This window comes from Kineosporia sp. NBRC 101677 (assembly GCF_030269265.1).
Classification (GTDB): Bacteria; Actinomycetota; Actinomycetes; order Actinomycetales; family Kineosporiaceae; genus Kineosporia; species Kineosporia rhizophila.
In genome coordinates this window covers 57,672-115,342 of sequence record NZ_BSTA01000005.1, presented here as the reverse complement: position 1 = coordinate 115,342, position 57,671 = coordinate 57,672, and the positions used below count along the sequence as shown (strand labels likewise).

Here is a 57,671-nt window from a genome sequence, read left to right as displayed (position 1 = left end):
CGGTGCCGTCGGTGTTCTCCAGGTGATCGGCCAGCACGATCGAGGCACCGGCGTGCATCAGGGCCAGGAGCACAGTGACGTAGGCGGGTGAGTTCTCCGCCCGGTAGAGCACCCGGGTGCCCCGGGTGACGCCCAGGCCCTGCAGTTGGGCGGCCACCGCGGTGGCGTCGCGTTCCACCTCGCCCAGGGTCTGCGCCGAGTCCGGTCCGTAAAGGGTGGCGCTCATGAGGGTCTCATTCTCCTTCGGCGGGGTGCTCGATGTCGGTGAGCCAGCGGTGCACGGTCTGCGCGACGAACGGGACGTCCTCGTTCTCCAGGATCGAGAAGTGGTCACCGGGCACGTCGACGACGGCGGACATCTGCGGCAGGTCGGTCTGCCACTGCATCCCCTCCTCGCCCTCGGCCAGGGGAACGGTGGCCCGCAGCAGCAGCACCGGGGTGTCCAGGTCGCCCGGGCCCCAGTCGATCAGGAGCCGGCTGCAGATCCAGGCGAAGGCGGTGATCTCCTCGAAACCGATGGTGCCGGTGTCGATTCCGGTGAACGAGCGCGAGGACAGCTCGGTGTCCCAGCGTTTGATCGTCGAGTCGTTCATCCGGTAGGTGTCGAGCAGGGCCACCCCGGCGGCCGGGGTGCCGCGTCGTTCCAGTTCCTGCGCGATCTCGTAGGCCAGGACCCCGCCGGAGGAGGAACCGGCCAGGGCGAAGGGTTCCTGGCCCACGTGCGCCACGATCGCGTCGGCCATCACCGAGATCATGACCTCGTTGGTGCCCGGCAGATCCTCTCCCGGGCCGAAGCCCGGCGCGGCGATCGCCGAGACCCGGCGCGTGCCGGTGAACTCGGCGGCGAAGCGCAGGTACACGTCCGGGCCGGTGAGCGGCAGCGGCACTGGCGGCACCACGCAGATCAGGTGCGGCCCGCCGTCGCCGGCCGAGATCCGCACCACCGGGGGCAGCGCCGGCAGTTCTTCCGGCTTGTGGAACTTGGGACGCAGGTCGGCGCCGGTGAGTGCGAAGGCGTGCGCGGTCTCGGTCTGCCCGGCGGCGATCGCCTTCAGGTACAGCTGACCCACCGGGTCCTGTTGCGCCCGCTGGGCCGGTCCCTGGGCCGCGGCCATGGCGTGCACGCCGAGCTGCGGTGACAGGGCCAGGGCGGTGGCCACAGCGGTGGCCAGGTCGCTGACCGTCGGGTGCTCGAAGACCAGCGTGGCGGGCAGGGTCAGGCCGGTCCCGGCGGACAGGCGGTTGCGCAGTTCCAGGGCCGTCAGGGAGTCGAAGCCCAGCTCCCGGAACTCCCGGTCGGCGTCGATGCCCTCCCCCGAGGCGTGGCCCAGGGCGGCGGCGACCTCGGCGCGCACGGCCTGGCGCAGGTAGTCGGGCCGCTGCTGCGCCGGCAGGGCGAGCCAGCGTTGAGCGATGCTGCCGGGCTGTTCCTGGGCTGCACCTGCGGCCCGCCGTACGGCCCGGGGGGCCAGCGAGCTGAGCAGCGGCGGCAGGCGATCGGGCCTGCGCAGCAGTACCGGGTCCAGCCGGGTCAGGCCCAGCACCGGCTCGTCGACGGCCAGGGCCTGGTCGAACAGGCTCAGGCCCTCCTGGACCGACAGCGGTGGCATGCCGTTGCGGGCCATCCGCTGCAGATCGCCCGCGCTCAGCGTGCCGCCCAGGCCCGTCTCGGAGGTCCACAGACCCCAGGCCTGCGAACGGCCGGGACGGCCGGCCTGGTGGCGTTGCTGCATGAGCGCGTCCAGGTAGACGTTGGCCGCCGCGTAGTTGCCCTGCCCCGGGCCACCGAGCAGACCGGCCATCGAGGAGAACACCACGAACAGGCCGGGATCGGTGAGTTCGGCCAGTTCGCTCAGGTGGGCCACAGCGTCGACCTTGGGCCGCAGCACCCGTTGCAGCCGCTCGGGCGTCAGCGAGTTGATCACTCCGTCGTCGAGCACTCCGGCGGTGTGCACCACCCCGCCCAGCACGCGCCCCTTCAGCAGGGCGGCCAGGGCGGAGCGGTCGGAGACGTCGCAGGCCTCGATCCTCACCCGGGCGCCGTGGGCGCTCAGTTCGGCCACCAGCTGCCCGGTCCCCTCGGCTGCGGTTCCCCGCCGGCTGACCAGAAGCAGGTCGCGCGCCCCGTGGCGCAGCACCAGGTGCCGGGCCAGCGCACGGCCCAGCCCGCCGGTGCCGCCGGTGATCAGGATCTGTCCGTCCGGGATGTTCACGGCCTCGGCGCCGGCACGACGACGCGTCAAGCGCGGCGCCCGGGGTGTGGGGTCCATTACCAGTTGCGGCTCGCCGGTGGCCACCAGCGCGGCGATGGCGGCCGGCTCGGGGACCTCGATCCCGGTGGGGATGTCCAGCAGGGTGATCCGTCCGGGGTTCTCCGACTGGGCCGAGCGCACCAGACCCCAGACCGCTGCCGCAGGCAGGTCGGTGACCGGGTGGCCGGGGCCCGTGTGTACCGCCGAGCGGGTCAGGACGACCAGGTGCGTGGCCGCCAGTTCGTCACGGGACAGCCAGCTCTGGAGCTGTTCCAGGGCCCAGGTGGTGACCTCGAGGGCCCGATCCGCGGCCTGCTGCGAGTCGCCGACCGTGGCCGGGTCGGTGGTGGGGACGCTCAGCACCAGACCGGCGGGCCAGGGCTCGGCGAAACCGGAGGTGCTCAGGTCCCCGGCCACGGACCAGCCCGGCGCGGTGGCGGGAGCCGGGGCCTCGATGGGCGTCCACTCCAGGCCCAGGACGACGCTGTCGTTCGTTCCGGCGATCACCAAGGGCCCGTCCGGCAGCGGGCGGCCCAGAAGAGCACCAACGGTCAGCACCGGCCCGCCCGCCGGATCCGTGGCGGTGATGCTGATCCGGTCGCTCGCCTCCCGGCTGATCCGGGCCCGCAGCCGGGTCGCGCCGCCGGCGTGCACCTGGACTTCGGTGAACATGAACGGCAGGTGCGGGCTTTCGTCCGGAGCCTCGGCGTTCGTCCCGGCGGCGGCCAGGGCAGCGTGCAGGACGGCGTCGAACAGCGCCGGGTGCAGGCCGAAGCGCTCGTCGTCCAGGCCTTCCGGAAGGGCGATCTCGGCCCACGTGTCACCGTCGGGACCGGCCCAGACCGCCTGCAGGCCCTGGAAGGCCGGCCCGTAGTGGATGTCCTCGAACTCGCGTCCTTCCTCACGATAGAAACCGGCCAGGTCCACCGGGCTCACGTCGGCGGGCGGCCAGGCCAGTGCCTGGCCCGCGCTCTCGCGTTGGTCCAGGACGCCCCAGGCGTGTCGGGTCCACTCCTGGTCCTCACCCGCTCGGCTGTGGACCGCCACACGCCAGCTCTCGTCCGGCTCCTCCTGCGTGCTCACGGTGACCCGGATGCTCAGGCTCGCATGGTCGGGGACGAGCAGTGGGGCCTCGAGCGTGAGCTCGGCCAGATGAGCGGCGCCCACCTCCTCGCCCGCCCGCAGCGCCAGTTCGATCAGGCCGGTACCGGGAAGCACCGCCACGCCCCGGACCCGGTGGTCGCCCAGCCAGGGATGGGTGTGCAGGGAGAGCCGCCCGGTCAGGACGGTTCCGGCGTCCTCCGGCAGGGGCACCACGGCCCCCAGCATCGGGTGCCGGGTGGGAGCGAGACCGGCCTCGGAGACGTCGGTGGCGACCAGGGTGTCGGGCCAGAAGCGCTGCTGCTGGAAGGCGTAGGTGGGCAGCTCCAGGGGACGGGCCGCGCCGAGCACGTCCCGCAGGTCGCCTTCGACTCCGTTCACGGCCAGTTCGGCCAATGCGGCGACGACCCGGTCGGCGCCACCCTCCTGACGCCGCAGGGTGCCGGTGACGACAGCGTCCGCGATCGTCTCCTGAACAGCCCCGAGCAGCACCGGGTGCGGGCCGATCTCCAGGAAGCACCGGTGGCCGGCCCCGGCCAGGGACCGCAGCGCGTCCTCGAAACAAACCGTTGAGCGCAGGTTCTCGACCCAGTAGGCGGCGTCCGCCTGGAGCGGGTCGAGCGGGGCACCGGTGACCGTGGAGTAGACGACGACGGACGCAGGTTGCGGGCTCACCGGGGCCAGTTCCCGCAGCAGCCGCTCGCGGAGTGCGTCGACCTGGGCGGAGTGGGAGGCGTAGTCGACCGGCAGGATACGCGCCCGCACACCATCAGCCTCGCACCGGGCGGCGATCGCACTGACGTCGGCGACGGCACCGGACAGGACGGTCGAACCGGGACTGTTCACCACGGCTACACAGAGAGTGGTTCCCTTGGCCAGCTTTTCGGCCTCGGCCCGCGGCAGGGCGACAGCGACCATGCCGCCTCGCCCAGCCAGCTCCTCGGCGACGGCCCGACTGCGCAGGGCCACCACCCGGGCCCCGTCCTGCAGACTCAGACCACCCGCCACACACAACGCCGCGATCTCACCCTGCGAATGCCCCACCACCGCAGCCGGCTCCACCCCCAGCGACCGCCACACCCCGGCCAGCGACACCATCACGGCCCACAACGCCGGCTGAACCACCTCCACCCGCTCCAGCGCCGCCTCATCCCCCAGCACATCCACCAGACGCCAGTCCACGAACGGCGCCAGAGCTTCCTGACACGCCTGCATCCGCTCGGCGAAGACCGTTGATTCAGTGAGCAGGTCGACTGCCATACCGGCCCACTGGCCGCCCTGTCCCGGGAAGACGAACACCACCCCATCGCCTGCCCGTGCAGCACCCGTGACCGCGTTGGCCGCGGGCTCGCCCGAGGCGAGCGCCGCCAGTGCGTTCAGGAGTTCTTCCCGGGTGGCGCCGGTGATCGCGGCGCGCTGAGCGAAGCGTGAGCGGTGCTCCAGGAGGGACCAGGCAACGTCCTGCGGTGCGGCGTCGGGCCGAGCGGCCAGGTGGGCGTGCAGCCGAGCCGCTTGATCGCGCAGGGCCGGCTCGGTGCGGGCCGTGATCAGCCAGGGCACAGTGTTTCCGCTCAGGGTGGGCGCTGAGGCCGGGCCTGCCGGGAAGACGGCGTCGTCGGCCTCCGGTGCCTCGAGGATCACGTGGGCGTTGGTGCCGGAGACACCGAACGAGGAGACGGCGCTGCGGCGTGGGCGCCCGGCCGGCAGCTGTGGCCAGGCCTGCTCGTGGGCGAGCAGCTCGAGCGAACCGGTGCTCCAGTCGACCTTCGTCGAGGGCTGGTCCAGATGCAGTGTGCGGGGCAGGAGCCCGTGCCGCATAGCCATGATCATCTTGATGATGCCGCCGACCCCGGCGGCGGCCTGGGTGTGGCCGATGTTGGACTTCAGCGAGCCCAGGTACAGCGGGGTCTCGCGCTCCTGACCGTACGTGGCCAGCAGGGCCTGGGCCTCGATCGGGTCACCGAGAACCGTGCCGGTGCCGTGCCCTTCGACCGCGTCCACGTCGCCGGGCCGCAGCCCGGCCGCGGCCAGAGCCTGCCGGACGACGCGCTGCTGGGACGGGCCGTTGGGGGCGGTGAGGCCGTTGCTGGCGCCGTCGGAGTTCACGGCGCTGGAACGCACCACCGCCAGCACCCGCCGGCCCTGCCGGCGCGCGTCCGAGAGACGTTGCAGCACCAGCATCCCGGCACCTTCGGACCACCCGGTGCCGTCGGCCGCGTCTGCGTAGGCCTTGCACCGGCCGTCACCGGCCAGGCCCCCCTGCAGTGCGAACCCGGCGAAGGTTCCCGGAGTGGCCATGACGGTCACACCGCCGGCCAGGGCCATCGTGCACTCGCCCGCCCGCAGCGCCTGGGCCGCAAGGTGCAGGGCGACCAGCGACGAGGAGCAGGCGGTGTCGATCGTCATGGTCGGGCCCTGAAGGCCCAGCACGTACGAGACCCGCCCGGACAGGACGCTCTGGGAGCCACCGGTGACCAGGTGACCGGCGATGTCCTCGGCCGAGCGGGAGGCCACCTCGCTGTACCCGGACTGCAGGGCACCGGCGAACACCCCGACCTGCGCGCCGGCCAGCCCGGCCGGGTCGATTCCGGCGTTCTCGAGTGCTTCCCAGGAGGTCTCGAGCAGAAGGCGCTGCTGCGGATCGGCAGCCAGGGCTTCACGCGGCGAGATGCCGAAGAACGTCGCGTCGAAGTGGGCGGCCTCGTGCAGGAACCCGCCTTCGGGGGTGAAGTCCAGGTCGCTCAGGTCCCAGCCCCGGTCGGTGGGGAACGGGGTAATCCCCTCGCGGCCCTCGGCCACCAGGTTCCACAGGTCGTCCGGGGTGGCGACCTCACCGGGATACCGGCAGGCCATGCCGACGATCACGATCGGGTCGTCGCCGGCGTCGACGAGGGGTCTGGAAGAGACTCGCCCGCCCTCACTGGGCCCGCTGACACCGAGAAGCTCGGCCAGGTGATCGGCCAGGGCACTCACCGTGGGGTGGTCGAACACCAGGCTGGCCGGCAGGCTCAGCCCGGTCGCGGCGCCGAGCCGGTTACGCAGCTCCATCGACGAGAGCGAGTCGAAACCCAGCTCACGCAGTGGCGTTCCGGTCTCGATCGCCTCGGCCGACGTGTGTCCGAGGACCGCGGCCACCTCGGCCCGGACCAGGTCACGCAGGAGCCGCGGACGATCGGCGGCGCCGGCGCCGTCCCATCTGCGGGTCAGGCCGGAGGAGACAACCGGCCGCGTCCGGGGCGCCGGGCCGGCCAGAGTGCGCAGGATCGGCGGCACACCGTTGCGGCGCAGCGCGTCCCGGTCGATCCGGGTCAGGGCCAGCAGAGCCTGGTCGGTGGACAGGGCCCGGTCGAAGAGGTTCAGGCCCTGCCGGTGATCCAGAGGCGGCAGGCCCGCCCGGTCCATCCGCTCAAGGTCGGCCCGGGCCAGCCCCGAGGTCAGGCCCGCCTCGGCGTTCCAGGGGCCCCAGGCCATCGACGTGCCGGTCAGGCCCTGCTGGCGGCGCCACTGCACCAGGGTGTCGGCGAAGACGTTGGCGGCGGCGTAGTTGCCCTGGCCGGGCGAGCCGATCTGCCCGGCGATCGAGGAGAAGACGACGAAGAGCTCCTGGTCACCGGCCAGCTCGTGCAGGTGCCAGGCCGCGTCGGCCTTGGGCCGCAGCACCCGCTGCAGACGCTCGGCGCTCAGCGAGGTCAGCACCCCGTCGTCGAGCACCCCCGCGGTGTGGACCACTCCACGCACCGGATGACGAGCCATAAGAGCGGCCAGGGCCCGGCGGTCCGAGACGTCGCAGGCAGCGATCGTGACCTGCGCGCCGGCCTCGGTCAGGTCGGCCACCAGGGCCTGGGCACCGTCGGCCTCGGGGCCGCGCCGGCTGACCAGGAGGAGCTCGACGCCGGGCGTGGTCGCGGCCAGGTGACGGGCGATGCTGCTGCCCAGCCCTCCCGTGCCGCCGGTGATCAGGACCGGTCCGCTGATCGGCGCGGGCTCGGCGACGGGCGACGACGGGCCGGCCGGGACCAGGGCCGGGGTGTGGGCGACGCCGTTACGGACGGCCACCTGCAACTCGCCGGCGGCGAAGGCGGCCCCGATCAGGGAGGCCTCCGGTTCGGCGGCGGGTTCGTCCAGGTCCAGCAGCAGGATCCGGCCGGGGTTCTCGTTCTGGGCGGCCCGGACCAGGCCCCAGACAGCGGCCGCGGGCAGGTCGCTCACCGTGTTCCCGGGGCCGGTGGTGACCGCGCCATGAGTGAGAACGACGAGGTTCTCCTGCCCTGGAGCGGGATCCTCGAGCCAGCCCTGGAGCCGCTGCAGGGTGTGGGCGGTCAATGCGTGGACGTCGTCCAGCATCGGGCCGCCGCCCGAGGCGACCGGCAGCAGTAGGTGCCCGACCGCAGTTGCGGCGGGCGGGAGAGTCACTGGGCTCCATCGCGGGACCAGCGCCACGGTGTCGTCGGGGGCCCGCAGCCCGCCCTCAGGCAGCGGACGGGTCAGCAGCGAGCCGACACTGAGCAGCGGGTTACCCAGCGCGTCGGCGACGGCGACCCGAACGCGTCCGTCCTCACCGGCGTCCTCAATCCTGACCCTGACCTGGCGGGCGCCGGAAGCCCACATCTGCACGTCGGTGAAGACGAAAGGCAGCTGCGGAGCCTGCTCCTGGCCAAGGAACGCCGCCGCGTGCAGGACGGCGTCGAACAGGGCCGGGTGGATGCCGTAGCCCTGCACGCCCACGTTCGTGGGCAGTTCCACCTCGGCCCAGACCTGCCGGTCCTGCTGCCACGCCCGGGTCAGCCCCTGGAAGGCGGGGCCGTAGAGCAGACCCGTAGCTGCGGTGGCCGGGTAGAGACCGGACACGTCGACCGGCTCAGCGGCAGGCGGCCATTCCTCCAGCGCCTCCCCCGCAAGCGGCTGCGGCTCTTGCAGAACGCCGCTCGCGTGACGGGTCCACCGTTGTTCGTGCTCGGGGCGGGAATGGATGGTGACGCCCCAGCGGCCGGTCTCGTTCTCGGTGACGGTGACCTGGAGCTGGCTGGCGCCCCGGGCGGGGAGCACCAGTGGTTCCTCGAGGGCGAGCTCGGCCAGTCGCGGGCGGCCGACCTGGTCACCGGCCTGGATCGCGATCTCGGCCAGACCGGTGCCGGGCACGACGATCTCCTCACCGATGCGGTGGTCGGCCAGCCAGGGATGGGTGCGCAGCGACAGGTGCCCGGTGAGCACCGTTTCTGCGCCGTCGGGGCGGGTCAGCACCGCGCCGAGCAGCGGGTGCCCGGTGGCCCTCAGCCCGGCGCCGTGCACGTCCTGCCCGCTCAACGGGGCGCTGGGCCAGTAGTGCTCGTGCGCGAACGGGTAGGTGGGCAGCTCGACGTGCCGCCCACCGGGGTAGAAGCCGTCCCAGGTGATCGGCACGCCGCGACCGTGCAGCGCGGCCAGAGCCGTCATCACGTCGCTGCTCTCGGGGCGATCGCGGCCCCGCAGCAAGGCCACCGTGCTGACCTGTGGGCTGCAGGTGTACTGCGCCGCTGTGGTGAGCGCGGCATCGGGTCCGGCTTCGACCAAGGTGGTGGCGCCCAGTTCTTCCAGGCGGGCGACGGCGCCGGCGAAGTCGACCGGCTCGCGCAGCTGGCGTACCCAGTACTCCGGCGTGGCCATCTCGGGACCGGCCACGTCCGCGGTGAGGGTGGAGACGATCGGGATCCGCGGCTCGTGCCAGGTGAGGGTGTCCAGGACCGCGCGGAAGTCCTTGAGCATCGGGTCCATCAGCGGCGAGTGGAAGGCATGACTGACCCTGAGCCAGCTGGTCTTCACCTCCACAGCGGCGGCCAGCTCGCGCACCTGCTCGCGTTCGCCGGAGAAGACCACCGACTCGGGACCGTTGACGGCGGCGATGGCCACACCGGTTCCCCGGACGAGGCGTTCGGCCTCCTGCCGTCCCATCCGGGCCGAGATCATCCCGCCGCCCTCGGGCAGAGCCTGCATCAGACGGCCCCGGGCGCTCACCAGCCGGGCCGCGTCCGGCAGGGACAGCAGGCCGGACACGTGAGCGGCGGCGATCTCACCGACCGAGTGCCCCACCAGATAGGCCGGTTCCGGGCCCAGGGAGGTCAGGAGCCGGTAGAGCGCCACCTCGATTGCGAACAGTGCCGGCTGCGCCCAGCCGGTGTCGGCGAGCAGGCCGGGGTCCTCACCCCAGACCACGTCCTGGAGTGGGCGCTCCAGGTGCCGGTCCAGCTCGGTGGTCACGGCCTTGAAGGCCTCGGCGAAGACCGGGGAGGTGGCGTGCAGTTCGCGGCCCATCCCGATGCGCTGGGATCCTTGCCCGGCGAACATCACGGCCAGGGAGCCGGAACCGGTCCGCGTCGGGCTGCCGTCGGCGGCCAGGTTCTCCAGCTCGGTGAGCATCTCGTCGAGGCTGCGGCCCAGGACGACGGCCCGGTGATCGAAGTGGGTGCGGCTGAGCAGGCTCACCCCGACGTCCGCCAGGTCCGGTTCCTGCGCGTGCGTGCGCAGGGCGCGCAGCAACTGCGAGGCCTGCGTGCGTACCTGCTGCGGGGAACGGGCACTGAGCAGCCAGGGAGTGAGCGCGCTGACCGGCATCGGACGGTCCGGCGGGGTGAGGGGGGCCGGTTGCTCGTGCGGGGCTTCGATGATGACGTGGGCGTTCGTGCCGGAGACGCCGAACGAGGAGACCGCTGCCCGGCGGGGCCGGTCCGTGGCCGGCCAGGCCGTGTTCTCGGTGAGCAACTGCAGCTCGCCCTGGGTCCAGTCGACCTTCGCGCTGGGCTGCTGGGCGTGCAGGGTCTGCGGGGCGATGCCGTGGCGCATGGCCTGGATCATCTTGATCAGGCCGAGCACGCCGGCCGCGGCCTGGGTGTGCCCGACGTTCGACTTGAGCGAGCCCAGCAGCACCGGGTTGTGTGCCGGGCGCTCCTGGCCGTAGGTGGCCAGCAGGGCCTGGGCCTCGATCGGGTCGCCCAGAACCGTCCCGGTGCCGTGACCTTCGACCACGTCCACGTCGGCCGGACCGAGCCCGGCCGCGGCCAGCGCCTGGCGGATCACGCGCTGCTGCGCGGGCCCGTTCGGTGCGGTGAGCCCGTTGCTGGCACCGTCGGAGTTGACCGCGCTGGAGCGGACCACCGCCAGGACCCGCCGCCCCTGTCGCCGGGCGTCCGAAAGGCGCTGTACCACCAGCACACCCACACCCTCGGACCAGCCGGTGCCGTCGGCATCGTCGGAATAGGCCTTGCAGCGGCCGTTCCCGGCGAGTCCGCCCTGGGCGGAGAACCCGACGAAGGCGTCCGGGGTGGCCATCACGGTGACCCCGCCGACCAGGGCAGTGGTGCACTCCCCCGCTCGTAGCGCCTGGGAGGCCCAGTGCAGGGCCACCAGCGAGGAGGAACAGGCCGTGTCCACCGTGACCGACGGGCCCTGCAGCCCGAGCACGTAGGACAGGCGCCCTGCGGTGACGCTGAGCGTGCCGCCGGTGACCAGCTGACCGATCAGGTCGTCGGCGGAGCGGGCCGCGACCTCCATGTAGTTGGAGGTCATCGCCCCCATGAAGACCCCGACCGGGCTGCCGCGCAGGGCGCTGGGATCGATCCCGGCGCTCTCCAGGGCCTCCCAGGAGGTCTCCAGCAGCAGGCGCTGCTGGGGGTCGGCGCCGAGCGCCTCGCGCGGTGAGATGCCGAAGAATCCGGCATCGAAGTCGGCTGCGCCGTGCAGGAACCCGCCCTCGGCGGTGACCGAGATGCCCGATCCCGGGCCGTCGGCGCCCAGCAGCAGCTCCAGGTCCCAGCCGCGGTCCTCGGGGAAGGGGGTGATCCCGTCGCGGCCCTGCAGGACCATGTCCCACAGCTGGTCGGGGTTGTTCACCCCGCCGGGGGCGCGACAGGCCATACCGGTGATGACGATCGGGTCGCCGGCATCGGCCAGGACCGGCGGAAGGCCCGCCGCGCTCGCGCCGACGGCGGGACTCTGGTCCAGCAGGTCGGCCAGGTGATCGACCAGCGCGGTGATCGTGGGGTAGTCGAAGACCAGGCTGGCGGCCAGGCTCAGCCCGGTGACCCCGCTGAGGCGGTTGCGTAGGTCGATGGCGGTCAGTGAGTCGAATCCGAGGTCCCGGAACTGCACGGTGGTCTCGAGTCCGGCGCCGTCCGGGTGGCCGAGGGCTGCGGCGACGTGGCCGGTGACCAGGCGCAGGAGGAAGCCGGGCCGGTCGGCCTCGGTCAGGGCGGCCCACTTTCGGGCGAAGTCCCCCGTGGGCACCACCTTGCCGGCGCGGGCGGTGGGAACGGCGGCGGGCACGAGGTCGCGCAACAGCCAGGGCACTGCTCCGGCCGCCCGCAGGTCGGCGGGAGCCAGACGGGTCAGCCCCAGCACCGCCGGGCCGGTGCGGCGGGCCGGACCCCCGGCCCCGTCCTGGCTCGGGTCCTGGCTCGGGTCCTGGCTCGGGTCCTGGCTCGGGTCGCGGTCGTCGTCGTCGGAGGCCAGGCCGAGGGCGTGGTCCATCAGACGCAGACCTTGCTCGAGCGACAGCGGGGGCAGCCCGGAGCGCTCGATGCGCTTCTGGTCGGCCTCGGACAGGCGGGCTGTGAGGCCGGTCGTGGGCGCCCAGGCGCCCCAGGCCAGCGACGTACCCGGCAGGCCGGCGGCGCGGCGCGACTGCATGAGGGTGTCGAGGAAAAGGTTGGCGGCCGCGTAGTTCGCCTGGCCGGGGGTACCGAACTGCCCTGCCAGTGAAGAGAACACGACGAATGCGCGCAGATCGCGGTCTGCGGTCAGCTTGTGCAGGTGCCAGGCAGCCTCGGCCTTGGGCGCGAACACCGTGTGCATGCGTTCCGGGGTGAGCGAGGTGATCGCCCCGTCGTCCACCACGCCTGCGGTGTGCACGATCGCCGTGAGGTCCGGGTGGGCGGCCAGGAGGTGGCGCACTGATTCCCGGTCGGCCACGTCGGCGGCCTGCACGACGACCCGGGCGCCGGCCTCCTCGAGCTCGGCCACGAGGTCGGACACGCCTTCGGCGGAGGGGCCGCGACGGCTGACCAGGAGCAGGCTGCGGACCTGATGCTGCAGCACCAGATGCCGGGCCAACACCATGCCCAGACCGCCGGTACCACCGGTGATCAGGACGGTGCCGCTGCCTGCCTCGGCTGCGCAGGCACCCCCAGGAACGGTGTCGGGTCGGGCCACGGCCCAGGCCGTCCGCGGATCGTGAGCCGGTGCCTGGTCGAACGGCACCAGGCTGGGGATGAGCAGTTCGCCCGCGCGAAGCGCAAGCTGGGGGTGCCCGGTGGCCAGGGCGGGCCCGGCCCACACCAGGACCGCGGGCCCACCGGCCGGGGTCTGGCCGGCCAGTGGTTCGGGAGCCGGTAGGTCCAGCAGGACGATGCGGCCGGGGTTCTCGGACTGGGCAGAACGTACCAGGCCCCAGATCGCTGCCGCCCCCAGATCGGTCGCGACGTCGTCGTGCGAGGTGCTGACCGCGCCCCAGGTGATCACGATCAGGCGCGTCCTGGCCCAGGCGTCCTGGGCCAGGAAATGCTGCACCGTCTCCAGGACAGCTGCCGTGCGCTGCCGCGTGTCCGCCAGCACGTCTCCACCGGCCGTCGGAATCTCGAAAAAAGCTGCCTCCGGACCAGTCTGGCCGTCACTGAGATCCGCCAGCCGGGCGACCGTCACATCCCGCTCGGCACCGGGGGCCGTGATCCGGTTCCAGCGCGGCTGCAGCACCACCGTGTCGGTGCTCTCGGTGCTGCCGAGGCTTCCGCTGAGCGGGCCCTGCGGCAGCGGCCGGGTCAGCAGCGAGCCGACGGTCAGGACCGGCGAGCCGGCCTCGTCGCTGACCTGCACCCGCAGCTTTCCCGCGGCGGTACGCCGCACGTGTGCCCGCACCCGCGAGGCGCCGGAAGCGTACAGCTGCACGTCCTCGAAGACGAAGGGCAGCCCACTGCCTTGCCGATCGTCCAGCAGCAGCGCCGCGTGCAGCACCGCGTCCAGCAGCGCCGGGTGGATGCCGTAGTCGCCGGCATCGTCGGTCAGGGCGACTTCGGACCAGACCTGCTCGCCCGCCTTCCAGGCCCGGGTCAGGCCCTGGAAGGCCTCACCGTAGAGCAGGCCGCCCTCGGCGGCGGCGGCATACACACCCTCGAGGCTGATCTCCGGTGCGGCCGGCGGCCAGACGAAAACCGGTTCCGGCGCGTGGGCCGGGGTCAGGGTGCCACCGGCGTGACGGGTCCACTCCTGGCTGTCCTCGGGCCGGGCGTGGACCACGAACGTCCACTGTTCGGCGGTTGTCTCGCCGGGGGTCAGCAGCACCTGCAGCAGACAGCCCACCCCCGGCTCCAGCACCAGAGGGCTGTGCAGTGTGAGCTCCGCGATGCGCGGGCAGCCCAGGCCCGCGCCGGCCCACAGCGCGAGTTCGGCGAAGGCGGTGCCGGGCAGGACGATCGCACCGCGCACGACGTGCCCGGCCAGCCAGGGATGGGTGCGGGTGGAGATGCGGCCGGTGAACAGCGTGCCGCCGGACTCGGGCAGGACCACCGTGGCGCCGAGCATCGGATGCCCCGCAGGCATCAGACCGGCTCCGCTGACGTCACCGGTCTGCGGCGCCGGCGTGGGCCAGTAGCGTCGGCGCTGGAAAGCATACGTGGGCAGGGGAATCGGCCGAAGCGGCGCCGGGCCCCAGGTGATCGGCAGGCCGCGCACCGTCAAGGTGGCCAGGGCCGACTCAAGGCCGTTGCTCTCAGAGTTCTCCCGGCCTCGCTGCAGCGCGACGGTCATGGTCTCGGCACTGACGATCTCGGCCGCGGCGGCCGCCAGCGCGCCCGAAGGACCTACCTCCACCAGCGTGCGCACACCCAGTTCTTCCAGGCGGCGCACGGCGTCGGCGAAACGGACGGTGCCGCGGGCCTGGCGCTGCCAGTAGCCCACGGTGCCGAACTCGCCGACGGCGACCGGGCCAGCCGTGAGCGTTGAGACCATCGGCACGGTGGGCTCGTGCCAGGTCAGGGTCTCCAGCACCTGCTGGAAAGCTCCCATCATGGGATCCACCAGCGCCGAGTGGAACGCGTGGGAGACCTTCAGCCGGTGGGTGCGCCGCCCCGCCCGGGCCAGGTGGCCGGCGGCCTCGGTCACCGCCGCCTCCGGACCGGCCAGGACGACCGAGGCCGGGCCGTTCACCGCGGCCAGGGCGACCTCGGCCGACAGGTAGGGCCGCACGTCGGCCTGCGAGGCCTCGATCGCCATCATCGCCCCGCCCGCGGGCAGGGCCTGCATCAGGCGCCCTCGGGCCGCGACCAGACGGCAGGCGTCGGCCAGGTTCAGGGCCCCGCTTACGTGCACGGCGGCGATCTCGCCGACCGAGTGCCCGCTCAGGTAGGCGGGCCGAACCCCGGTGGCCTCCAGCACCCGGTACAGGGCGACCTCGATGGCGAACAAGGCCGGCTGCGCCCAGCCGGTCTGGTCGAGCAGGTCGCCGTCCTCACCCCACAGGACGTCGGTGAGCGGATGCTCGAGGTGCCGGCCGAGTTCGGCGGCCACCTCCTCGAAAGCACGATGGAAGACGGGGTTGCCGGCGTGCAGTTCGCGTCCCATGCCCAGGCGCTGGGCTCCCTGTCCGCTGAACAGCACACCCAGCGGGCCTGGTCGCACCCGGCCGTGGACGGTGGTCGCGGAGGGTTGCCCAGCAACGAAAGTGTCCAGTCCACTCAGCAGTGCATCGCGCGTGGGCCCGAGCACCACCAGGCGGTGGTCGAACCGGGTGCGGCCCAGCAGCGAGGCGGCGACGGCCTCGGCCGGCAGGTGCGGGTGCGTGCGCAGGTGCTGCGCCAGGCGGGCGGCCTGCTCGTTCAGGGCCTCGGGGCTCTTCGCCGTGACCACCCACGGTCCGGGGGCGCCCCCAGCCTGCTCCGAAAGGCCCTCGACGGGCGCCTCTTCGAGGATGATGTGGGCATTGGTCCCGGAGACCCCGAACGAGGAGACGCCTGCCCGGCGGGGCTGCCCGGTGCCGGACCACTCGGTGTTCTCGGTCAGCAGGCGCACCTCGCCCTGCGTCCAGTCCACCTTGGCGGTCGGGGCATCGACGTGCAGGGTGCGCGGGGCGATCCCGTGGCGCAGGGCCAGGACCATCTTGATGATCCCGGCCACCCCGGCCGCGGCCTGGGTGTGGCCGATGTTCGACTTCAGTGAGCCGATCAGCAGCGGACGCCCCGCCGGGCGGTCCTGACCGTAGGTGGCCAGCAGGGCCTGAGCCTCGATCGGGTCACCCAGGACGGTCCCGGTGCCGTGCGCCTCGACGACGTCCACGTCGGCCGGAGCGAGTCCGGCGGCGGCCAGTGCCGAGCGGATCACCCGTTGCTGGGCCGGGCCGTTGGGCGCGGTGAGGCCGTTGGAGGCGCCGTCCTGGTTGACCGCGCTGGAGCGGATCAGGGCCAGGACACGGTGGCCCTGACGCTGTGCCTCGGACAACCGCATGAGCACCAGGACGCCGCCGCCCTCCGCCCATCCGGCACCGTCGGCGGAGTCGGCGAAGGCCTTGCAGCGCCCGTCGTGGGCCATGCCCTCCTGTGCGGAGAACCCGAAGAACGCACCGGGCGTGGCCATCACGGTCACCCCGCCGACCAGGGCGGCCGAGCACTCACCCTTACGCAGGGCGCCCGCGGCCAGGTGCACCGCGACCGAGGAGGAGGAACAGGCCGTGTCCACCGACAGGGCCGGTCCCTGCAGCCCGAGCACGTAGGCGATCCGCCCGGAGGCCACGCTCTGTGAGCCGCCGGTGATCAGGTGCCCGCTCAGGTCGTCCGCCGAGGCGGCCGCCACCTCGGTGTAGTGCGAGGCGAAGGTGCCGACGAAGACGCCGGTGTCGCTGCCGTGCAGCGACTGCGGCCGGATGCCCGCGTCCTCCAAAGCCTCCCACGACATCTCCAGCAGCAGGCGCTGCTGGGGGTCCATGGCCAGGGCCTCGCGCGGTGAGATGCCGAAGAAGCCGGCGTCGAACTCGTCGGCGCCCACCAGGAAGCCGCCCTGCACCGACGTGAGGCCGGCCGCGGCCAGTTCAGCGAGGTCCCAGCCGCGTCCGGCGGGCACCGGGCCGACGCCGTCCCGGCCGGAGAGCACCAGGTCCCACAGGTCGTCCGGGCCGGTGACCCCACCGGGCAGACGGCAGGACATGCCCACGATCGCGATCGGCTCGTTCTGCCGGTCCTCGACCTCACGCAGGCGCCGCTGGACCTCGCGCGAGTCGGCGATCGCCCGCTTGAGGTAGGAACGAAGCTGCTCCTCGTTGGACATTACCTGTCAACTCCTGTCGTCCGGTTCACATGGCGGCGTCGGGCCGGCCGGGTCGTCCTGACCTGGCCGGGTCGCTGCCGTCTCACTCGAAGCCCTTGTCGACCAGGGCGAACAGTTCGTCGTCGGAGGCGGAGTCGAGGTCGTCGGCGGCCTCGTCGTTCCCGGTCTGCTCCTGGGGTCCCTGGGGTCCGGAGACCAGGGCCAGCAACTCGTTGAGCCGCCGGGCGATCTCGGCCCGATCGCCCGGGTCGGTGATCGCCGCGCCGAGCCCGCCCCGCAGGCTGCTCAGCGCCCGCAGCACCGGCTCGGCGGGCGAGGGTTCCTCGGCCGCGATCAGCCCGATCAGGTGCCCGGCCAGGGCCTGCGCCGACGGGTAGTCGAAGACGACGGTGGCCGGCAGTGTCTGCCCGGTCTGCGCGGTGAGCCGGTTACGCAGCTCGACCGCGGTGAGGGAGTCGAATCCTGCATCCCGGAAGGAACGTTCGGGATCGATGTCGTCCGGGCCCGGATGCCCCAGCACGGCGGCCGCGTGCGAGCGGACCAGGGTGGTGAGGTACTCCGGTCGTTCGGCCGCCGGGACGGCTGCCCAGCGCTGGGCGAAGCCTTCTGCCGAGGCATCGGTTCCGGCCGTACGACGGAGCGCGGCCACTGCCCGGGCGGGTGCGGCCGGGCGCATCAGGCCCAGCACGGCCGGGCCGGACAGCACGGCCCGGTCGAACAGGCCAAGGCCCTGCTCGAGGGACAGCGGCAGCATCCCGCTGCCCGCGATGCGGGCCTGGTCCACCTCGGACAGCGTTGCGGTCAGACCGGTCCGGGCGGTCCAGGCCCCCCAGGCCATCGAGACCGCGGGCAGGCCGAGGTCACGGCGGTGCTGGACCACGGCGTCGGCGAACACGTTCGCGGCGGCGTAGCTGCCCTGGCCCGGGTTGCCGGTCAGGCCGGCCATCGAGGAGAACACCACGAACCAGGACAGGTCCAGGTCGCGGGTCAGTTCGTGCAGGTGCCAGGTGGCCGCGGCCTTGGGCGCGAACACCGTCTCCAGCCGGCCGGCGCCCAGCGAGGTGATCACCCCGTCGTCGAGAACCGCTGCGGTGTGGATGATCCCGGTGATCGGGGTGGTGGCCGCGGCCAGGGCCTTCTCCAGGGCCGAGCGGTCGGCGACGTCGCAGGCCTGGATGTCCACGCGGGCGCCCAGGGCGTTCAGGTCCTGGCGCAGCCGGCCGGCGGATGCCGCCTGGTCGCCGCTGCGGCTGAGCAGCAGCAGGTCACGGACCCCGTGCCGGGTGACCAGGTGCCGGGCCAGGACGGCCCCGAGCCCGCCGGTACCGCCGGTGATCACGACCGTTCCGTGGGCCGGTGCCTGCGGGATCGTCAGGACGTTCTTGCCGGTGTGCCGGGCCTGGCTCATCGCCCGGAAGACCTGCGGGGCCTCGCGCACGTCGGTCCGGGTGACCGGCAGGGGCCGCAGCGCGCCGGCCCGGAAGAGCGACAGCAGTTCGCCCAGCATGCCCTGCACCCGGTCGGGGCCGGCGTCCATCATGTCGAACGCCTGGTACCGGACGCCGGGAACCTGTTCTGCCGTGCGGATGTCGGTCTTGCCCATCTCCACGAACCGCCCGCCCTCGGCCAGCAGCCGCAGCGAGGCGTCCACGTACTCACCGGACAGCGAGTTCAGGACGACGTCGACCCCCAGCCCTGCGGTGACGACGCCGAACTTCAGCTCGAAGTCCAGCGAACGGGAGGAGGCGATGTGGTCCTCGTCCAGGCCCAGCGAGCGCAGCACGTCCCACTTGCTCTCGCTGGCGGTGGCGAACACCTCGGCGCCCAGGTGCTGGGCCAGCTGGATCGCGGCCATGCCCACACCGCCGGTCCCGGCGTGGATCAGGACGCTCTCGCCGCGCCGCAGTCCAGCCAGGTCGCTCAGACCGTAGTAGGCGGTCAGGAACACCGTCGGCATGGCCGCGGCCTGGGCGTGACTCCACTCGTCCGGGTAGCGGGTGACGTGCCGGGCGTCGGCGACCGCAAGCGGGCCGAAGGCGCCGCCCATCATGCCGGTGACCCGGTCCCCGACCGCCAGACCGGTCACGTCAGCGGCCGTTTCGATGACCTCACCGGCGGCCTCGCCCCCGAGCGGGCCGGGATCACCGGGGTACATCCCCAGTGCATTGAGGACGTCGCGGAAGTTCAGTCCCGCGGCATGAATACGGATCCGTACCTCACCGGCCTCCAGTGCGCGGCCGGACTCGGGGTCGGGCACCAGGGCGAGGCCGTCGAGGGTGCCGCGCTGGACGGTGTCCAGACGCCAGGCCCCGGCCGGCGGGATCAGCGCCCCGGCCTGTGCAGCGGGCAGGAGGGAGGGCGCCAGGAACGCGCCGCCCCGCACCGCCAGCTCGATCTCGCCGGTGTCGATCGCCCGGGCGATGAGCACCTCGTCCAGCTCGGGGTCCAGCTCGGGGCCCAGCTCGGGATCCAGATCGGGGTTCAGTTCGAGGTCCAGATCGAGCAGGACGATCCGGCCCGGGTTCTCCGACTGGGCGGCCCGGACCAGACCCCGCACCCCGGCCGCCGGCAGGTCGCCGACCGGCTCGTGGGGGCCGGTGGAGACCGCGCCGCGGGTGAGAACCACCAGCTGGGTGCGCTCGTACCGGCTGTCGCCCAGCCAGGTCTGCAGGTCGGACAGGACCCGGGCGCCGAGGGTCTGCGCCTCAGCGATCGGGTCGGCTGCGCGGTCGCTTTCGGCCACCAGCACCCGGATCTGCCCCGGTGCCTCGCCGAGACCGGCCACGACGTCGGAGACCGCGGTGTGCACCGGGCCGTCCGCGACGGGGTTCCAGCGCGGCACCAGCACCACGGTCTCGTCGGCGACGGCCGGCGCGGTGAGGGCGCCGTCGGGCAGCGGCCGCACCCGCAGCGAGCCGATGCTCAGCACCGGCTCACCGGCCGGATCGGTCACGCTCAGCGTGCTGGCGTCCTCGCCGAGGCGCTCGGCCCGCACCCGGAGCCGGGTGGCCCCGGAGGCGTGCAGCCGGATGTCCTCGATGGTGAACGGAAGCTGCGCTCCCGCAGCCCGGTTCGGGTCCGTGAACAACGTCGTCTGCAGGACGGCATCGAGCAGGGCCGGGTGGATGCCGAACCCGGCCGTGTTCTGCCCGGGCGGCAGGGCGACGTCGCCGTACACCTGTTCCTGGTGCACCCAGATCTGTTCCACGCCCTGGAAGGCCGGCCCGTACAGCACTTCGGCGTCCGGGGCGTAGAGAGCACCGACCTCGAGCGGCCGGGCTCCGGTCGGCGCGAGAGCCGCCCTGGCCATGTCATCGAGATCGGAGCCCTCGGAGTGGGCCAGGCTTCCGCTGACGTGCCGGACCCATTCACCGTCCGGGCCGGTACGGGCGTGCACGGTGAGTTCCTCACCGCTGACCCGGACCTGGATCCGGCAGCCGCCGGCCTCCGGGATCACCAAGGGGGCCTCGAACAGCAGTTCGGCGATCCGGTCGAACCCGGCCTGGTCGGCGGCCTGGACCGCGAGCTCGACGAAACCGGCGGCCGGGAAGACGATCGCACCGCGTACCCGGTGGTCAGCCAGCCACGGGTGGGTGTGCACCGCGACCCGACCGGTGAGCAGGCAGCCGTCGCCCTCCGGCAGGTCCACGACCGCCCCCAGCAGCGGGTGCCCGGGTGAGACCAGGCCGGCTCCGCCGACGTCCGCGCTCGTGCCCGCAGCCACCGGCCAGAACCGCTGGTGCTGGAAGGCGTAGGTGGGCAACGACCTCTGTGCAGCGACCGAAGCCTTCGGGAGCACCAGGGGCCAGTTCACGGTGGCTCCGTGGACGTGGGCCTCGCTGAGCGCGGAGAGCATCCGCGCGGCTCCCCCCTCGCCCCGGCGCAGGGTGCCCAGCGCTGCGACCTCGATGCCCGAGGCGGCTGCGGTGTCACCGATGGCCGCGGTCAGCACCGGGTGCGGGCCGACCTCCAGGAAGATCCGCGCACCGTCGGAGAGCAGTTCCTGCACCGCGTCCTGGAGGCGGACCGGGCTGCGCAGGTTGTCCAGCCAGTACCCGGCGTCCAGGCTGCTGGTGTCCAGCAACCGGCCGCTGACGGTGGAGTACAGCGGCACGCTTGAGGCCTGGGTCGTCACCGTTCCCAGGGCCGCGAGCAGCTCCTCGGCCACCGGCTCCACCAGCGGGGTGTGGGAGGCGTAGCCGATGGGCACGCGCCGGGCCCGGATGTCGTGGCCTTCGCAGTGCGTCAGCAACTCCTGAACGGCCTGCGGTTCCCCGGAGACCGCCACCGACTGCGGGCCGTTGTACGCGGCAATCCACAGCCGGCCCGCCCAGGGGCGCAGCAGTCCCTCCGCTTCCGGGGCCGACAGCGGCAGGGACAGCATCGCCCCGCTTGCGCTGAGGCCGGCCGCGATCACCGCCGAGCGGGTGGCCGTGAGCCGGGCGGCCTCGGCCAGGGTGAGCGCGCCGGCCACGTGGGCTGCCGCGATCTCGCCCTGCGAGTGCCCGACCACGGCCGACGGCACGATCCCGCAGGCCTGCCACAGCCGGGCCAGGGCGACCGAGACGGCCCAGTGGGCGGGCTGGACCACGTCCGCGCGTTCCAGGGCCTTCTCGTCGCCCAGTACGTCGGTGAGCTTCCAGCCGACGTGAGGTGCCAGGGCGGCGGCGCATTCGCCGATCGCCTCAGCGAAGACCGGGCTGGAGTCGATCAGGTCGAGTGCCATGCCGGCCCAGTGGCCGCCCTGGCCGGGGAACACGAAGACCACCTCGGAGCTCAGGGCCCGGCCGGAGCGCACCTGGGCGGAGGGGCGCTCGTCGGCCAGGGCCGCCAGGCCGTCCCGCAGGCCGTCGAGGCCGTTGCCGGCCAGGACGGCGCGGTGGGCGAAGGTGGCCCGCTCGGTGACCAGGGTGCGGGCGACGGCGTCCGGGTCGGCGTCCGGGTTCTCCTGGGTCCAGGTCAGCATCCGCGTGGCCTGGGCCCGCAGCGCCGCCTCGGTCTTGCCCGACAGCACCCACGGCGTGGCCGGAGGGCTCAGGACCTGCTCCGGCCGTTCGGGCTCGGGGGCCGCTTCGTCGGCGGGGGCTTCGAGGATGACGTGGGCGTTGGTGCCGGACACCCCGAACGCGGAGACCCCGGCGCGGCGCGGGCGCCCGGTCTCGGGCCAGTCCACCGCTTCGGTGAGTAGCTGGACGTGGCCGGCTTCCCAGTCGATGCGGGTGCTGGGCCGGTCGACGTGCAGGGTCTGGGGAAGGACGCCGTGGCGCAGCGCCATCACCGTCTTGATCACCCCGGCGACCCCGGCCGCGGCCTGGGTGTGACCGATGTTGGACTTCAGCGAGCCCAGCCGCAGCGGGCGCTCGGCGGGCCGGTCCTGGCCGTAGGTGGCGATGATGGCCTGAGCCTCGATCGGGTCACCCAGGACGGTGGCGGTGCCGTGGCCCTCGACCGCGTCGACGTCGGCCGGGCTGAGCCCGGCCGCGGCCAGCGCGTTCCGGATGACTCGCTGTTGGGAGGGACCGTTGGGGGCGGTCAGCCCGTTCGAGGCGCCGTCGGAGTTGACCGCGCTGCCCCGGACCACGGCCAGCACGCGGCGGCCCTGGCGGCGAGCCTCGGAGAGCCGCTGTACGGCCAGTACCCCGACGCCCTCGGACCAGCCGGTGCCGTCCGCAGCCTCGGCGAAGGCCTTGCAGCGCCCGTCGGCGGCCAGGCCGCCGTGACGGGAGAAACCGATGAAGTTGTCGGCCGAGGGCAGCACCGACACCCCGCCGACCAGGGCGGTGGTGCACTCGCCGGTGCGCAGCGCGGCCGCGGCCCAGTGCAGGGCCACCAGTGACGAGGAGCAGGCGGTGTCCACCGTGACAGCCGGACCCTGCACACCCAGGACGTAGGCGATCCGGCCGGAGACGACACCGAGCGAGCCTCCGGTGGCCATGTGGTCGCCCAGCGCCGGGTCGGAGGCCAGGGCCAGGTCGTGGTAGCCGGAGGGCATGGCGCCGACGAACACCCCGACCGGGCTGCCGTGCAGGGTGCTGGGGTCGATGCCGGCGTTCTCCAGCGCCTCCCAGGAGGTCTCCAGCAGCAGCCGCTGCTGCGGGTCCGAGGCCAGGGCCTCACGCGGGGAGATCCCGAAGAAGTCGGCGTCGAAGTCGCCCACCCCGTCCAGGAACCCCCCCGAGGTGGTGGCCGAGGCACCCTCGCGCAGCTCGGCCAGGTCCCAGCCGCGGTCAGCCGGGAACGGCTGCACCGCATCGGTTCCCGACGACACCAGCGTCCACAGATCGTCGGGGTTCCGGACACCGCCGGGCAGGCGGCAGGCCATGCCCACGATCACGATCGGGTCGTCGGCGGCGGGAGCCGACTGGGCCGGCAGCTGCGACGGCGACTGCGACTGTGACGGCGTCTGTGGGGCGCCGAGCAGCCCGGCCAGGTGCCGGCTGACCTCGATGACGGTCGGGTGGTCGAACACGAGCGTGGCGGGCAGCCGCAGACCGGTGGCCGCGGTGAGGCGGTTGCGCAGGTCCACCGCGGTGAGGGAGTCCAGACCCAGGTCCCGGAACGACTGGTCGATCGCGACCAGGCCGGGGTCTGCATGTCCCAGGGCGGCGGCGACCTGGCGACGCACCAGATCGTTCAGGAAACGGCCGCGTTCGGCTTCGGCCAGGGCTGCCCAGCGTCCGGGGAAACCCTCGCCCCCGGCGCCCACGGCGGGGCGCCGCACCACGGCCGGGACCAGGTCTCGTAACGGCACGGGAACGTTCTCCTGGGCCTGCAGGGCGCCCGCGTCCAGCCGGGTCAGGCCCACCACCGGCTGATCCCCGGCCACCGCCTGGTCGAAAAGGCGCAGCCCCTGGCGGGTACTCAGGGCCGGCAGGCCGGTGCTGGCGATCCGGCGGCGGCCGGCCGCCGAGAGCTGACCCGTCAGGCCGGTGGTGGACTGCCAGGCCCCCCACGCCAGCGAGACTCCCGGCAGTCCGCGGTCACGGCGATGCTGCGCCAGGGCGTCGGCGAAGACGTTGGCGGCGGCATAGTTGCCCTGCCCCGCATTGCCCAGCAGACCGGCCAGCGACGAGAACAGCACGAACAGACTCAGATCCAGACCCTGGGTGAGCTCGTGCAGGTGCCAGGCGGCGTCGGCCTTGGGCGCGAGCACACGATCGAGCCGGCCGGCGTCCAGGGAGCCGATCACACCGTCGTCCAGGACGCCGGCAGTGTGCACCACCCCACCGATCCGGTGGGCATCGATCAGGGCGGCCAGGGCCGCCCGGTCGGTGACGTCGCACACCACGACCTCGGCCCGGGCGCCGAGCCCGGCCAGGTCGTGCACCAGTCCGGCGCTGCCCGGGGCGGCCGGGCCCTGCCTGCTGATCAGGAGCAGGTCGCGCACGCCGTGCTCGCGGGCCAGATGCCGGGCCACCTCGGCGCCCAGACCACCGGTGCCCCCGGTGACCAGCACCGTGTCCTTGATCCGGACCGAACCAGCCTGCTGAGACTGCTGGTTCAGGCGCAGCGCGCGCAGGGTCGTCCCGCGCACCGCCAGCCTCGGCTCACCGGTGACCAGGGCAGCGGAGATCGTGTCGGTGGTGGGCTCGGCATCCGCGTCCAGGTCGAGAAGGACGATCCGGCCGGGGTTCTCCGACTGGGCCGAGGCGACCAGACCGTGCACGGCAGCGGCCGGCAGATCGGTGATCGGCTCGTCCGGGACGGCACTGACCGCGCCGCGGGTGACCACGACCAGGCGCGCATCCGGCGGGCCGGGCTGGTCCAGCCAGGTCTGCAGCTCCGCCAGCACCCAGGCGCTGATCTCGTGCGTGGCCTCGACCACCGGCGTACCCGGACAGTGGGGCACGTCCAGGGCCAGGACTGCGCAACCCTCGTCGGGCCGCGAATCTCCCGGCCGGACCCAGGCCAGGTCGGCGACGTGAGCCGATCCGGCCGGGGTCGCCACCTCGACCCACTGCGGCACCAGGACGGCAAGGTCGTGGTCGTCGGTCGCCGCAGCCGTTTCCGGCAGCGGCCTCAGTGCGAGCCGCCCGATCGACAGGACCGCGTTCTGGGCCTCGTCGGTGACCAGGACACTCACTTCGTCCGGAGCGGTCCGGGTGGTGAGCACCCGCACGCGAGCGGCCCCCGAGGCGAACAGGCCGGCCTCCCCGAGCAGGAACGGCAGACGGGCCGGGCCCGTACCGTCCCAGTCCAGGAACATCGCTGTCTGCAGGACGGCGTCCAACAGCACCGGGTGGATGCCGTACCCGTCGGGGCGTTGCCCGTCCGGCAGCATCACCTCACCCCAGACCTGCTCGCCCTGCTTCCACACCTTCTGCAGCCCCTGGAAGGCCGGTCCGTAGCGGACATCGGCGTCGGGGCGATAGATCTCGCCCGGGTCCGACGGCTCCAGCCCGGCCGGGGGCCGGGTGTCCTGGTCGGGGGCCTGAATCGGCTGGACCACCAGGCGTCCGCTGGCGTGCTCGGTCCAAATCGTGGTCCCGTCGGGACGGGAGCTGATGCTCAGCGTCCACGCCTGGCCGTCCTCACGCAGGAGCACCTGGATGCGGTGTGCCTGATCCGGCGAGAGCACCAGCGGGGCAGCCAGAACCAGTTCGGCGATGCTCGCGCACCCCACCGCGTCTCCGGCCCGAACCGCCAGCTCGGTGAATCCTGCTGCGGGGAAGTAGATCTGGCCTCGGACCTGGTGATCGCGCAGCCACGGCTGGGTCCGCACGGACAGGCGTCCGGTGAGCAGGACCTCGCCGCTGGCCGAGATGGTGGTGATGGCGGTGAGCAGCGGGTGCCCGGCCTCGTCGAGTCCGGCGCCGCTCACGTCGGCCGTCAGCGACAGGTCGTCGGGCCAGTAGCGCTGCCGGGTGAAGGCGTAGGTGGGCAGGACGGTGCGGGTGGCCGGAACCCCCGTCACCGGTTCCCAGTTCACCGTCACTCCGGCCGCGTGCAGCCCGGCCATGGCCGTGACCAGCTGCCGGATTCCCCCCTGCTGGCGCCGCAGTGTCCCCACGGCCGCACCGTCGACCTCCGCGCTCTCCAGCTGCTCCTCGACCGCGAGGGTCAGCACCGGGTGCGGGCTGATCTCCAGGAACACCCGGCGTCCGGCGGAGATCAGGTTGCTGGTGGTCTCGGCGAAGCGGACGGGCTCGCGCAGGTTGCGCACCCAGTAGGTGGCGTCGGCGGTTGCGGTGTCCATCAGGTCACCGGTGACCGACGAATGGACGTCGGTGGCGGACGTTTCCGGTTCGATGTCGGCAAGGTCGCGCATCAGTCGCTCGCGGATGGCCTCGACCTGCTCCGAGTGGGAGGCGTAGTCGACCGGCAGGACGCGCACCCGCACGCCCTCGCTCTCGCACCGGGCGGCCAGGGCCTCGATCGCGACGGCGTCGCCGGAGACCACGACGGCCTGCGGGCCGTTGACCGCGGCCACGGACAGGCCCGTTCCCTCGATCAGGGCCGAAGCCTGTTCCCCGGAGACAGCTATCGCTGCCATGCCCCCGCGCCCGGCCAGCTCCTCAGCGATGGCCCGGCTGCGCAGGGCCACCACCCGAGCCCCGTCCTCCAGGCTCAGACCGCCCGCCACACACAACGCCGCGATCTCACCCTGCGAATGCCCCACCACCGCGGAGGGTTCGACGCCCAGTGACCGCCACACCCCGGCCAGGGAAACCATCACCGCCCACAACGCGGGCTGAACGACCTCCACCCGCTCCAGCGCGCGCTCATCCCCCAGAACATCCGCCAGACGCCAGTCCACGAACGGCGCCAGCGCCTCCTGGCACGCCTCCATCCGCTCGGCGAAGACCGTGGACTCAGCGAGTAGATCGACCGCCATTCCGGCCCACTGGCCACCCTGGCCCGGGAAGACGAACACCACTTCGCCGGCGGACTTCGCTGCACCCACCACCACGTTCACGGCCGGTTCGCCAGAAGCCAGGGCGGTGAGCCCGGTGGCCAGCTCCCCCACGTCGTCGCCGATGACCACGGCACGCCGGTCGAACCTCGTGCGCGAGGTGACCAGCGCATGACCCACCGCCCGCAGATCGAGGCGCGTCCGCCCGTCCATCATTTCGAGCAGCCGGGCCGCCTGGCCCCGCAATGCCGCATCGGACTTGGCGGAGAGGGACCACACGGCCGGCGCCGCGAGAGCGGGCTCCTGGGCGGAGACCGCAGGGCCGGCTCCGGGTGCCTCCAGGATCAGGTGGGCGTTCGTGCCGGAGAAGCCGAAGCTGGAGATGCCCGCCCGGCGGGGGCCTTCGGTCCAGGCCTGGTCCTCGGTCAGCAACTGCACCGACCCGGCCGACCAGTCCACCTTCGAGGAGGGCTGGTCCACGTGCAGGGTCCGGGGCAGCCGGCCGTGGCGCATCGCCAGCACCATCTTGATCACTCCGGCCACCCCGGCCGCGGCCTGGGTGTGCCCGAGGTTGGACTTCAGCGAGCCCAGGTACAGCGGGGCGGTCCGGTCCTGGCCGTAGGTCGCGAGAACGGCCTGGGCCTCGATCGGGTCACCGAGAACCGTTCCGGTGCCGTGCGCCTCGACCACGTCCACGTCGGCCGGGGTGAGCCCGCCCTGGGCCAGGGCGGCGCGGATCACCCGCTGCTGCGAGGGCCCGTTCGGCGCGGTCAGCCCGTTCGAGGCGCCGTCGGAGTTCATCGCACTGGAGCGGATCACGGCCAGCACCGGGCGGTTCTCCCGGCGGGCCTGCGAAAGGCGCTGCACGACGAGCATGCCGCCGCCCTCGGCCCAGCCGGCCCCGTCCGCGGAGTCGGAGAAGGCCTTGCAGCGGCCGTCGGTGGCCATCCCGCCCTGGGCGGTGAACCCGGCGAAGGTGCCCGGGGTGGCCATCACGGTGACCCCACCGACCAGCGCCGCCGAGCACTCACCCCGGCGGATCGCGGCGGCCGCCAGGTGCAGGGCGACCAGCGAGGAGGAACAGGCGGTGTCCACCGTCACCGCCGGGCCCTGCAGACCCATCACGTAGGCGACCCGGCCGCTGGCGACGCTCTGCGAGGCCCCGGTCATCAGGTGCCCGACGACCTCGTCGCCCAGTGCCCCGGCCACGTCCCCGTAGGCGGAGTTGAACGCGCCCACGAACACGCCGGTGTCGGTGCCGGCCAGCGTGGCCGGGTCGATCCCGGCGTTCTCGGCCGCCTCCCACGACATCTCCAGCAGCAGACGCTGCTGCGGGTCCATCGCCAGCGCCTCGCGCGGGGAGATCCCGAAGAAGGCGGCGTCGAAGCCGGCGACGTCCTCGAGGAAGCCGCCCTCATCGGCGACCGAGGTGAAACGCTCCCGGTCCCAGCCGCGGTCGGTGGGGAACGGCGAGACCGCATCGCGGCCCTCGGCCAGCAGCTGCCACAGGCCCTCGGGGGTGTCGATGCCGCCGGGGAAACGGCAGGCCATCCCGACGATCACGATCGGGTCGTCGTCGGATTCGGTGGCCGGCGCCGGTACGGGCACGACCGGACTTGTCCCGGCACCGCCCAGCAGCCCGGTGAGGTGTTCGGCGAGCACGTCGATGGCCGGGTAGTCGAACACCAGCGTGGCCGGCAGCCGGAGCCCGGTCAGGGCGGCGATGCGGTTACGCAGCTCGACCGCGGTCAGGGAGTCGAAACCCAGCTCGCGGAAGGCCTGGCGCACGTCGATGCGCTCCGGTGAGGAGTGCCCGAGCACGGCCGCAGCGTGGGCGCGCAGCAGGTTGTGCAGGAAGGCCGGGCGTTCGGGGGCCGCGACGGCCGCCCACTTATCGGCAAAGCTGTTCGTTTCCGGTCGCTTCTGCACGGAGGCGATCGGGCGGGAGGCGCTCTCGAGGCGGACCAGGGGCCGCATCATCGGCGGCAGGTCGGCGGCGCGCAGCACGGCCGGATCGATCCGGGTGAGCCCGAGCGTGGCCTGGCCCGAGCGCAGCGCCAGGTCGAACAGTTCCATGCCCTGGCGGGCGCCCAGGGGCGGCAGGCCGGACTCGGTCACCCGCTGCAGGTCGGCCTGCGAGAGCGTGGCGGTCAACCCGGCCTCGCTGGTCCAGCCGCCCCAGGCCATGGAGGTGCCGGTCAGACCCTGCGAGCGGCGCCACTGCATCAGGGTGTCGGCGAACAGGTTGCCTGCGGCGTAGTTGCCCTGCCCGGGGTTGCCGGTGGTCCCGGCCAGGGAGGAGTACACGACGAAGAAGGCCAGGTCGGCCCCGCGGGTCAGGTCGTGCAGGTTCAGCAGGGCGTCGACCTTGGGCGCCAGGACCCGGTCGAGCTTCTGCGGGGTCAGGTTCTCGATCAGGCCGTCGTCGAGAACCCCTGCGGTGTGGATGATCCCGCGCAGGGGACGCTCGGCCGGCACAGAGGCCAGCAGGGCGGCGGCCGCGTCCCGGTCGGAGACGTCTGCGGCCTCGATGCGCACCCGTGCGCCCAGTGCCCGTAGTTCGGCGGCCAGTTCGGCCGCCCCCTCGGCCTGTGCTCCGCGCCGGCTGACCAGCAGCAGGTCAGTGGCTGCGTGGGCGCTGACCAGATGCCGGGCGGTGATGCCGCCCAGGCCCCCGGTACCCCCGGTGATCAGCACAGTGCCGGCGGCCAGGTCCTGCCCGTCCAGGGCGGGTGGGATGGTGAAGACGAGCTTGCCCACGTGCCGGGCCTGGCTCATCGAGCGGAACACCGCGCCGGCTGAGCGCAGGTCGTGCGCGCTGACCGGGACCGGGGTGATCCGGCCGGCCTCGAACAGGGCCAGGAGTTCGCCCAGCATCTGGCTGATCCGCTCCGGGCCGGCGTCGATCAGGTCGAACGCCTGGTAGCCCACGCCCGGGTGGGCGCCCAGCACGTCGTAGGGCGAGCGGATGTCGGTCTTGCCCATCTCGATGAACCGGCCGCGCTCGGCCAGCACCCGCAGCGAGGCGTCGACGAAGTCACCGGCCAGGGAGTTGAGCACCACGTCGACGCCCTGACCGGCGGTGGCGGTGAGGAAGCGGGCCTCGAAGTCCAGGGTGCGCGAGTCGCCGATGTGCGCCTCGTCCAGGCCCAGCTCGCGCAGGGTCTGCTGCTTGGCGGTGCTGGCGGTGGCGAACACCTCCAGGCCGAAGTGCCGGGCCAGCTGGATCGCCGCGGTCCCGACCCCGCCGGTGCCGGCGTGCACCAGCAGCCGTTCGCCGCTCAGGACCCCGGCCAGGTCGACCAGGGCGTGGTAGGCGGTGAGGTAGACGATCGGCACACCGGCCGCCTCGGTGAACGACCAGCCTTCGGGCATCCGGGTGATCCAGCGGTGGTCGGTGTCGGCGAAGGGCCCGAAGGCGGCCGGGACGATGCCCATCACCTCGTCGCCCACCTGGAACCCGCTGACCCCGGCCCCGACGGCGGTGACGATCCCGGCGGCCTCGCTGCCCAGCGGCCCGGCCTCGCCCGGGTACATGCCCAGGGCGTTGAGTACGTCGCGGAAGTTCAGCCCGGCGGCCTGGACGCTGATGCGCACCTGTCCGGGGGCGGGCGGGGCGGCCAGTTCGGGCCGGGTGGTGAAGGTGAGTGCGTCCAGGGTGCCGGGCTGGGTGGTGTCCAGGTGCCAGAACCGGCCGGCCGGCGGGATCAGCCGGGCGACGTCGCCGCTGCGGGCCAGTCGCGGGGCCAGCAGCCGCCCACCGCGCCAGGCGATCTGCGGCTCTCCGGCGGCTGCCGCCTCGGCCACCAGCAGGTCGGTGACCGGAGTGCCGGCCTCGAGGTCGATCAGGGTGATCCGGTCCGGGTTCTCCGACTGCGCCGAGCGGGCCAGGCCCCAGGCCGCGGCTGCGGCCAGGTCGCGCGGGGGCTCCTGCGAGCTGGTGGCGACGGCTCCCCGGGTGATCACGGCGAGCCGGTCCAGGCCCGAGCGCAGGGCGGTCTGCAGGTTCTCCAGCAGCCACCCGATGACCTCGTGAACGCGCTCGGCCGGAGCGTCGGCCGGGCTGGCCGGGACGACGAGGGCGATCGCGCCGAGGGTCTGCGGAGTGAGGGCGTCCGTCACGGTCCAGGTGACCGGGGGGATGCTCACCGGCCGGCTCACCTCGACCCAGTGCGGCCGCAGCACCGCCGAGTCGTCGGCCGGTTGTGTGGCCGTCAGCGCCGCGACGTCGACGGGGCGGACCTTCAGCTTCCCCGCCCGCAGAACGGCGCCGCCGTCCGTGTCGGCCACGGAGATCTCGACCTGGTCCGGCCCGGTGCGCCGCAGGTGGGCGCGTACCTGGGTGGCGCCGGTGGCCCAGAGCGTCACGTCGGTGAGCAGGAACGGCAGCTGGGTGCCGGCCTCGTCCAGCCCGGCCAGGCCCGCGGCCTGCAGCACGGCGTCGAACAGGGCCGGGTGCACACCGAAGCCCTCCGGCTCGGTGGGTAGTTCGGCCTCGGCCCAGACCTGACCGTTCGCCGTCCAGGCCCGCTTCAGGCCCTGGAAGGCCGGGCCGTAGACGATGTCCGAGCCGCCCGCGTACTGCCCGCTGAGGTCGGTCTCCACTGCGTCGGCCGTTGCCCAGGTGAAGGTCGGCGGTTCTTCGGCCACGCCGAGTCCGCCACTGGCATGGCGGGTCCAGGCGCCGTCCGCGGTAGCCGCGTGGACGGCGATCTGCCAGGCGCCGGCCTCGTCGGGGGTCAGGGCCACCTGGATCCGGACGCTGTCGCGTTCGGGCAGCAGCAGGGGCGTGTGCAGCACCAGTTCGGTGATCCGGTGACAGCCCACCGCTTCCCCGGCCCGCAGGGCCAGCTCGGCGAACCCGGTGCCGGGGAAGACGATCTGCTCGCCCAGCCGGTGATCGGCCAGCCAGGGCTGCGCCGGCACCGAGAGGCTGCCGGACAGCAGCATGCCCCTGGTCTCCGGAAGGTCGGTGACGGCAACCAGAATGGGGTGGTCGGCCCCCTTCAGGCCGGCTGCGCGCAGGTCCGGGCGCGCACCGGTGGTGTCGATCCAGAACCGTTCGTGGGCGAACGCGTAGGTGGGCAGCTGCGTGACCTGGGCGCCCGGGAACAGCCCGGACCAGTCCACCCGGACCCCGGCCACGAAGGCCTCGGCCAGGGAGGCGGTCAGTCGTCGCGCGCCGCCCTCCCCCCGACGCAGGGTCCCGCTCACCGTCCCGGTGGCCCCGAGCGTCTCCAAGGTCTCCTGGATCCCGGTGACGAGGACCGGGTGCGGGCTGATCTCCAGGAACGTGCGCCGCCCGGCCGCGACCGCCGTGCTCACCGCGTCCTGGAACTGGACGCTGCGCCGCAGGTTCGCGAACCAGTAGGCGGCATCGGCGCTCTCGCTGTCGAACAGCTCGCCGGTCACCGAGGAGTAGACGGCCACCGTAGAGGCTTGCGGCCGGATCGGCGCGAGGTCGGCCAGCAGCCGCTCCTGCAGGCGCTCGACGTGCGCGGAGTGCGAGGCGTAGTCCACCGGGACGGTGCGCGCCCGGACCTGTGCCTTCTCGCAGGCCGCGACCAGTTCCGGGATCACCGCGGCGTCACCGGAGACCACCACGGAGGAGGGTCCGTTGACGGCCGCTATTTCCAGACGCCCTTCCCAGCGGGCCACGAGCTCGCCGGCTGCGATCTCGGACAGTGGAAGGGCGACCATGCCGCCGGCCCCGGCGAGCGTCTCGGCGATGGCACGGCTGCGCAGGGCCACGATCCGCGCCCCGTCGGGCAGGCTCAGCCCGCCGGCCACGCACAGGGCCGCGATCTCGCCCTGTGAATGCCCGATCACCGCAGCCGGTTCCACGCCGTGCGAACGCCAGATCGCCGCCAAGGAGACCATCACCGCCCAGAGGGCGGGCTGCACCACGTCCACCCGTTCCAGGGCCTGTTCGTCGTTCAGGACATCGGCCAGCTGCCAGTCCACGTACGGGGCCAGCGCGGCGCCGCACTCCTGCATCGCCTCCGCGAAGACCGGCGAGGTGGCCAGGATTTCGTGGGCCATCCCGGCCCACTGTGCGCCCTGGCCGGGGAACACCCAGACCGGGCCGGAGGTGTCGGCCACCGTGCCGGTGACGACCTGGGGCGAGGGCTCACCGGCGGCCAGGGCGGCCAGGGCCGTGATCAGCTCGGTGCGGTCGGCGCCGGTGACCACCGCCCGGTGGTCGAACCGGGCGCGGGTGGTGACCAGTGAGAAGGCGATGTCGGCCGGGCCGACCGTACCGGAACGCACGTGGCTGAGCAGGCGCCCGGCCTGGGCGCGCACCACGTCCGGCGTGCGGCCCGAGAGCACCCACGGCGTGATCGCGGGAGACTGCGCACTTCCCGAAGCGGCTGAGGATGGGGCCGGTTCCTCCAGGATGACGTGCGCGTTGGTGCCCGAGACTCCGAAGGCCGAGACCCCGGCCCGGCGCGGGCGGCCGGTCTGCGGCCACGGCGTGTTCTCGCTCAGCAGGCGCACCTGCCCGGCCTGCCAGTCGATCCGGGTCGAGGGCTGAGCGGCGTGCAGGGTCCGGGGCAGCATCCCGTGCTGGAGGGCCATGATCATCTTGATCAGCCCGCCGGCGCCGGCCGCGGCCTGGGTGTGGCCCACGTTCGACTTCAGCGAGCCCAGCAGCAGCGGCTGCCGGCGGTCCTGACCGTAGGTCGCGATCAGGGCCTGAGCCTCGATCGGGTCGCCCAGGGCGGTGCCCGTGCCGTGCGCCTCGACCGCGTCCACCTCGTCGGGGCGCAGCCCGGCCGCGGCCAGGGCCTGCCGGATGACGCGCTGCTGGGAGGGACCGTTGGGTGCGGTCAGACCGTTGCTGGCACCGTCGGAGTTCACTGCGCTGGAACGGATCACGGCCAGAACGCGGTGGTTCTGCCGGAGCGCCTCGGACTGTCGCTGCAGTACGAGCATGCCCGCTCCCTCGGACCAGCCGGTGCCGTCGGCGCCGTCGGCGAAGGCCCGGCAGCGCCCGTCCGGGGCCAGGCCGCCCTGCTGGGTGAAACCGATGAAGGTGTCCGGGGCCGCCATCACCGTGGCCCCGCCGACCAGGGCCGCCGAGCACTCCCCGGCCCGCAGCGCCTGCGCGGCCAGGTGCACGGCGACCAGAGAGGAGGAGCAGGCGGTGTCGATCGTCATGGTGGGCCCCTGCAGCCCGAGCACGTACGCGATCCGGCCGGAGGCGACGCTCTGCGAACCACCGGTCATCAGGTGCCCGGACAGCTCCGGCGCGGCCCGCCCGGCCATCTCCGCGTAGCCGGAGGAGAACACTCCGACGAAAACGCCCACCGGTGCGCCGGACAGCCCGCTCGGGTCGATCCCGGCGTGCTCCAGAGCCTCCCAGGACGTCTCCAGCAGCAGGCGCTGCTGGGGATCCATGGTGATCGCCTCACGGGGCGAGATCCCGAAGAAGGACGCGTCGAAGTCGGCCACCCCGTCGAGGAATCCGCCCTCGGCGGTGACCGAGGCGCCGGTCCCGTCCCCGAAGAGCTCCTCGAGGTCCCAGCCGCGGTCGGTGGGGAAGGCGGAGATCGCGTCGCGGCCATCGGCGACCAGCCGCCACAGCTCGTCCGGGCCGTTCACCCCACCGGGGAAACGGCAGGCCATCCCGACCACCACGATCGGGTCGTCGACGTCGGTGGTCGCGGCCGCCGGTTCCGGCGCTGAGGGTCGGGAGCCACCGAGCTCACCACTCAGGAAGCCGGCGAGGGCGGCGACCGAAGGATGGTCGAAGACCAGGGTGGCGGGCAGGCGCAGCCCGGTCGCAGCAGCCACCCGGTTGCGCAGTTCCACGGCGGTGAGCGAGTCGAAGCCCAGGTCGCGGAACGCCTGCCGGACATCGATGCGGGCCGGGTCCGGATGGGCCAGGACCGCGCCCACGTGGGCGCGCACCTGGGTGTGCAGGAACTCCTCGCGCTCGTTCTCGGCCAGGCTCTGCCAGGTCGCGGCCAGTCCCTCGGGCCGGGCCGGACCGGCGTTCGGGCGGACGGGCAGATGAGGGACGAGGGTGCTGAACAGGGCGGGCACGTCGCCTTGGGCACGGAGCGCCGGGGGCGCCAGGCGGGTCACGGCGAGCACATCAGCCTGGCTGCTCAGGGCCCGGTCGAACAGGGCCAGGCCCTGTTCGACGCTCAGCGGCGGCAGCCCGGACTCCTCCAGGCGCCGGCGGTCGTGCGCGGACAGCGCCCGGGTCAGACCGGCCTGGTGGGTCCACGGGCCCCAGGCCAGGGCGATACCGCTGCGGCCGGCCTGCCGGCGCAGCTGGATCAGGGCGTCGGTGAAGGCGTTGGCGGCCGCGTAGTTGGCCTGGCCAGCGCCGCCCAGCACCCCGGCGAGGGAGGAGAAGAGCACGAACAGCTCGGCGTCGGGCAGCAGCTGGTGCAGGTGCCAGGCGGCGTCGACCTTGGGCCGCAGCACGGCGCTCAGCTGCTGCGGCGTGAGCGAGGTCAGGGTGGCGTCGTCGACCACCCCGGCCGTGTGCACCACACCGGTGACCGGGTGCTTGCGAAGAACCGCGGCCAGGGCGGCCGGGTCGGTGACGTCGCAGGCTTCCAGCACCACCGAGGCACCCAGCTCGGCCAGGTCGGCGAGCAGGCCGGCCGCCGTCTCGGCCTGGTGCCCGCTGCGGCTGAGCAGGAGCAGTTCCAGGCCGGGGTGGGTGGCGGCCAGGTGCCGGGCGACCTCGGCCCCCAGGCCCCCGGTGGCGCCGGTGATCAGGATGCGGCCGGTGATGACGGGAGCGGTTCCACTTTCGCTGAGGCTCCGGATCAGCTGGGGCGCCAGGATGCGACCGTCCCGAACAGCGAGCTGATCGTGGGCCAGACCCACCGCCAGCCCGAGAGAAGCCCCGTCCGAGTCCGAATCGATCAGGCCGATCCGGCCCGGGTTCTCGGTCTGCGCGGAGCGGATGAGCCCCTGCACGGCGGCGGCCGCCGGGTCGATCGGCGTCGTCCCGCCTGCGGCGACGGCGCCACTGGTGACGACGGTGAGCCGGGCGGCGGCGAGACGTTCGTCGCTCAGCCAGGTCTGCAGCTGCTCGAGCATCCAGGTGGTGATCCGGTGGGTCCGCTCGACCGGGTCCTGCCCGGCCTCCGGAGCCGGGACGCGCAGCAGGACGTCGGTGGCACCCGCGAGGTGCGGTTGGCCGGCGAGCCCGCCATCAGCCTCGAGGAAGGATGCGGCCGTCCCTCCCGTAGTGTCGGCATCCTGCCATTCCAGCTGCAGCACCACGGAATCGTCGGCCGCCTGGGCCATTTCCCCGTCGGGCAGGGGCAGCAGGGTCAGGGCGCCGATGCTCAGCACCGGCGCACCGGCCGGGTCGGTCACGGTGATCGAGACCTGGTCGCCGTGGGTATGCAGCCGGGCCCGCACGTGGCCGGCCGCGGAGGCCCGCAGCACCACGTCGGTGAAGGTGAAGGGCAACCGGACCGCGTCGGAGCCGAGGTCGGCGAAGGCGCAGGCCTGGAGCACGGCGTCCAGCAGCGCCGGGTGCAGACCGTATCCGCCCGCCTGGTCCAGATCGGGCAGGCCGGCCTCGGCCCAGACGTCGCTCCCCTGGCGCCAGACCCGGGTCAGGCCCTGGAAAGCGGGGCCGTAGGCGATGTCCAGGCCCTCGGCGTACATCTCCCCCGCATCGACCGCGTCCGCTCCGGCCGGCGGCCAGGAGTCGTCGAAGCCGTCGAAGCTGTCGTCGATGGGGCGGTCGAGCGTGGCGGTGGCATGCCGCACCCACGTCTCGGAACCGTCCGCCCGGGCGTGGATCTGCACCTCCCAAGCGGAATCCACGGGAGCGAGCGCAACCTGCAATTGCACGCCGCCGACCGTGGGGAGCACCAGCGGCGCCTCGAGCACCAGTTCGGCCACCCGCGTTGCGCCGACCGCATCGGCGGCCCGCACCGCGAGCTCGACGAAACCCGCGCCGGGGAACAGGACGCTCTCGCGCACGACGTGGTCGGCCAGCCAGGGATGGGTGTCCAGGCCGATCCGGCCGGTGAACAGCATCCCGCCCGAGCCGGGCAGTTGCACCGATGCGGCCAACAGCGGATGCTCGGCCTTCGACAGGCCGGCGGCCACGACGTCACCGGCGAGGGCGGCAGGAGCGACCCAGTAGTGCTCGTGCTGGAACGCGTAGGTGGGCAGGTCGACGACCCGGCCCGCCGGGAGCAGAACGCTCCAGTCGATCGGGACGCCCCGGACGAAGGCGGTGGCCGCAGCGGTCAGGGCGTCAACGTTTTCACCGGCCCGGCCCCCGCGCAGCACCGGCACGGCGACCACGTCGTCCGAGGCGCTCTGCTGGGCCATCGCGCTGAGGGTGCCGTCGGCGCCGGCCTCGATCAGGGTGCGGGTGCCCAGGGCCTCCAGCGTGGTCACGGCGTCGGCGAACCGGACGGCCGAGCGGGCCTGACGCAGCCAGTATCCGGGAGTGGCGAACTCGGCCGGATCGATCAGTGTGCCGGTCAGGGTGGACACGACCGGGATCCGGCCGGGCTGCCACTGCAGGGTCTGCAGCACCTGCTCGAATTCGGCCAGCGCCGGTTCCATCAGGACCGAGTGGAAGGCGTGCGAGACCGCGAGCCTGCGAGTCCGGCGGCCCTGGCGGGCAAAGTGCTCCTGCACGGCCAGCACCGGATCCTCGACACCGGAGACCACCACGGAACCGGGGGCGTTGACGGCTGCCAGCGACACCTCGTCCGTAAGCAGGTGTGCCACCTCGTCCTCGGTGGCCTCGACGGCGAGCATCGCACCCCCGGCCGGCAACTGCTGCATGAGCTGCCCACGGGCGACCACCAGACGGCAGGCGTCGGCCAGCGAGAGCACCCCGGCCGCGTGGGCGGCGGCGATCTCGCCCACGGAGTGCCCGGCGACGTGGTCCGGGGTGATGCCCCAGGTCTGGAGCATCCGGAAGAGCGCGACCTCGATGGCGAACAGGGCGGGCTGGGCCCAGCCGGTCTGCTCGATCAGGTCGGCGTCCTTCCCCCAGATCACCTCCAGCACAGGACGTCCGAGCAGCCGGTCGAGTTCGGCGGTCACCTCTTCGAGAGCCCGGGCAAAGACCTCGGACGAGGAGTGGAGCTCGCGGCCCATGCCGAGGCGCTGGGAGCCCTGACCGCCGAAGAGCACGGCCACGCCGCCGTTGACGGTCTGGCCCTCGACCAGCCCGGCCCGCGGGGTGCCGTCGGCCAGGGCCCGCACACCGGCCAGAAGTTCCTGGGCGCCCGGGCCGAGCACGACGGCGCGGTGGCCGAAGCGAGCACGGGCGGTGGCGAGGGTGTGGGCCACATCGGCCGGGTCCTGGTCCACGTCCGCCAGGCGAACCGCCTGCCCCCGCAACGCCTCCGGCGTCCGCGCCGAGATCACCCACGCCAGCGGGCCCTCAGCAGCAACCGGCCCGACCGGTTCCTCGAGCTGCGGCGCCTCGATGATCACGTGGGCATTGGTGCCGGAAACACCGAACGAGGAGACCCCGGCCCGGCGCGGGTGCCCGCTGGAGGGCCAGGCCGTGTTCTCCTCCAGCAACCGGATCGAGCCCTCGGCCCAGTCCACCTTCGACGTGGGGGTGCCCAGGTGCAGGGTGCGCGGGACCACCCCGTGCCGCATCGCCTGGACCATCTTGATGATTCCGGCGACCCCGGCGGCGGCCTGGGTGTGCCCCAGGTTCGACTTCAGCGAGCCGAGGTACAGCGGCTCGGAACGGTCCTGCCCGTAGGTCTCCAGCAGGGCCTGGGCCTCGATCGGGTCGCCCAGCACGGTGCCGGTGCCGTGGGCCTCGACCACGTCCACGTCGGCCGGGTCGAGCCCGGCCGCGGCCAGGGCCGCGCGGATCACCCGTTGCTGGGCCGGCCCGTTCGGCGCGGTCAGCCCGTTGGAGGCGCCGTCCTGGTTGACCGCGCTGGAACGCAGCACCGCCAGCACCCGGCGACCTTCGCGGCGGGCGTCCGAAAGCCTCTGCACCACCAGCATTCCGGCACCCTCGGACCAGCCGGTGCCGTCTGCGTCGTCGGAGAAGGCCTTGCACCGACCGTCGGCGGCCAGCCCGCCCTGCACCGAGAACCCGATGAAGGCGTCCGGCGTGGCCATCACGGTCACCCCGCCGACCAGGGCCATCGAGCACTCGCCCGAACGCAGCGCCTGCGCGGCCCAGTGCAGGGCCACCAGCGAGGAGGAGCAGGCCGTGTCCACGGTCACCGCGGGCCCGTGCAGGCCGAGCACGTAGGCCACCCGGCCGGACAGGACGCTCTGCGAGCCGCCGGTGACCAGGTGCCCGGCGACGTCGTCGATCGAGTCCATCGCGACCTGCGTGTAGCCGGACTCGAAGGCCCCGACGAACACCCCGACCGGGGCGCCGGCCAGTGTGGCCGGGTCGATCCCGGCGTGCTCCAGTGCCTCCCATGAGGTTTCGAGGACCAGCCGCTGCTGCGGGTCCATCGCGATCGCCTCGCGAGCCGAGACACCGAAGAAGGAGGCGTCGAAACCACCGACGCGCTCGAGGAAGCCGCCGTTGGCGGTGGCGGACGTCCGGGCCAGGGCGGCCAGGTCCCAGCCACGGTCGGCGGGGAACCCGGAGACCACGTCGCGGCCCTGCTCCACGACCTGCCACAGCGCGTCGGGACCGCCGATGTCACCGGGGAAACGGCAGGCCATGCCGGTGATGACGATCGGGTCGTCGTCAGTGGCCACGGTGGCCTTCGTGGGGGCCCCGGTGGTCGTCACGGCCGGTGCATCGCCCAGGCGGCTCATCAGATGGGCGGCCAGCGCGGTGACCGTGGGGTGGTCGAAGACCAGGGTCACCGGCAGGCGCAGCCCGGTCACCCCGGTCAGACGGTTGCGCAGCTCCACGGCCGTCAGGGAGTCGAACCCCAGGTCGCGGAAGGCCTGGGCGGTGTCCACGGTGGTGCCGGCCGGGTGTCCGAGCACTGCGGCCACGTGCTCGCTGACCAGGCCGGTCAGGGTGCGGCGGCGCTCGGCCAGGGGCAACTGGGCCCAGCGCGCCGCGAAGCCCTCGGCGGCTTCCTCCGCCACCCGGCGGGTGGCCCGGGACGGCACGAGGGTGCGCAGCACCGGCGGCAGGTCGCCCAGGGTCCGCAGGGTGGGCTGGTCCAGGCGGGTCAGGCCGAGCACGTGCTCGTCGGCGGCCAGGGCCCGGTCCAGCAGGGCCAGACCCTGCCGGGCCGACAGCGGAGGCATGCCGGTGCTCTCCAGGCGCCGCCGGTCGATCTCGGAAAGAGTTCCGGTCAGCCCGATCTCGGGGGTCCAGGCGCCCCACGCCATCGACACGGCGGGCAGCCCGAACTGGCGGCGCCACTGCACCACGGCGTCGGCGAAGACGTTGCCGGCCGCGTAGTTGGCCTGGCCGGGGCTGCCGAGCAGACCGGACAGGGAGGAGTAGACCGCGAAGAGGGAAAGGTCCGCCTCGCGGGTGAGGTCGTGCAGCAGCCAGGTGGCGTCGACCTTGGGGGTGAGCACCCCGTCCAGACGTTCGGCGGTGAGGGAGCTGATCACCCCGTCGTCGAGCACCCCGGCGGTGTGCACGACCCCGGTCAGGGGGTGCTCGGCCGGGATCGAGGACAGCAGGGCCGTCAGGGCCGCACGGTCGCTCACATCGGCGGCGGCGATCGTGACCTCGGCGCCGAGCTCGCTCAGTTCGCGGGTCAGGGCCTCGGCGCCCTCGGCCTGGCCGCCGCGGCGGCTGACCAGCAGCAGGTGCCGCACGCCGTGCTCGGCGACCAGGTGACGGGCGGTGAGGGCGCCCAGCCCGCCGGTGCCGCCGGTGATCAGGACGGTGCCGCTGCCCAGCGGGCCGGCCGAGGACGCCTGCTCCACGACCGGTTCGGCGCTCAGCAGGCGGGGGCGGCGCAGCACCCGGCCACGCACGGCGACCTGGGGCTCGCCGGTGGCCACGGCCAGGGTCAGACCGACCAGGTCGGGCTCGGCGCCGATCTCGAGGTCGACCAGCGTCACCCGGCCCGGGTTCTCGGCCTGCGCCGAGCGCACCAGGCCCCAGACCGTGGCCGCGGGCAGGTCGATGACTGGGTCGTCCTCGGCGGTGCCGACCGCGGCGGTGGTGACCACCGTGAGCGGGGTGCGCTCGAGGCGCTCGTCGCCCAGCCAGGTCTGCACCTGCTCCAGCGTCCAGGCCGCGACCGCGTGGGCGGCGGCCGCGACGTTCTCGGGTTCGGGCTGGTGGGCGACGGCCAGGAGGATGCGGCCCGGCACTGGTGCCCCGGCCTCGACCGCGGCGCTCAGGGCCGTGATGTCGGGGTGCTGCAGCGCGGCGCCGGTCACCGGGACCGGCCCGACCGCAACCCAGTCCGAGCCGGCCGTGGCATCAGTGGCGACGGGTGCATCGGGCAGGTCGAGCCAGCGCAGGGTGAGGGCGGCCGAGTCGTCGGGCGCGGTCAGGTTCCCGGCCGGGATCGGCCGGGTGAGCAGCGAGGCGATCGTCAGGACGGCCGCCCCGGAGGCATCGGTCACGGTCACCGCGACCTCGTCCGGCGCGATCTGGTCCATCCGGACCCGGACGCGGGCCGCACCCGTCGCGAACAGTTCCACACCGCTGAAGGTGAACGGCAGCCGCACGTCCTCGAAGGCCGTCGTGCCGCCGAGGAAGGCGGCAGCGTGCAGGACCGAGTCCAGCAGCGCCGGGTGGATGCCGAACCCTTCGGAGGGGACGTCGATCTCGGCTTCGGCCCAGACGCTGCCGGCGTCCTGCCACACCTTGCGCAGGCCCTGGAACGCGGGGCCGTACGCGAGGTCTCCGGGCGCGGAATACAGGCCGGAGATGTCGGCTTCGGTGCCTGCGGGGGGCCAGGAGGTCAGCGTCGGGCCCGGGGCGGGCGAGGCGGCGACCAGGACACCCACGGCGTGCTCGGTCCAGACCTCGAGCCCGTCCGGGCGGGCCTGGACAGAGATGTCGCGGCGCTCGGCGCCGGTTCCGCTCACGTGCACCCGGATCTGGCAGCCACCGTGCTCGGGCAGCACCAGCGGCGCCTGCAGAACCAGTTCCGACAGGTGCCCGCACCCGACCGCGTCCCCGGCCTGCACCGCCAGTTCCACGAACCCGGTTCCGGGGAAGACCACCGATCCGCGCACCACGTGGTCGGCCAGCCAGGGCTGGGTCCGCACCGAGAGCCGTCCGGTGAACAGCAGCCCGGCGTCACCGGGCAGTTCCATCCGTGCCCCCAGCAGGGGGTGCCCCGCAGCGTCCAGCCCAGCTCCCGCGACATCCCCGGCCACGGCCGGAGCCGAAGGCCAGTAGCGCTCGTGCTGGAAGGCGTAGGTGGGCACCGAGGCCTGGGGCCCCTCGCCCAGCAGGCCGGCCCAGTCGACGTTGCCCCCTGCGGCCCAGAACTCACCTAGCGCCGAAAACATCCGCCGCAGAGCACCGTCGCCGCGGTGCAGGGTGGGGACGGTGGCGGCCGAATCGTCCGGCTCCAGACCGTCCGCGCTCTGCTGGATCGCCTGCACCAGCACCGGGTGCGGGCTGACCTCGACGAACAGCCGGTGCCCGGCGTCCATCAGGGCCTGGGTGGCCAGGTCGAAGCGCGCCGTCTCGCGCAGGTTGCGCACCCAGTACCCGGCATCGGCCGTGGTGGTGTCCAGTTCCTCACCGGTGAGCGAGGAGTACACCGGCACGGCCGCGCGGACGGGGGCGACATCGGCCAGGTCCTCCAGCAGCCGCTCGGTGATCGTGTCGACCTGCGCCGAGTGGGAGGCGTAGTCCACCGGCAGGATCCGCACCCGCACGCCGTCGCTCTCGCACTGCGCCGCCAGTTCCTGCACCGCCGAGGGCTCACCGGCGACGACCACCGAGCCGGGAGCGTTGACCACGGCGACCGAGAGCCGCCCGCCCCAGGCCGTCAGCAGCTCCTGGGCCCGCTCCAGCGGCAGGCCGACGGCGACCATCGCCCCGGCTCCCGCCAACTGCTCGGCGATGGCCCGGCTGCGCAGCGCCACGATCCGGGCGCCGTCGGCCAGGGTGAGGGCGCCGGCCACACACAGCGCGGCAATCTCGCCCTGTGAGTGCCCCACCACCGCGGCGGGTTCGACCCCGTACGAGCGCCAGGTGGCCGCGAGCGAGACCATCACCGCCCACAGGGCCGGCTGCACCACGTCAACTCGTTCCAGGGCACTCTCGTCATTGAGGACGTCGGTGAGCTGCCAGTCCACGAACGGCGCCAGGGCGCGGGCACAGTCGTCGAACGAAGAGGCAAAGACCGGTGAGGAACCGAGCAGTTCCCGGGCCATCCCGGCCCACTGCGCCCCTTGTCCCGGGAAGACGAAGACCGGGCCGTCCTCGGCCTCCAGGGCCCGGGTGACGTCCGGGGCGCCGGAGGCCACGGCCTGCAGGGCGTCCCGCAGCTCGCTCAGGTCGGCGCCGGTCACCACGGCCCGGTAGGACAGCGCGGCCCGGCCAATGGCCAGCGTGCGTGCTGCGGCCTGGGCATCCTCGACGGGCCACTGCCGCAGCCGGGCGGCCTGCTCGCGCAGGGCGGCCGGCGACTTGGCCGAGACCATCCAGGGAACCAGCGAGAGCCCGGACGCCGCCGGTGCGGGGGCCTCGTCCGGGGCCGCTTCCAGGATCACGTGCGCGTTGGTGCCGGAGACCCCGAAGGCCGAGACCGCGGCCCGGCGGGGGCGATCCACCTGCGGCCAGGACCGGGCCTCGGTGAGCAGGCGCACCGCCCCCCGCGACCAGTCCACCTTGGCGGAGGGCGCGTCCACGTGCAGGGTGCGCGGCAGGACCCCGTTGCGCAGGGCCATGACCATCTTGATCACACCCGAGACCCCGGCCGCGGCCTGGGCGTGCCCGAGGTTGGACTTCAGCGAACCCAGCCACAGCGGGTCCGTCTCGGAACGGTCACGACCGTAGGTGGCCAGCAGGGCCTGCGCCTCGATCGGGTCGCCGAGAATCGTTCCGGTGCCGTGACCTTCGACCACGTCCACGTCGGCGCCGCGGAGCCCGGCCGCCTGCAGGGCGGCCCGGATCACCCGCTGCTGGGCCGGGCCGTTGGGCGCGGTCAGGCCGTTCGACGCGCCGTCCTGGTTGACCGCGCTGGCCCGCACCACGGCCAGGACGCGGCGGCCCTGACGGTGCGCCTCGGACAGGCGCTGCACCACCAGCACGCCCGCACCCTCGGCCCAGCCGGTGCCGTCGGCCGCCTCGGCGAACGCCTTGCAGCGGCCGTCCGGGGCCAGGCCGCCCTGCTGGGAGAAGCCCACGAACACGTCGTCGGAGGCCATCACCGACACGCCACCGACCAGCGCCGTGCTGCACTCACCGGCCCGCAGCGCCTGGGCGGCCAGGTGGAGGGCGACCAGCGAGGAGGAACAGGCCGTGTCCACGGTCATCGACGGGCCGCGCAGGCCCAGCACGTACGAGATGCGGCCGGAGACCACGCTCTGCGAACCGCCGGTGATCAGGTGCCCGGCCAGCTCGCTGTCGGCGCGGTCGGCGATCTCGACGTAGCCCGAAGGGCTGGCCCCGGCGAAGACCCCGACCGGCTCTCCCGCCAGGGCGGTGGGCGAGATCCCGGCGTGCTCAAGAGCCTCCCAGGCGGTCTCCAGCAGCAGCCGCTGCTGCGGGTCCATCGCCAGCGCCTCGCGCGGGGAGATCCCGAAGAACGCGGCGTCGAAGTCGGCGACCCCGTCCAGGAAGCCACCCCGGCCCGTGCTGGAACCATCGGCCAGGGCGTCCAGGTCCCAGCCCCGGTCGGTGGGGAAGGCGGTGACGGCGTCGCGGCCCTGCTCGACCAGGTCCCACAGACTGTCGGGGCCGGTGACCCCACCGGGCAGCCGGCAGGCCATCCCGACGATCGCGATCGGCTCGCTGCCGGCCGCCTCCAGCTCCTGGTTGCGGCGCTGCAGTCGCTTGTTCTCCAGCATGGCCGACCGCAGGGCCTCGACCATCCGGCTCTGCTGGTCCTGCGCTCGGGCGGGCTGGTTCACAGTGGTGTCCTTCTGCGGCGGGGTCATTCGTCCTCCCCCAGGGCCAGGCGGATGAGGTCGTCGACATCCGCGGTGAGGAGGGCTTCGTCGTCTTCGTCGGTCACCGGCACAGCTGCGGCCGGGCGCTCAGGTTCCGCGCCGGCTGGCTCCCAGGTCAGCTCGGCGGCCAGGAACTCGGCCAGCTCGGCGATCGAGGGGTGGTCGAACACCATCGTGGCGGGCAGGTTCAGGCCGGTCGCCGCGCCGAGCTGGTTACGCAGCTCCACCGCGGTCAGCGAGTCGAAACCCAGCTCCTTGAAGGCCTGCCCAGCCTCGATCCGGCTTCCCGAGCGGTGTCCCAGGGCCGCCGCGACGTGCTCACGCACCAGCGCGCGCAGGAACTTCTGCCGTTCCTCGGGCCGGGTCTCACGCCATTGCTTGGCAAAAGCGTCGTCCTGCCCGCCGATCGGCCCGGCGAGCACCTCCTGCACCTGCGGCAGCTCAGAAAGCAGGGCGCTGGGCCGGGACACGGTGAACGCCGGGGCGAACTTGGCCCAGTCCATGTTCGTGACGGTGAGCCCGCTCTCGCCGGCCTGCAGGGCCTGGCCCAGCGCGATCAGAGCCAGCCGCGGGGGCATCGGCAGAACCCCCAGCCTGCGCAGGTACTCACCCTGCTCGGGGTTGTCCACGGCCATGCCGGCCTCGGCCCAGTTGCCCCAGGCGATGGCCAGGCCCGGGAGCCCCTCGGCCCGGCGCCGGGCGGCCAGTGCGTCCAGGTAGGCGTTGGCCGAGGCATAGGCGGCCTGTCCCCCGCTGCCCCAGGCCGAGGCTCCCGAGGAGAACAGCACGAAGGCGTCCAGGTCCAGGCCGCGGGTCAGTTCGTCCAGCAGCGCGGCCCCACCCGCCTTGGCCCGCACCTCAGCCTCCACCTGCTCGGGCGTGGTGTCGTCGATCTCGACCACACCGTGGCTGACCCCCGCCGCGTGAACAACTGCCCGGAGCGGAATGTGGGACGGGATCTGCTCCAGTACGTCACTCAGCGCACCTTCGTCGGCGGCATCGGCGGCGGCGAAAGTGACACTGGCTCCGAGGTTGCGCAGATCCTCGGCCAGCCGATCGGCGCCGGGAGCCTGCTCGCCCCGGCGGCTGAGCAGAACCAGGTGCTCCGCACCGGCCGTAGCAGCCCAGCGGGCCACCAACGCGCCCAGCCCGCCGGTTCCGCCGGTGACCAGGACCGTGCCGCGGGCCTTCCACTGCGTGAGACCACCGGGTGCGGGGGCCGGCATCAGCCGCCGGCCGAACACCCCGTGCGGGCGCAGGGCGAGCTGGTCCTCACGGTTGTCGGTGCCGGCCCTGCGCAGGAGCCCGGCCAGTCGGCGGGCGGCGGCCGAGTCGATCTGCGACGGCAGGTCGACGACCCCACCCCACTGATCCGGTCGTTCCAGCGCCGCGACCCGGCCCAGGCCGCTGATACCGGCCTGGCGCGGGTTCAGGACCGGATCGCCGGCACCGGTCGAGACCGCACCGCGGGTGGCCGCCCAGACCACGCTCTCGCGCTCCAGCCTCTGCAGCAGAGCCAGCGTGGGCACCACCCCGGCAGGTACGAAGCCGGGGGTCGACTCGTCCCACGACAGCAGCGACAGCACACGCTCCGACGCACCCAGCTGACCGGTGAAGGCCGATCCGTCGAAGCCGACCGTCCGGGCGCTCAGCGCGGCGGCGATCAGCGAGACCTCCGGATCGTCCAGGAGCGAGACCGGTGCGACCACCACCCAGTCCGCCGGCCCGTCCGCGACCTGGGCCTGACCGCTCTCCGGCAGCAGCGTCCAGGACTCCCGGTAACGCCACGCTTCGAGAACAGCCGACTCGTCCGTCTTCTCCACAGGTACCTCGACCCAGTAACGCTCGCGTTGGAAGGCATAGGTGGGCAACGTCGTCCCCCGGCCACCAGCGAGGAAGGCATTCCAGTCGACCGCTGCGCCGTTCACGAAGGCCGCAGCCAGTCCGTTCATCACGCTCGGCAGTCCGGCGTTGTCCGCGCCGCGCAGTACGGGGACTGCCCTCACCGCCGGCGACAGGCTCTCCTGGGCCGCCGCGGCCAGGGAGCCGTTCGGCCCGGCCTCGATGAGCGTGCGCACACCAAGGCTTTCCAGCGCACGCACCGCATCGGCCCAGCGAACTCCCTCGCGGGCCTGGCGCACCCAGTACTCCGGCGTCGAGAAGTCTTCCGGCGTGACCGGGCCGCCGGTGAGCGTGGAGACGATCGGCGTGTCCGGGGTACCCCACCGCAGCGTCTTCAGCACCTGCTCGAACTCGGCCAGCATGGGCTCCATCAGCGGCGAGTGGAACGCGTGCGAGACCTTCAGCCGTTTCGTGCGCCGCCCCATCGCCGCAAACGTCTCGGCCAGGGCCAGAACGTCGTCCTCCGCGCCGGCTACGACCAGGAAGGTCGGCGAGTTCACCGCGGCCACCGTGACCGCCTCGCCCAGCAGGCCGCTCACCTCGTCCTCGGCGGCCTCGATGGCCACCATCGCTCCACCGGCCGGGAGGGCCTGCATGAGCCGGCCACGCGCTGCCACCAGCCGAGCCGCGTCCGGGAGCGTGAGGGCACCACTGACGTGGGCAGCCGCGATCTCGCCGACGGAGTGCCCGGCCAGGTGGGCCGGGCACACGCCGTACGCCTGCAGGAGCCGGAACAGGGCGACCTCGAGGGCGAAGAGCGCGGGCTGGGCCCAGCCGGTCTGCTGCAACTGCCCCGCCTCCGGTTCGGCGGGACCGGCGTCAGGCCACATCACCTCGCGCAGAGGTCGCTCCAGGTGCTCGTCCAGCGCCCGCGTCACCTCGTCGAAGGCCTGCGCGAAGGCCGGTGCCGCCTCGTACAGTTCCCGGCCCATGCCGGGCCACTGCGAACCCTGACCGCTGAACACCACGGCAACGTCCGAAGCACCCCGGCTCTGACCCAGAGTCACTGCGGCGGAGGGTGAACCGGCGGCCAGAGCACGCAGGCCCTCGAGCAGTTCGTCCCGATCGGCACCCACGACCACGGCCCGGTGCCCGAACCGGGCGCGCTGGTTGGCCAGCGACCACCCGATGTCCAGCGGCCCGGCCGGGTTCTCGGCCACGTACCCGGCCAGCCGCCCGGCCTGGGCGCGGACCCCGTCCTCGGTCTTTCCCGAAACCACCCACGGAAGCGGGCCCTCAGGCGTCACCGGCGCGGGGACGTCCTCTGGTTCGGGCTGTTCGAGAATGACGTGGGCGTTCGTGCCCGAGACCCCGAAGGAGGAGACACCGGCCCGGCGCGGGCGCCCGCTGGAGGGCCACGGCGTGTTCCGGGTGAGCACCTGCACGGCGCCGGACGACCAGTCCACCTTGGCCGAAGGCGCCTGCACGTGCAGGCTGGCCGGGACCGTCCCGTGCCGCATGGCCAGCACCATCTTGACCACGCCGGCCACCCCGGCCGCGGCCTGGGTGTGGCCCAGGTTCGACTTCAGCGAACCCAGGTACAGCGGCTCGTCCCGGTCCTGCCCGTAGGTGGCCAGCAGCGCCTGAGCCTCGATCGGATCACCGAGAACGGTTCCGGTGCCGTGCCCTTCGACGACGTCGACGTCCGAGCCCGACAGGCCCGCCGCGGCCAGCGCCTGACGGATCACCCGCTGCTGGGCCGGGCCGTTCGGTGCGGTCAGGCCGTTCGAGGCGCCGTCCTGATTCACGGCACTGGAGCGCAGCACCGCCAAGACCGGGCGCTTGTCCCGGCGAGCGTCGGAAAGACGCTGCAGGACGAGCATTCCGGCACCCTCGGACCAGCCGGTGCCGTCGGCAGAGTCGGCGAACGCCTTGCAGCGGCCGTCCGGGGCGAGCCCGCCCTGCTGGCTGAAGCCGATGAAGGTGTCCGGGGTGGCGATCACGGTCACCCCGCCGGCCAGGGCCATCGAGCACTCGCCCGTGCGCAGTGCCTGAGCCGCCCAGTGCAGGGCCACTAACGAGGACGAGCAGGCCGTGTCCACGGTGACGGCCGGTCCCTGCAGGCCCATCACGTAGGAGACCCGGCCGGACAGCACACTCTGCGAGCCGCCGGTGATCAGGTGCCCGGCCAGGTCGCGGTCGGCGCGGGTGGCCAGTTCGGTCCAGCCGGAGGGGAAGGCACCCACGAAGACGCCGACCGGTTCACCGGCCAGGCCGGTCGGATCGATCCCGGCGTCCTCGACGGCCTCCCAGGCGGTCTCGAGCAGGATGCGCTGCTGCGGGTCCATCGCCAGCGCCTCGCGCGGCGATATGCCGAAGAAAGCGGCGTCGAAGCCACCGACATCCTCCAGGAAGCCACCGCGGGCGGTGACCGAGGCCCCGGAACCGATCAGGTCCTCCAGATCCCAGCCGCGGTCGGTGGGGAAGGCACCGATCGCGTCGCGGCCCTCGGCGAGCAGGTTCCACAGCTCGTCCGGGCCACTCACCCCGCCCGGGAAGCGGCAGGACATGCCCACGATGACGATCGGGTCGTCGACCGGGGTGGGCACCGGGACCTCGGGCCGGGCCGGGGTGTTCTCGGGGCCGCCGAGCAGGACAGCGAGGTGTGCGCTCAGGGCGGAGACGGTGGGGAAGTCGAAGACCAGGGTGGCCGGCAGGGCCAGGCCGGTGGCCGCGCCGAGCTGGTTGCGCAGTTCGACGGCAGTCAGCGAGTCCAGGCCCATCTCGCGGAAGGCCTGCGCGTCGTCGATGTCTTCGGACGACGAATGCCCCAGCACGGCGGCCAGGTGCCGGCGCAGCAGGTCACGGAGCGTCTGGCCACGCCGGCGGGGCTCCATCGCGGCCCACCGCTGGGCGAAATCGTCCGGGGCGGAGCGGGATGCACTACGGCGCGCACTGCCACCGGTGAGCGTGCGCAGCACCGGCGGAACGTCCCCCGAGGCGCGTAGTCCGGGAATGTCGAGCCGGGTCAGGCCGAGCACCGGGGCCTCGTCGGCCAGCGCACGGTCGAACAACTCCAGCCCTTGGTCCAGGGTGAGCAGCGGCATGCCGGCCTTGGCCATCCGCTTGAGGTCGACCTCGTTCAGCGTGCCGGTCAGCCCGGTCTCCGGGGTCCAGGCGCCCCAGGCCAACGAGGTCGCGGCCAGCCCCTGGGCCTCGCGCCACTGGGCCAGGGTGTCCAGGTACACGTTGCCGGCCGCGTAGTTGCCCTGCCCCGGCCCACCCAGCTGCCCGGCCAGCGACGAGAACAGGGCGAACAGGCGCAGATCCAGGTGCTGGGTCAGCTCGTGCAGGTGCCAGGCAGCATCCACCTTGGCCCGCAGCACGTTCCGGACCCGTTCGGGGGTCAGGGAGGTGATGACCCCGTCGTCGAGAACCCCAGCGGTGTGCACGATCCCGATCAGAGGACGGGTGTCCGGCACCTTGCGCAACAGATTGACTACAGCGTCCCGGTCGGAGACGTCGCAGGCCTCGACGGTGACGTGGGCACCGGCGTCGGTGAGCTCGCCGGTCAGGGCGCTCATGCCCTCGGCGGCCGGGCCGCGGCGGCTGACCAGAAGAAGGTTGCGCACGCCGTGGTGGTGCACGAGATGGCGGGCGAACAGCCGGCCGAGGCCGCCCGAGGCTCCGGTGAGCAGGACAGTGCCATCACTCAGATCCGGGCTTGCCGATCCGGGCGAGGCCGGGGCCGGGTGCCGCACCAGCCGGGCAGCGAGCACCGTCCCTGCGTTGGCGCCGCGCAGCGCCACCTGGCTCTCCGCCGACGCCGCGACGCCGGCCAGCAGCCCCAGGTCGAGCCCGGCGTTCAGCGGCAGGTCGGCGAGCACGATGCGGTCGGGGTTCTCGGTCTGTGCGGTGCGGATCAGGCCCCACACGGTGGACGCCGCGAGGTCGACCACCTCGTCCGGGCTGGTGGTCACGGCCGAGCGAGTCACAACGATCAGCCGGGTGTGGGCGAACCGCGCGTCGCCGAGCCAACGCTGAGCCTGCGCCAGCGTCCAGATGGCGCTGCTGTGCGCGGCCTCGATCGGTCCCGTCGGATCGAGCGGACTGACCACAGCGCTGACAGCGACCCCGGCCGGCGAGTCCGGCACGTCCGGAGTGCGCGGCACGGCCAGCACAACGGCACCGGGGACGGCCGCGCCGGTGTCCACGAGATCGATGAGGGCTCCGAGGTCTGGCTGTGTGCCGCCCTCACCCACCACGACCCAGCCGGTGGAAGAGGCTGGATCCACCTTCACCCGTTCCCAGTCCGGCACCAGCACAGTGACGTCCGTTGTGCGGGCGGCCGGTTCGGCCGCAGGTACGAGGGTGAGGGATCCGATGCTCAGGACCGGCAGACCCACCGGGTCGGTGATGCGCAGGCGGTACGAGCCTGGGGCCAGCGCCTGCAGCGCCGCCGACCCCTCGCAGGCGCCCGAAGCATGCAGGGTCACGTCGTGGAACTCACCCACGACCAGGTCTGCCCCCTCGAACGTCTGAGCCGCGGACTGCAGGGCGGCGTCCAGAAGGGCCGGGTGGAGGCCGAATCCGGGAACGTCCGAGACCGCGATCGCGATGCCGGGCTCGTCGGCGTCGAACGTCGCTTCGACGCTTGATCCGAGCACACCCGTGGCGTGCCGCGTCCATTCCCCGTCGACGTCCGGACGGGCGTAGACCCCCACCGTCCATTCGTCCCCGGAGGGTTTCACCGTCACCCGCAGCTGGACAGCGGCCTGCTCGGGCAGGAGCAGAGCCGTCTCCAGGGTGAACCGTCGGACTGCTTCGGCCCCGACCTCGTCGCCCGCTCGCACGGCCAGTTCGAGCAGCGCAGCCGCGGGCAACGTGGTCCGCCCCTCGAGCCACGGGTGGGAACGGGCCGACAGGCGGCCGGTGAGAACGACGGCTCCGTCCTCGGGCAGTTCCAGGGCCGCGCCGAGCAGTGGGTGCCCGGCCGGAGCCAGTCCGGCCCCCCGGACGTCGGCGCTGTGTGTGCCGGCCGGCGGCCAGTAGCGCTGTCGGTCGAAGGGGTAGGTGGGCAGCTGGACGAACCGTCCCGGCTGCGCGAAAAGCGTTCTCCAGTCGACCGGCCCGCCGGCCACGAACAGCTCGGCGAGCGAGGTGAGCAGCCGCGAAGGACCACCGTCCTCGCGCCGTAGGGTGCCCACGGCGACAGCGTCGGCCACCGTCTCCTGAATGGCGCCCACCAGCACCGGGTGCGCGCTGATCTCGACGAAGGCGTTCTTCCCGGCCTCCGCCAGGTCCTGCACGACCGGGGCCAGTTTCACGGTATGCCGTAGGTTGCGCACCCAGTAGGCCGGGTCGGCCTGCGCGGGGTCGAACAGCGAACCGGTCACGGTCGAGTACACCGGGATCTCGCCCGGCCGGGGTGCGATGCCGTGCAGGTCGCTGAGCAGTCGCTCGGCGATCGCATCGACCTGCGCCGAGTGCGAGGCGTAGTCCACCGGCAGGATCCGGGCGCGCACCCCGTCGCTCTCACAGCGGGCGGCTACTTCCTGCACAGCAGCCGGGGTACCGGCCAGCACCACGGACGAAGGACTGTTCACGGCGGCGAGCGAAAGATCCTCTCCCCAGGGGCGGATCAGATCAGCCACGGCCTCGGCGCCGAGACCGACCGCGATCATGCCGCCGCGCCCGGCCAGTTCCTCGGCGATGATCCGGCTGCGCATCGACACGATGCGCGCGCCGTCCTCCAGCGACAGGGCTCCGGCCACGCACAGCGCGGCGATCTCGCCCTGCGAGTGCCCGACGACAGCAGCTGGCTGCACGCCGTGCGCCTGCCAGAGCGCGCTGAGCGAGACCATCAGCGCCCAGGAGGCCGGCTGGACCACGTCCACCCGCTCGAGGGCCTGGGCGTCAGCCAGGACGTCGGTGAGCAACCAGTCGACATACGGGTCGAGTGCCCGCTGGCAGTCGGCCAGGGCGGAGGCGAAAACAGTGGACGAGCGGAGCAGCTCCCGTCCCATCCCGGCCCACTGGGCTCCCTGGCCGGGGAAGACGAAGACGGGTGCCCCGAGCGGGCGGGCTCGGGCGGTGGTCAGTTCGGGAGCCGGTTCGCCCTGGGCCAGGGCCTGGAGCCCGGCCCGGCCGGTGACGACGGCCCGGTGCTCGAAAGTGGCGCTGCGGGCGTGGATCAGCGACCGTCCGACGTCGACCGCATCGACCGTTCCGGCGTTCTCGCCCAGCCGGGTGAGCAGGCGGCGGGCCTGACCCTGCAGCGCCTTGGCGGAGCGTGCGGACAGGACCCAGGGCACCAGCGGGCCGTTCACGCCGACCGGGCCGAGATGGCCCAGGGGGCCGTCTGAGCCCTCCACGTCGGTCTCGGCCAGGGCCACGGGTGCGGCCTGGACCGCCTCGATGATCACGTGGGCGTTGGTCCCGGACACCCCGAAGGCCGAGATCCCGGCCCGGCGCGGCCCGTCCGTCGCGGGCCACGGGGTCTGCTCGGTCAGCAGCTGGATGTCTCCGGCGGCCCAGTCGACCTTCGTGGAGGGCCGGCCGACGTGCAGGGTGCGCGGCAGTACCCCGTGGCGCAGGGCCATCACCATCTTGATCACACCGCCCACGCCGGCGGCGGCCTGGGTGTGCCCGATGTTCGACTTCAGCGAGCCGAGGTAGAGGGGGCCGGGCCGGTCCTGGCCGTAGGTCGCCAGCAGTGCCTGGGCCTCGATGGGGTCGCCCAGCACGGTCCCGGTGCCGTGCCCCTCGACCGCCTGGATGTCGGCGGGGGCCAGGCCCGCCGAGTGCAGCGCGGAGCGGATCACGCGTTGCTGGGCCGGGCCGTTGGGGGCGGTCAGGCCGTTGGAGGCGCCGTCCTGGTTCACCGCGCTGGAGCGCAGCACCGCCAGCACCCGCCGGCCTTCCCGCTGAGCATCAGAAAGACGCTGCAGCACGAGCATTCCCGCACCCTCGGCCCAGCCCGTGCCGTCGGCGCCGTCGGCGTACGCCTTGCACCGCCCGTCCGCCGACAGGCCACCCTGCTGGGTGAAACCCACAAAGGTCTCGGCCGTGGCCATCACCGTCACTCCACCGGCGAGGGCCATGCTGCACTCCCCCGAGCGCAGCGCCTGGGCGGCCAGGTGCAGCGCCACCAGCGACGAGGAGCAGGCCGTGTCCACGGTCAGGGCCGGTCCGCGCAGGCCGAGCACGTAGGACACCCGCCCGGAGACCACGCTCTGCGAGCCGCCGGTCATCAGGTGCCCGGCGAGGTCGTCCCCTGCTGAGGCGGCGAGCTGGGCGTAGCCGGACTCGAAGGCCCCGGCGAACACCCCGACCGGCTGGCCCTGCAGCGAGTCGGGGGCGATCCCGGCGTACTCCAGCGCTTCCCAGGAGGTCTCCAGCAGCAGCCGCTGCTGGGGGTCGGTGGCGATCGCCTCGCGCGGGGAGATGCCGAAGAAGGACGCGTCGAAGTCCCCGGCCCCGGTGAGGAACCCACCGCTGGAGGTCACCGAGGCGCCGCCCTCGAGGGTGCTCAGGTCCCAGTCGCGGTCACCCGGGAAGCCGCTGATCGCGTCGCGGCCCTGCAGCACCAGGTCCCAGAGTTCCTCGGGGGTGGTGACCTCACCCGGGTAGCGGCAGGCCATCCCGATGATGGCGATGGGGTCGTCCGCCACCCCAGCGGCCGCCCCAGCGACCCCCTCCGGCACCACCGCACTGCCCTGCAGCATCTCGGTGAGGTGCTCGACCAGGGCGTTGGCGGTGGGGTGGTCGAAGACCAGGGTGGCGGGCAGCGCGATCCCGGTGACGGCGGCCAGCTGATTGCGCAGTTCGACAGCCGTCAGTGAGTCGAAGCCCAGCTCCCGGAACGGTTGGGCGGGATCGACGGTGGTGCCGGGGCGGTGGCCCAGCACGGCAGCAACATGATCGCGCACGAGGTCGTGCAGGAACGACGCCCTCTGGGTGGGCGGGACGGTGGCCCAGCGCTGGGCGAAGCCGGTCAACTCCTGGCTCCCGGCGCTCCGGCGGGCGGTGCGCCCGGCCAGCGCGGTGAGCACCGGCGGCAGTTGCGGGCGGGCGCGCAGACCAGCCAGATCCAGCCGGGTCAGACCCAGCACGGCGGACGGGCCGCTCTGCCCGTGCACGAAGGACAATGCCCGGTCGAACAGGCTCAGACCCTGCTCCGGCCGGAGGGTGGGCAGACCGGAGGTGTTCAGCCGGCGCAGATCGGCCTCGGACAGGGCCGCGGTGAGTCCGGCCTCGGCGGACCAGGCGCCCCAGGCCATCGAGACGCCGGGCAGGCCCTGGGCGCGGCGCAGCTCCACCACGGCATCAGCGAAGTGGTTGGCGGCGGCGTAGTTGGCCTGGCCTGCGTCGCCGAGCATCCCGGCCATGGAGGAGAACACCACGAACAGGTCCAGGTCCCCGGCCAGCTCGTGCAGGTTCCAGGTGCCCGAGACCTTCGGCGCGAACACGCGCCCGAGGTGCCCGGCGCTCAGCGAGGTGAGGGTGCCGTCCTCGACCAGACCGGCAGTGTGGACGACGCCGGTCACCGGATGCTCTGCGAGCACCCGGGCCAGAGCCTGCCGGTCGGCCACGTCGCAGGCCACGACGGTGGCCCGGGCCCCCAGGGCAGCGAGCTCCTCGATCAGGGCGGCCGTCCCGGCGGCCTGATCGCCCCGCCGGCTCATCAGGAGCAGGTCGCTGACGCCGTAGGCGGTGACCAGGTGACGGGCTACCCGCTGCCCCAGGCCGCCGGTCCCCCCGGTGACCAGCACCCGTCCCTTGATCTCGGTGGCTTCTGTGCCCGGAACGGCCCGCCGGACCAGACGCGGCGCGTACACGGTCTCACCGCGTACGGCCCACTGCCCGGCCCCGGCCAGTACCCGGACAGCGGCTCCGGGTTCCAGGTCCACCAGGCAGATGCGGCCGGGATTCTCGGTGGCCGCGGTCCGCACCAGACCCCAGACCGCAGCGCCGGCCGGATCGGCGATCGCCTCATCGACGCCCACGCTCACTGCCCCGCGGGTGATGACGGTCAGGCTCCCCGCGGCCAGACGCGGGTCGGTGAGCCACGTCTGAAGCTGATCCAAGGTCCAGGCGGTCACGCGCAGGGCCCGCTCCGGCGCGCCGTCATCGGGCTGGTCGGTGGTCACGCCGCTGGGCAGGAGCACCACGCCGTCCGGCACCGCCCGCCCGGCCTCGATCGAGGCAAGCAGCGCTGCCACGTTGGCGAATCCGGTCTCACCACCCACCTCCACCCAGTCACCGGCGACGTTCTGCGCGGCCGCGGGCAGCCAGTCCAGGCCGAGGGCAACGGTGTCATCGGAGGCGTCGCCGAGCACCAGTTCGTCCACGGGCACCGTCTGCAGGCACCCGGCGGTGAGCACCGGCTCCCCACCCGCGTCGGCCACCGTCACTCCCAGGCCGTCATCACCGAGCTCGACCTGGATCCGTATCCGCTGCGCGCCGGTGGCGTACAGCTCGACGTCGGTCAGCGCGGCCGGCACCACCTCGATCAAGGCCGCACCGGACTCAGCCGTGTCGGCCAGACCGGCCACCTGCAGCGCCACGTCGAGCAATGCCGGGTGAAGGCCCAGTTCGGACCCCACCTCAGGGAGTTCAGCCTCCGCCCACACCTGCCGGCCCCGTCGCCAGGCCCTGCTCACGCAGGCAAGCGCCCCAGCCCCGGTCACCGGCTCCTGAACGGCCACGTCGAAGGCAGAACCGGCTCCAGCCGTCAGGTCGAGCATTTGTGCACCCGCCGGGGGCCACTGCCGCAGCCCGTCCGAGGTCTCACCACCCAGCGAGAGCGTGGCCGTGGCGCAGCTGCGCCACTGCTGGGCTCCCTCCGGCCGGGTGTGCACCTCGACCAGCCAGCGGTCGCGCTCGGGGACCAGCAGCACCTGCAACTGCAGGCTGCCGGTGGGCGGCACCACGGCGGGCGCTTCCATGACCAGTTCGTCGATGCGCCCGCAGCCGACCTCGTCACCGGCCCGGATGACCAGGTCCGTCACCAGACCGGCCGGGAGGACGATCTGCTCGTGCAGTTCGTACCCGGAGAGCCAGGGCAGGGTGCGCATCGAGACCCGCCCGCTGAACACCACTCCCGCATGGGCGGGCAGGTCCAGCCGGGCGCCCAGTACCGGGTGCTCGATCCCGGCCATTCCCGCAGCCGAGACGTCCGCGGCGACCGGGGCGTCCTCGATCCAGTACCGCTCGTGCTGGAACGCGTACGTGGGCAACGCAATCCGGCGTCCACCCTTGACCAGTTCGTCCCACTGGACGGGGGCGCCGTGGACCCACAGCGTCCCGGCCGCGGTCAGGGCGGACCGGTACTCGGGGTGGTCGGCCCCGCGAAGCATGGGCACGGCGAGCACGTCGGCCGATGCGGTCTGCTGCGCCATGGCCGCCAGCGACCCGTTCGGCCCCAGCTCGATCAGGGTACGCGCGCCCAGGGACTCCAGCGCGGCGACCGCGTCTGCGAAGCGCACGGCCGAACGTGCCTGCCGCAGCCAGTACTCGGGGGCGGCGAACTCGGCCGGGTCGGCCAGCGCGCCGGTGAGCGTCGACACGACCGGGATGCTGGGCAATTTCCAGTCCAGCGTTTCCAGCACGGCCTGGAAATCGGCGAGCATCGGTTCCATCAGCGCCGAGTGGAAGGCGTGCGAGACCTTCAGCCGGGTGGTGCGCCGCCCCAGGCCGGCGAAGTGCTCACCCACCCGCTGCACCGCGGCCTCGACGCCGGAGATCACCACCGAGCCGGGCGCGTTGACCGCGGCGAGCGAGACGTCCTCGCCCAGGAACTCGGCGACCTCCTCCTCGGAGGCCTCGAGCGCGGTCATGGCCCCGCCGGCCGGCAGGGCCTGCATGAGGCGACCGCGCGCGGCCACCAGGCGAGCGGCGTCGGGCAGCGAGAGCACCCCGCTGACGTGGGCCGCCGCCACTTCGCCGACCGAGTGCCCGGCCAGGAATGCGGGCCGCACCCCCCAGGAGCGCAGCAGCTGGAACAGGGCGACCTCGATCGCGAACAGGGCCGGCTGCGCCCAGCCGGTGCGCTGCAACAGATCCGCGTCGCTGCCGCGCATCACCTCGCTCAGCGATCCGTCCAGGTGCTGGTCCAGTTCCGCGACCACCTCGTCGAGCGCCTGGGCGAAGACGGCCGAACGCTCGCGGAGCCCCGCGCCCATCCCCAGACGTTGCGACCCCTGGCCGCTGAACAGCACGCCGACCGAGCCACCCCGGGCCCGGCCACGCACGATCGGTGAAGCGGCCTCGCCGGCAGCGAACGCCTGTAGTGAGGAACGCAGGTCAACAGGGTCGGAACCAATGACGACGGCCCG

Annotated in this window: 2 protein-coding genes and 2 pseudogenes (2 of these 4 cut by a window edge); all 4 read right to left on the bottom strand. The window is 73.3% G+C overall.

Annotated features, from left to right (window positions below; translation table 11 throughout):
* Window positions 1-226, bottom strand: the 5' portion of a protein-coding gene (locus QSK18_RS16590; RefSeq protein WP_232814354.1) for a class I adenylate-forming enzyme family protein. Its footprint begins 1,184 nt before the window's first position; the window shows 226 of its 1,410 coding nt (coding positions 1-226); its start codon is at window positions 224-226; the stop codon falls past the left edge of the window.
* Between the two features lie 7 nt (window positions 227-233).
* Window positions 234-16,601 (bottom strand): annotated as a pseudogene (locus QSK18_RS16585) (SDR family NAD(P)-dependent oxidoreductase); the annotation flags it as partial.
* A 112-nt stretch (window positions 16,602-16,713) separates the two neighbouring features.
* Window positions 16,714-44,478: a type I polyketide synthase gene (locus QSK18_RS16580; protein WP_285620119.1), complete on the bottom strand. Its 27,765-nt coding sequence runs from the start codon at window positions 44,476-44,478 to the stop codon at window positions 16,714-16,716.
* 137 nt (window positions 44,479-44,615) lie between these two features.
* Window positions 44,616-57,671: pseudogene (locus tag QSK18_RS16575) on the bottom strand (SDR family NAD(P)-dependent oxidoreductase); its annotated part runs 5,346 nt beyond the window's last position; the annotation flags it as partial.

Excerpts from the sequence above, each read along its gene's own strand:
- QSK18_RS16580 (WP_285620119.1), bottom strand. The coding sequence starts at position 44,478 with ATGACCCCGCCGCAGAAGGACACCACTGTGAACCAGCCCGCCCGAGCG.